We start from the raw sequence: 56,591 nt of genomic DNA, 5'->3' as shown, positions 1-56,591 counted from the left end.
ACGCCGACCGGGTGTTCTCCACACCCATCATCAATCTGTCCGAAGTCGATGCGGCGCAACGGGAACTGGAGTGGATCCTCGAACACGACGGCAAGGTCGCGTTGATCAAGCCGGGGCCGGTCAACGGTCTACACGGCTGGCGCTCCCCCGCCCTGCCGGAGTTCGACCCGTTCTGGCGTGACGTCGAGGCCGCCGGTCTGCCCATCGTCCTTCATGCCAGCTATCCCCCGCTCGACGATTACGTCAACAAGTGGGAGCCGCCCTACACCCAGAACTTCATGGCGCAAAGCGCATTCCGCTGGATGGTGCTGGGCCACCGGGAGATCGCCGACATGCTGACGGCGCTGATCTGCCACGGCACCCTGACCCGGTTCCCCAAGCTGAGGATCGCCAGCGTCGAGAACGGCAGCAGCTGGATCTTCCCGCTGTTCCACGATTTCGCCGACCTCTACAAGAAGATGCCGCAGAACTTCCCCGAACATCCGCACGACGTGTTCCGGCGCAACATCTGGGTCAGCCCGTTCTGGGAGGGCTGTGTGTCCGACGTGGTGGAAACGGTCGGATGGGACAAGGTGCTGTTCGGCTCGGACTATCCCCATCCCGAAGGCCTGGCCGAACCCAAGGGTTTCTGGAAGTACGCTGAGGGCATGGACATTCGGCGCACGTATGACTTCATGGGTGACAATGCCCGGCGGTTCATGGGCCTGCCGATCGCCAACCCCGATCCGGGTGCGGCCAAGCCTCCGGTGTTGGCCACGGCCTGAGCACGTTTGCCGGAAACTTGCCCCGGAAAGCATCACCGGACACAGAGGTTGTTCTCGCCAAGGCCCGAGCGCACACTCTTTGTATTCAATACAGGTGATTCACAGGCGCCCGAGGCGCATTCGGTCGCGGACGCCCGGCCGATGGGGGTGTGGCGATGCCGAGCACAACTATGAACACATCAAACCCGACAAGGACTTTGGTGAGGCGAATAGCCTCCCCTGCAGCGATATTCGCAGCCACCGCGATGTTCGTCATCGTGTCGCCGACCGGAATTTCGCAGGCCGAACCCGGGGTCTGGGACATCGAGGATTTCGACTCCTGCACTGACATCCTCAACGACGGTCTCAATGAATCTCTTCAGGAGAAGATCGACGATACGAAGGGTTGCTGTCGACACAGTGGCGGGGTCTGGAACGAAGGCCAGCAGAAATGCGAGGCCCCGCCGGCCGAGGCCAGCGGTGCAGGGCGGATACCACCGGGCCTCGTGCCCCGCGGGGATCTTCAGGTGGCGCCGCCGGCCCCACCACCCGTACTGGTTCCGGTCCAACCGAGCCTGGCGCCGACCGGTTAGACGCTGCCGTCGGATAACGGCGGAAGTGGCTGGGCGTCTGCCGGATTGAGGGCGTCGAGCATCAAACTCAGGTACCGCCTGCGTAGTTGCGGCGGCTGGTCGAGCGCCACCGAGGCGGCAGTCACCATGGCGACGAAGGTCGGGACGTCGTCGACCGTGAGGTCGGCGCGCAGATCGCCGGAGGCCTGCCCCTGCGTCACCAACGCCTCCAGCAGATCACGCTTTCGGTTGAACAATCTGGCAGTCAGCTCGGTGAGGTGGTCCAGCGAGGGCAGCAGCGGACGCTGGAGATACATCAGTTCGGCGAGCCGTTCGATCACGTCGATGAAGGCCTCGCGTGGGGCGTCGCTGTCGATGAGCGCCAGGATCACCGGCTCGACCTCGGTGGCGAACGCGTCCTCGTACACGGCTGCCGCCAGCGCCTGCCGGTTCGGGAAGTGGCGGTACAGCGTCGCATTGCCCACGCCCGCGTGTGCGGCGATCTGCGTCAACGTCGCCGCCGCACCGCGCGCGGCGAAGACCTCGCGGGCAGCCGCGACGATGCGGCTCTCATTGGCATAGGCGTCGGTGCGACGGCGGCTGGTACGAGCAGGCATATCCGATCCGGGGGACGTGGCGCAGGTCATGTTCGTGCACCGAGGATGGGCTTCGCAACAAACGATAGCTGACTCCCATATTGAGAGCCTACTCTCACTTATATGTCCACCTTTCTGTACCGGCTGGGACGCTTTGCGTTCGGTCGTCCATGGCTCGTGATCGGCGGCTGGCTTGCCCTGATCGCCGTGGTGGCGGGACTGCTCGTGACCAATCCACCGAAGATCTCGAACGAGATGCGCATCAACGGCACACCTGCGCAGGAGGTCATCGACGACCTGGCGCAGCGCATGCCCGAATCCTCGGGCGGTCAAGGGCTCATCGCCTTTGCCGTCCCGACGGGCCAGCGCATCGACGACAGCGACAACAGCGCCGCGGTGCTGCGCGCTGTCGATTCCATTTCGCGGTCCGAGCACGTGCTCGACCCCCGCGCACTGGCCCAGGCCGAGTTGGCCAAGGGGCCGGCCAGCCCGACACTGACCGCGACGGCGGCCATCGCACGGTCCGAGGTGCCGGCGGTTTCCGGACCTGACGCCCCGCACCCGATGATGCTCAACGGCCAACCCGTGCCTGGCGTGCTGGTATCCGCTGACGGCGTCGCGGCCCTGTACCAGTTCCAATTCGACAAGCAGACCGCGGAACTGCCGTCGGGCACCGTCGAACACACGGTGACCGCTGCGCGCGACGCGGTCTCGGGCACAGGGATCGACGTGCTGCCCTCGGCAAGCATGGTCGAAATGCCCGAAATCGTCGGTGCCGGTGAGGTCATCGGCCTGGCCGTCGCCGCCCTCGTCCTGGTTGTCACCCTCGGCTCACTGGTGGCCGCAGGCCTGCCACTGGCCACCGCGCTGAGCTCGGTCGCCGTGGGTGTCGGCGGAACCTTCCTGTTCTCACACCTGGTCAACATGCAGTCGATGACGGCCGTGCTGGCATTGATGCTCGGACTTGCCGTCGGCATCGACTACGCGATGTTCATCGTCAACCGACAGCGACGGCTGATCATCGATCAAGGCCTCAGTGCCGGTGAGGCAGCCGGCCGGGCGCTCGGAACTGCCGGTAGCGCAGTCATTTTCGCGGGAACGACGGTGGTGATCGCGCTGGTGGCGCTGACCGTGGTCGGCATCTCGCTGCTCACCCCGATGGCGTTGGCCGCCGCGGCCACTGTGGTCGTGGCTGTGATCGCAGCGCTCACGCTGCTGCCCGCCCTGCTCGGCCTGGTCGGCGAGCGTATCTGCTCGGACAAGACCAGGCGCACGCAGTCCGGCGAGAAGGGCACCAATCACCGTTTCGCGACCGCCTGGGTCGGTGCGGTCCTGCGGCACCGGGTGCCCATCGCCGTCGGTGGTGTGGTGATCGCCGCGCTGCTCGCACTGCCGGCCCTGAACATGACGATGGGTCTGCCCGCCGGTTCCAGCTACAACCAGGGCACCCCTCAGCGCGAGAGCTACGACCTGGTCTCCACCCACTACGGCGAGGGCTACAACGGGCCGCTGGTCGTAGTGGCCGAACCCGCGGCGGGCAATGGCAAGCTCACCATCGCCGACCTCGTGGACACCAACAACGACCTGCGCCGACTCAGCGGCGTCGAATCGGTCAGCCTGCAAAAGGTCAGCGACAATGAGGAATTCGCGCTGTTCTCAGTGGTGCCCGGCACCGGGCCCACCGATGATGCAACTGCCCAACTGGTCCGCGACATCCGCGCGCACGCCGGCCCGCTGACCGAACTGCACAACGTCGACCTGGGCGTCACCGGTATCACCGCGATGGGTGTCGACACCACCGATCGCCTCGCCGAAGCCGTACCGCTCTACATCGGCGTGGTCGTCGGCCTGTCACTGCTGGTGCTGCTGGTCGTGTTCCGCTCGATCGCGATACCCGTCAAGGCCACCGTCGGATTCCTGCTCAGCGTGCTGGCCACGTTCGGGGCCACCACCGCATTGTTCCAATGGGGTTGGTTCCAGCAGCTGTTCGGCTTGAGCGCGACGGGGCCGATCCTGAGCCTGCTCCCGATCATCGTCATCGGTGTGCTCTACGGGCTTGCGATGGACTACCAGGTGTTCCTGGTGTCGTCGATGAAGGAGGCCCATGTGCACGGGCACCGCGGCGACGACGCAGTGACACACGGCTTCACGCAGGCCAGTCGGGTCGTGGTGGCCGCCGCGGTGATCATGATGGCGGTGTTCGCCGGGTTCGTGTTCAACGGCGACCCCATGATCAAGCAGATCGGTTTCGCGCTGGCGTTCGGCGTGCTGATCGACGCCTTCGTGGTGCGGATGGCCATCGTGCCTGCGGTGATGTCGATGTTGGGCGAGAAGGCCTGGTGGCTCCCCAAGCGGCTGGAGCGCTTCCTGCCCAACCTGGACATCGAGGGTGACCAGCTGAACAAGCAGCTGGCCGAGGCTGACTCGGGCGGCGAGTCAGACCTCGCCCACCGCTAGGAAGCCTTCGCCTTGGGGGCCGAATAGTTCGGCTTGCCCAGGCCGAGCACGTGCTGGGCGATCATGTTGCGGAACACCTCGAGCGTGCCGCCGTAGATGCCGACCAGGGGCGCGAACCGGTACACGTACTCACTGCGGTCATCGGCTCCCCCGTCGGCCCCGATCGGCAGTGCGGCGACTGATCCGGCGATGTCCATCAGATCCGGGGCGATGTCCCGCATGGTCTGCGCCAGCGCCACCCGGCCGAAGATGCTTGGTGAGGACAGCGACGCCTCCAGACGAGCCACGCTGCGCCCCAGCCGATATGCCACCGATCCGTCATCGACGGCACCGGATCGCCCGACCAGAGCGGCGACGTTGTCTGCCGCCTCGGCCATGAACCCCGCCTGGTGCATCATGATCGCGACATCGGCCAGACCGTCGTCGGCGGCCGCGACCGCCCCGTGCTCGGCGTCGAGCGGCTCTCGCACCACCGTCCAGCCGCCGTTGACGTCACCGAGCCGGTACTTGTCGTCGACCCGCACATCGGAGTAGTAGACGATGTTCGTGCGGTCACCGTCGACCGTGCGGATGCCCTGGATCTCGATACCGTCGGAGTCCAGCGGCACCAGGAACATGGTGAGGCTCTTGTGTTTCGGCGCGTCCGGATCGGTGTTGGTGATCAGGAAGACGTACTTGCAGTTGTGCGCGCCCGTGGTGAACATCTTCGATCCGTTGATCACCCATTGGTCGCCGTCGCGTACCGCGCGCGTCTTGCAGGTGGCGACGTCGGAGCCGCCTTCGGGTTCGGTGTAGCCCAGGCACAACCGCACGCTGCCGTCGAACACTCCGCGCAGCACGTCGTCGCGGATCTCCGGTGAGGCGAACTTCGCGACGGAGCGGGCCACCATCGACGTGGTCCCCCACGTCACCCATGGCACCTCCGCTCGGCGCTTCTCCAACTCCCAGATGCGCCGGCGCACCCGGGAGAAGCCGCCGTCTGCTTCGGTCTTCCACTCCTTCTCCAGATAGCCGGCCGCACCAAGGGCCAGGTGCACGCCCTCGTCGAAGTTGTCGCCGGTCTCGCGGTCCCGCCGGATGACGTCCTCGGTCACGATGCTCGCGAGGAACTCGCGCACCTCGGTGCGGAATGCCTCGTCCTCAGCGGACAGTTCGACTGTTGAGAAATCCATATCTAAACCTTGCTTTCACGAGCCGAGACGATCTGAGCGATGTGCACCGCGGTGGCACCCGGGTCACCGCCTGCCAGCGCCCAACCGCGCGCCCGCACCAGGTACGCGGTAGCCGCCGCCTCCGCCGACACCCCGAGTCCGCCCTGTACATGCACCGCCATGGTGGCGGCCTTGGCGGACTCCTCGGCCATGAAGACGAATGCAGAAGGAGCCAGCTCCGGCCGCTCGTCCGGCTCGTTGTCGAGGAACCACGCCGCCCGACGCGCCAGGCCGCGCCCGCTCTGAACCGTGATCGCGATGTTGGCCAACGGATGCGAAATGCCTTGCAGCGTCCCGATCGGTACCCCGAGGGTGTACCGGGACTTGGCGAATTCGGCGGCGATCGTCATGGTCTCCTCGACCAGACCCACCAGCGCCGCCGCGGTCAGAAGACGCCATTCATCCAGCGCCCGTTGATATTCCGCCAGGGCATCGGCACCACTGGCCAGCACGACCCGGGTGTCTGCGGCGGCTGGATCCACCCACGCCATCGGCAGCTTGCCGATGTTGTCGACCCGCGCCGGCCGCGTGGAGAATTCCAGCTTCACCACATCCTGCCCGTCGCGGACGACGATGTGATCGGCGATCGATCCGATCGGGATGAGCCGGGCGCCGCTCGGCGCCACCTGCTGCGGATCGAGCCCGACGATCTGGGTGCCCTGCACGATCTCTTCGGACTCGCATGCTCCCAGCCGGGCCAGCAACCGCGCCGCGACAACATGGTCGATCCACGGCACGGGCGCCAGCGAGCGGCCGAGTTCCTCTGCCACCAAGGTCAGGTCCACCAGGGTCGCCCCGTCACCGCCGACGGATTCCGGGAGTGCCATCGTGGTGGCGCCCATGGCGCACAACCGTTCCCACAGACTCTTGTCGAAACCCGAAGGCTCGGCGGCACGCACGGCCTCGATGTCGGAGTGCGTCTTGAAGAACTGGCGGTAAGCGGTCTGCAGGTCGACGTGGTCCTCGGTCAGGCCGTAATCCAGCCTGCGCAGTTCGTAGCGGTCCATCAGCTCTCCTGTTGTTTCTCGCCGAAGAAGAACTCCGCGGCATTGTTGTAGAGGTAGTTGTCCAGCACATCGGCAGGCAGGTCGAGCGCCAGCGCCTCGGGCACGACGCGCTGCATGCGCAACACCGGGAAATCCGAGGCGAAGATGATCTTGTTCTTGCCGCGGGTCCGCATGAAGTGCAGCAGTGACTCCGGCAACCGCTTGGGTGACCAGGCCGACGTCATCAACCGCAGGTTCTGGTACTTGATCAGCATCCGGATCGCGATGTCCCACCACGGATCTGCGCCGTGGATCATGCACAGCTTCAACTCCGGGAACCGAACACACACGCGGTCCAGGTGGATGGGGTTCTGCACCTCACCCGGAATCGGCGGGCCGGGAATGCCGGTGTTGACGCACAGCGGCAGTCCCATCTCGGCACATTTGGTGTAGAGCGGATAGTAGACCGCATCGCTCGGCGGATACTGCCCGTCTCCCCAGAAGCTGGGTCCGACAACGGTATAGGCGACCGGAAGGTCGGCTGCGACGGCTGCGAGTTCACGCAGCGACGGGATGGGGCGCAACAGGTTGACCCCGCCCATCGCCAGCGCGAAGCGGTCCGGATGCGCCTCGACGAACTTCCGCGCCGTCACCGACGGTTTGGCCAGCGAATCCATCAGGATCGCCTTCTGCACACCGTGGGTGTCCATCTCGTCGAGCAGCTCCGACAGGTCGATGGGGTCGTACATCGACTGCGGGCCCTTGAAATAATCGTCGCGCACCTTCTTCATGAAGGTGGGCTGGTTCTCCGTCTCGCCGAAATGCACGTTGGCCAGACAGTCGATCACCCGATTCTCCGTGTGTGTCATGCCTTGATCTCCGCCTGTTCCGAGGCCAGGCCCTTGGCCCAGCGATAGTCGGCCTTGCCGTTGCCGAGTCTGCGAATCTCCTCGACGAACAGCACGTCCTTGGGAAGTTTGAACCGGGCCAGCCGGGTGGCGCAGTGTTCCCGGAGAGCATCGGCGTCGACCGCGTCCCGCACAGCCACCAGCGCCACGATCTCCTCGCCCCACCGCTCACTGGGCCGGCCCACCGCCAGCGCATCGACGACCAGAGAGTGGGCTCGCAGCACTTCCTCGATCTCTTCGACGAACACCTTCTCCCCACCGGTGTTGACCACCAAGGAATCCCGGCCCAGCAACCGCAGGGTGCCGTCGGCATCGAGTGAGGCGCGGTCACCGGAGACCACCACCCGTTCACCGGCCACCTCGGGGAAGGTCTTACCCGTCGCCGCTTCGTCGTTGAAGTAGCCGAGTGGGATTCGGCCGTTGCGCGCCACCCAGCCCACCTCGGTGTCGCCGGGATCCAGGAACCGGGAGTAGTCGTCGGCCAGGACCAGACCTCCGGCCCGCAGCTGGAAGGTTTCGGCGGTCGGGGTTTCGCGCTGGGTGTGGCCGAAGCCCATGTTGCCGGTCTCCGAAGAACCGAATCCGTTGATGATGGTGATCTGCGGGATGTGTTCCAGCAGTGCGCGTTGATGTTTCGGGTTGGTTGCCGCCCCACCAGTGCCGATCGCGAACATCGACGACAGGTCATAGGATCGCCGGCCCAGCTCCTCGACGATCGGCGCGGCGTAGGCGTCGCCCACCATCGTCATCAGCCCGATCTTCTCCCGCTGCGCGGTTTCGAGCACGGTGCGCGGGTCGAAGCGTGGCTTGGTGTCGTGCAGCACCACAGTCTGGCCGGACAGCAGGCCGGAGAACGCGGTCCACATCCCGGCGGCATGCATCAACGGCGACACCGCGAACCACGGTGGGCCGGCATTGACCACCTTGTCGTGGATCTCGCTCACCTGTTCATGGTCGGCACCGTTCATCGACGACACGTAGATGTCGCCCTGGCGCCACATCACCCCTTTGGGACGGCCGGTCGTACCGCCCGTACAGACCATGAGCAGATCATCCGGGGAGCCCGGCGGCGCGGCGTGGGTATCACCCTGAGCCAGAGCGTCTTCCAACGTGACCGACCCCGGTAGCTCGGCACCATCGCCGTCGTCGACCGAGATCAGGAGTTCGGCCTGCAGCGCTTCATTCCCCAGTGCAGAAGCGAACTTCGCCCCCAGCGAGCGGTGGTAGATCACCGCCCGTGGCTTCAGGTACGCCAGCAGGTCGGCCACCTCGCCCGGCGAGTAGTAGTAGTTGACGTTCACCGGGACCGTGCGCGCCTTGAGGCAGCCGATCACCATCTCGGGATACAGGTCGTTGTGCATGATGAGTGCGACGACGTCCTGGCCGCATTCCCAGCGGTTCAGGTCCCCACGTTCGCGGTGCGCGCCCAATCCGCGCGAGGCCAGAAAGTTGGCCAGCCGGCTGGTCCGGTCAGCTCCCTGTGCGAAGGTGGTGCGGCGAGTGCCGCACACCGTCATCTCCCGGTCGGGTACCGCCTCGGCAATCGCGTCGACGACGGCGCCGATCGTCCATTCGCCCATGGCGGCGGCTAGACCGACACCAGGCCTGCGACGCCGGGCGCAGTCCGGGTCGGGTCGCCGAGGAGTTCGAGGGCGTTGTCGCGCATGACCTTCCGCGTGTCTTCCAGACTGAATTCCGGGAACTGCGGGATGTCCGCGGTGAAGGTGGTCGGATCGGCCAGCCCCTCGCCGTGCGGCCAGTCCGAGCCGAACAGGATCTTGTCGACGCCGATGGTTGCGGCGAGCAGCTTAACGTCGTCCTCGTAGTACGGCGCGATCCAGACGTTGTTGCGCAACTGCTCGACCGGATCCTCCTTGAAGTGGTACGGCGCATTGTTGGCGGCCTTCTTCAGACGCTTGATCAGCCGGTAGACGAAGTAGGAGCCGTTCTCGATGCTGCACACCTTGAGCTTGGGATGCCGGGTGAAGACCTGGTGCACGATCATCGAGGCCATGGTGTCGTGGATGGCGCGGTCGTCCATGATCACCATGTCGAGCGGATCACGCTTGCCGAATCCCTTGAACACCCCGCTGCCGCCCCACAGCGCCGGGACCGCCATGTATCCGGAGTCCGACAGGTGGAATACGACGGCGACACCGGCCTCGGCCAACCGGGCCCACACCGGATCGTGCAACGGGTCGCCGAGGGAGCGCGGCCTGACCGCACCGGGTACCGGGGCCGGGCGCACACACACCAGCTTGGCACCCCGGCTGATCACGAATTCGACTTCCTCGACCGCCTTTTCGGGATCGGCGAGCGAGATGATGGGAGCCGACACGAAACGGCCGTCAGGCCGGTCGAATCCCCAGTCCTCGTCCAGCCACAGGTTGAAGGCGTGCACCGAGGCCATGGTGGCCTCGATGTCGTGCTTGAGCCCCTCCTCCACGCCACAGGCGAAAGTCGGCAGCATGAACACGGTTTCGAGGCGCTGCCGGTCCAGCACCTTCACCCGGGCATCGCGATTCTGATACTCGGGGTGCTCGGAGAGCCGGTCGACCTTCATCAGGGAGGCGGGGTCGACGCCCTCGGGGATCTCTCCCCGGAACAGCAGATCCAGGCAGCCCGGTTCGATGATCGGGTCGAAGGTCGGGTTGGGGATGAAGTGGTTGACGGTTCCGCCCATCACGGCCAGGGTCCGCTTGCCGTCCTGCACCATCTGCACTCCACGGCTCCGGAACTCCTTGGGCAAGTGCCGGGTGAACGCATCGGTCGGTTCGTAGTAATGGTTGTCGACATCGACGGCCAGGTAGGGCAGACGCTCTGGGGTGTCGGTCATGTCATCAACCTTCTTTCAGCGGCGGGAAGTTCGGGGGTCGTTTCTCGAAGAACGCGGTGATGCCCTCGATGAGATCGGGCCGCACCATGGATTCGTGCATCAGGGTCTCGGCGCGGGCACTGACATCGCGCACGTCGTCGTGGGCGTCGCCGTAGAGCTGACGTTTGATGACAGCCATCGAGGCCGGTGAACAATTGCGAGCCAGATCTTCGGCGTACTCCAGCGCCCGGCTCAGCAGATCTTCCGGCGCCACAACCTCTTTCACCAAACCGAGCGCGACGGCTTCCTCGGCGAAGAAGGTCCGTCCGCTCAGCAGCAGGTCCGCCGACGCGCCCCAGCCGGCCAGTCTTGGCAGGATCCAGGTGATTCCGTACTCGCCGATCAGCCCGCGACGGGGAAAGGCGGTGGCGAATTTCGCTCCGGCGGCGGCGAACCGGACATCGCACATCAACGCGTGCGTGAGCCCGATGCCGACGCACGCCCCGTTGATCGCGGCGATGACAGGCTTGCGCAGTTCGGTCAGGAAATGAGGGTGACGTTCGCCGACGATCTTGCTGACATCGGTGTCTTCGTTGATGCTGGCGCCCAGATCCTGCATGGCGCCCATGTAGGCACCCGCGCAGAACCCGCGGCCGCTCCCGGTCAGCACGATCACCCGGACCGCCGGAGCAGCTTCGGCGCGATCGAAACTCGCGTAGACGCCGGCCGAGATGTCCGCGCCCCAGGAGTTCAGCCGATCGGGGCGGTTGAGGGTGATGACGGCGACGCCGCCATCGGTCACCTCGTAGAGAACAGCCTCGGTTCCGACACTGTCAGCGACCGTCATCCGCCGATACCTCCCCGATGCCACACCAGCCGTTCAGACATACATACTGTATACCTATCGGTAGTGCATTCCGCAAGCCCGGCGTTGGTGCCGCGACCTGCACAAAGGCGGTTCAGGAATCGATCAAACCGAGCTTGCGATAAGCGGTCTCGATCTGGGTCTTCGCCGCATCCGGCAACAATGCCTGGGGCGGACGGGAGTGCGGGTACTCGCCGACAGGCAATCCCAGCACCGACGCCGCGTGTTTGAACGCGCCGGCCCAGTGGGTGAAATAGTCGGCTCGACCCGGATAACAGGTGAACCAGGAACCCATGTCCAGGCCGAACTGGTCCAACCCGGACTCCCGGCCGAAGTCCATCGCCTCGATGAGCCGGTCGGCGTACACCAGATCCCAGTACTCGGTGAAGATGCGGCGTTGCGGGGTCTCGTAGAGGTATCCGGCAGTGCCCAACTGGGCCGGGCAGACGATGCCCTCACGCAGCCAGCCGGCCCGGTACACCGTGGTGTCGCACTCCCAGACCGCCAGGTACGGCGCCAGCTCGTGTAACCGACGGCTCGCCGCCGGCCGGAAGGCGCCCTCCTTGGTGGCGCACACCGCTGGGATTGCCTCGGCAATCCGGGCGCTCTCGTCCGGTGCCAGGACATAGCCCGATGACGGGGAATTGAACATGCCCAGAGCGATATCCGTGCGTTCGGCGATATAGGAGAAAAAGCGAAGGACGCCCTCCCCCGCGTGCGCCTCCATCATGGGGGTCTGGATGTAGACGATGTCGGCGCCCGCATGTTGGGCGTGCAGCGTGAGCTCCAGGCAGTCCTTGGCCGACGTGGCCGCAGTGCAGGCCTGCACGACCACGTCCGGGTTGGCGCGGCGCCCCTCCTCGATCGCCACCTCGAGCAGTTGCTTGCGCTCGGCGAGGGTCAGCGCCCAGAACTCGGCCAAACCACTGGTACACCAGAGCATCTGATGACCGAGATCGCCGACGCAGTAGCGCACCAGGTACCGGTAGGCGTCCCAGTCGATATCGTCGCCATCGGTTCCACAGAACGGGGTGTAGAGCGAGTCACCGATCCCGCGCAAGGCTGAGCGAGCCCAGTCCCGCGCGTCGGCTGCTGTTGCCATATCGCCCCCTAGATAAAGTCCGATCCGCCGTCCACGTTGACGTTGGCGCCGGTCATGTACGAGTTGCGTTTGGACGCCAAAAAGGCTGCGACGGGACCGATTTCACCGGGAAGACCGGCGCGCGGCAGGTGGGCCGGATGTCCGAAATGCTCGTCGATGGCAGCCATCAACGCATACGGATCGTTGCCGTCGACACCTACCGTGTCGGCCCAGCCTCGCAGCGCTTCCGAGGAGATGCTGCCCGGCGAGACCACGTTGACCATGATCTCGTCCTTGGCCAGCAACAGCGACAGATTCTTGGACACGCTGTTCAGCGCCGCCTTTGCCGCCGTGTAAGCCGGCAGCCGAGTGCTCTGCCGCTGGACCGAATGCGCGGAGAAATTGACGACGCGAGCCCATTCCGCATTGCGCAGCAACGGCAATGCTGCCCGTACGCAGCGCACCATGCCCATCAGGCCGGTGTCGAATGCGTCCTGCCACTGGTCGTCGGTCAGCTCTTCGAAGTTGCCCGCGGCGCCGGGGCCGACCGTGTTGATCAAGACGTTGAGCTCACCCCAACGCGCGCCGACCTCGGCGAACGCCTGCTCGACCTGGGCGCTGTCCGACGTGTCGGCGACGATCGCCACCGCCTCCGGCGATCCCAGCCGACCCAGCTCCGTTGCGGCAGCGTCGAGTACGTCCCGGGACCGCCCGACGATCGCTATGCGCGCGCCGTCCTCCGCCAGACACTGGGCGGTGGCAAAACCCATCCCGCGGCCACCACCCACGACAACGGTGGCCGCACCTGCGAACCCGAGATCCATGGCCTGAATAACCCCCCGGTCGCTTCGCTCCTGCCCGCCGGACTCAGGAACCCGTCCAATTGGGCGCCCGCTTCTCGGCGAAGGCGATCGCCCCCTCCTTGGCGTCATTGGAGGAGAACACCGGTCCGAGCAGTTCGCCCTGCTTCTTCCACATCTCGTCGGCCGACCACTCCGAGGATGACGCGATGATCTCCTTGGTCACGGCCACGGCGAGGGGGCCGTTGGCGGTGATCCGATCGGCGAGCTCGAGCGCACCGTCGAGCGCCTCACCGGGCTCGGTCAGCTTGTTGACGAAACCCCACGCGGCGGCTTCCTCTGCGGTGAAGCTGTCGCCGGTGAGCGCGAGTTCCATCGCCTTCTGGTACGGAATGCGCTGATGCAGTCGCAGCAGGCCACCGCCACCGGCGACGAGACCACGCTTGACCTCAGGGATGCCGAACTTGGCGACCTTGGAGGCGACCACGAGGTCGGTCGCCAAGACCAACTCGGTACCACCGGCGAGCGCGAACCCCTCGACCGCGGCGATCAGTGGCTTGCGCGGCGGACGCTCGGTGAAGCCGGCGCCGCGGCCGGGAACGTAGGGCAGCTCCCCCGATGCGAACGCCTTGAGGTCCATGCCGGCGCAGAAGTTTCCGCCGGCGCCGGTCAGGACGGCCACTGACAGTTCCGGGGTGTCGTCGAGTTCGTCCATGGCATCGGCGAGGCCCTGGACCACCGCGAGATTGAACGCATTGCGCGCTTCCGGACGATTGATCGTGATGATGAGCGTGCGACCCCGACGCTCCCGCAGAACTACTTCCGACACCAACTGCCCCTTCGCTTGCGGCCCAATTACCCGGAAAAGCCTACTATAGGGGTTACAGTAAAAAGCCGGAACCCCGTCCACCGCCCCCGAGCGACGCCTCGGCGCCCACTGTGGACGGCAGCAACAGAGAGGCTACCGGTAAGCTCGACAGCGACAAGACCCCGCGACACGCGCACATTGGCGCAGTTCAGGTGGTGGCCGGCGGTAAATTCACCTGCGATTGACCCGCGGCACAGGGACGGCTTGAGCAGAATCGATTTCGATGGAGGTGCCCGCAGTGGCAAAGCAACCGACGGCTGAGAAACGTCAACGGCGCGAACGCGGGTCCATCAATCCCGAAGACATCATCAAGGGCGCATTCGAACTCGCCGAGCAGGTATCGATCGACAACCTCAGCATGCCACTGCTGGGCAAACATCTCGGCGTCGGCGTCACGAGCATCTACTGGTACTTCCGCAAGAAGGACGACCTGCTCAACGCGATGACCGACCGCGCACTCCGCGAGTTCGTGGTCGCCACCCCTTACGTCGAAGCCAAGGACTGGCGCGAGTCGTTGGCCAACCACGCCAGGACCATGCGAAAAGCCTTCATGGGCAATCCCATTCTGTGTGATCTCATTCTCATTCGCTCCGCCCTGAGCGCCCGTGCCGCACGCCTCGGTGTGCAGGAGATGGAGACCGCGATCTCGGGCCTGGTGGAGGCCGGGTTGCCGGTCGAGGACGCCTTCGACACCTATTCGGCCGTCTCGGTGCACGTGCGCGGATCGGTTGTGCTGCACCGTCTCTACGAGAAGAACCGGGCCAACGACAACGCCCCGGGCGACTACGAAGAGACCATGGTCATCGACCCGGAAGTCACGCCGCTGCTCGCACAGGTCACCAACGAGGGACACCGCATCGGCGCGGCCGACGAGAAGAACTTCGAGTACGGCCTGGAGTGCATCCTCGACCACGCGGCCGCGCGGATCGCACAACCGACCGCGACCAAGACCAAGCGCAAATAGGCGCAGCCTTCACCTGAGCCGAAGCCGCCCCCTGGCGCTTCGGTCGCTTCAGCGAAAACCCACCAACCCGGATTTCCGTTCGCGGCCGGGCGATTTCGCGTACCCACCACTCCCCGGCAAGCCGGCACCCAGCGAACCCGGCCGTCACGTCATCGCCGATTGTTACATTGACAAATGTAACAGTCTGTGGTGACGTAAACCGCGTGACCGCAGTTGCCTCACCCGACCTGCCGGCTGTGCCCAGCGGCCGTTCTCTGCGTGCCGTCGTCGCGGCCGCCACCACCCGCTGGACGTTGGGCTGCCTCACCGGCGTCATCCCGATGAACCGACCGGGAGTGTGGTTTTCCCGCGGACTCATCGCCACCATCATGGGGACGTTGGGATCGATGCCCGACGGCACCAGGGTCATCCCGGTCCGCCGACCCGGAGTCCGCGGCGAATGGGTGATCGGTCCGGGGGTGAAGTTCGGCACGCGCGCCGGGTATTACATCCACGGCAGCGCCTACGTGATCTGTTCGGCGCACACCCACCGCAAGCTGGTGGCACAGCTGTCCCAAGCCACCGGCATGCCGTTCTTTTCCGTCGACTACCGCCTGGCTCCCGAACACCGATTCCCGGCCGCCGCCGACGACGTCGAAGCGGGCTATCGGTGGTTACTCGCGCAGGGATATTCGGCATCGGACGTCGTGATCGGCGCGGACTCCGCAGGTGGGCACCTGACCTGCGAACTGCTGCTCCAGCACGCCGACGAACCCGGCTTCCAGCCCGCCGGAGTCGTGCTGTTCTCCCCGCTGATCGACCTCACCATGGAACTCGCGCTGCAGCAGGAACAGGTGCGCCGCGACCCGGCCATGTCGGCGACGGCGGCGCGGCAGTTGGTCGGGCTGTACACGGCGGCACAGAAGCCGGACCAGCCGCGGCTGCGCCTCGACTTCGAGAAGGCGGATCGCCTGCCACCCATGCTGATCCAGGTCGGCGAGTTCGAAATGCTCAGCGCGGACGCGCGCTACCTCGATACCGAGGTCACCCGGGCCGGAGGGGTGAGCACCCTCGAAGTCTGGCCCGCCATGGTGCACGTTTTCCAGGCACTGCCCCGGCTTGCGCCCGAGGCAGCGACGGCACTGCGGCGGGCGGCGGGGTTCATCTCCGCCGTACTCGCGGACGACCGACCCGATACCCAGATGGAGGTGTGCTGATGTTCGGAATCGACATGCTGCTCAATGCTTTTCGTGGCACCCGGCGTTGTACTGACGCGAAGGCGGTCGTGACCGGCGCCGGTAGCGGCATCGGGCGGTCGTTCGCCCTTGAGCTCGCCCGGAGGGGTGGCGAGGTCATCTGCGCCGATATCGATTCCGACCGGGCCGACGAGACGGTGGCACTGATCGACGAACTCCCCGCTGGCAAGGGCCACGCCGTGGTCTGCGACGTATCCGATCGCAGCGCAGTCGAGCAGTTGGCCAAGCAAGCCGCCAGTGTTTTCGGCGGCCCACCGACCCTGGTGATCAACAACGCCGGCGTCGGCGTCGGCGGCAAGCCCGTCGGCGCCATCGGATTCGAGGATTGGGACTGGGCGCTCGGGATCAATCTGTGGGGTGTCGTGTACGGGTGCGAGGTCTTCACGCCGATCCTGCGCGAGGCCGGCCGCGGCGGGATCATCAACGTGGCCTCGGCAGCGGGATTCGCTGCCGCACCGTCGATGGCGCCGTACAACGTCTCCAAAGCGGGCGTGATGTCGTTGTCAGAGACGCTGGCCGCCGAGCTCGCCGGCGCGGGTGTAGCGGTTACGGTGCTGTGCCCGACTTTCGTGAAGACCAACGTCTTTCAGGACGGCCGCATCACCCCCGGCTCGATGAACCTCAGCCAGCAACTGGCCCGGTGGACCGGGCTGTCTCCGGACAACGTCGCAGCCCGCACCCTGGACGCGCACGACAGCGGCCGCCTGTACGTGGTGCCCCAGATCGACGCCACCGTCATCTGGCACCTGAAGCGGCACTTCCCCGGTCTCTATGTCCGGGGCGCCGGGCTGCTCGGCCGAGTACTCCCCAAAGACTGAACCCTTCCCGACACCTGCTCTACCGAAAGGAAGCACCATGGCGATGGATCTCGACAACATGCTGCAGATGATCAAAGACCGGCAATGGGCCCTGATCGACATCGACTGGGACGCACCGGGAGCCGAGCTGATCGAACCCGAACTGCACGCCAAGCTCAAGCCGTTCATGACCGACCTGATGTGGATCGAGAACGTCGGCGCTCGCGGTTTTGCCGCACTGGCGAAGAAGGCACCGAATCCGACGCTCAAGAGCATCTACGAGCATTTCCACGCCGAGGAACAGAAGCACGCCAACGCCGAACTCGCCTTGATGCGTAGGTGGGGCATGCTCGAGGACGACGAGATCCCGCCGCCGAACGTCAACGTCCAGTTGGTCATCAACTGGCTCGACAAGCATTCCGACGGAATGGGTCTGACGTTCCTCGGCACCGTCATCCCCATGCTCGAGGTCGCGCTGGACGGGGCGCTGATCAAGTTCATCACCGATGAGGTCAAAGATCCGGTGGCGCAGGAGGTGTTCAAGCGGATCAACTCCGACGAGTCCCGGCACCTGGCCGTCGACTTCGAGGTGATGGACATCCTCGGGCATGCCGACATGCGCAAGCTGCTGATAGAGCTGGTGGGCGGCTGGATCAAGCCCACGTTCCTGGTCGGAGTGCTCAGCTACTTCCCGCTGCTGAACAAGATGCGCGACAACATCGTCGAGATGGGTGTCAACGAGGACCGGCTGTACCAGGCGATGCGCAGGTTCCAAAGCGTGGGCGAGCGAAGCGAATTCGCCCGCCGATTGCCGATGTACCGGCTCATCTCGTGGCAGAGCCGCAAGGTGATCGACCGGACCTCCAAGTACCACTGGCTGGCCGATTCACTGGTCAAGATCACCGGAGTGATTCCGATGTCGTTGGTCGAGAACACCCCGACCTGGTCACAGGAACTGACCTACGAACCCGTCGCCTGAAGGAAGCCCCTCACATGACCATCTCTGTTGCCATCATCGGTGCCGGATTCGCCGGCATCGGCGCGGCTATCCGGCTCAAGGCCGAGGGCGTCGAGGATTTCGCGATATTCGAGCGCGATTCCCGAGTCGGCGGAACCTGGCGTGACAATACCTATCCCGGTGCGGCGTGCGACATTCCATCCCGGCTGTATTCGTACAGTTTCGCTGCCAACCCGGACTGGTCACACACCTATTCGGGCAGCGCCGAGATCCTGGAGTACATCGACGGCATGGTCGAGTCGTCCGGCCTCGCCCCGACGATCCGGTTCGGGCACACCGTCGTCGGTATTTCCTACGACGCGGAGGCCGGCGAGTGGACCGTCGACCTCGAAGGCCGGGAACCGGTGCGGGCCCGGAGTGTGATCGTCGCAGCCGGTCCGCTGGCCAACGCCAGCTTCCCGAACATCCCCGGGATCGACACGTACGAAGGCCACAAGATCCACAGCGCCCGGTGGGATCACGATTACGACTTCACCGACAAACGGGTCGCGGTCGTCGGGACCGGTGCCAGCGGAGTGCAGATCGTGCCCGAGCTGGTGAAGACGGCGAAGTCGGTCAAGGTTTTCCAGCGGACCCCCGGGTGGGTGCTGCCGCGGATCAACACTCCCACCAGTGGCTGGCTCAAGCGCCTATACCGCAACCTCCCGGTGACCCAGAGCCTGATGAGAAGCGTCTGGTACTGGGGACACGAGTCGGTTGCCCTCGGCGTGGTCTGGGACACCCCGTTCACCCGGCTCGTCGAGGCGGTCAGCAGCGCCAATCTCCGTCTGCAGGTGAAGGATCCGTGGTTGCGGCGCCAGCTGACGCCGGATTTCTCCGCCGGATGCAAGCGGCTCCTGATGACCAGCGAATACTACCCCGCCTTGCAGGCCGACAACTGCAAGCTGGTGACCTGGCCCATCGCTCGGCTGTCCCCCAACGGGATTCGCACCGTCGAGGGTATCGAGCACCAATTCGACTGCATCGTGTTCGCCACCGGGTTCGATGTCTGCAAGACCGGCACCCCGTTCCCGATCACCGGCATCGAAGGCCGTGAGCTGGCCGCCGAATGGAGTCGCGGCGCCTACGCGTACCGCAGCGTCGCGGTGTCGGGTTATCCCAACCTGTACTTCACCTTCGGCCCGAACTCCGGCCCCGGACACAGTTCGGCACTGGTGTATATGGAGGCTCAGATCAACTACATCGTCGAGGCGATCTCGACGCTCCTGCGGCACGAATGGAAATCGCTGGATGTCCGCCCGGAGGCCCAGAACCGGTACAACGACGACATCCAACGGCGTCTGGGCTCCACCACCTGGAACTCCGGTTGCCAGAGCTGGTATCTGACCGAGGACGGTTTCAACGCGACCATGTATCCGGGGTTCGCCACCCAGTACGTCAATCAGCTCAAGAATCTCGACCTGCACGATTACAAGATCACCGCGGCGGGCCGCGACGACGAGACCGCGGGTCGCGACGACATGACCGCCCTGGCGCAGGTCAGCGGCAGTCCCCTGGCTACCGGATAGGATTCCGGGGTGACCGAGTACCGGATTGACGACCTCGCTCGGGAGGCGGGGACGACAACCCGGAACGTACGCGTCTACCAGGACAACGGGCTCCTGCCCCGGCCCCAGCGTCGGGGCCGGGTGGCGATCTACACCGATCGCCACCTGCGCCAGCTGCGCGCGATCACCCGGTTGCTCAGTGAGGGCTTCACGCTCAAGCACATCATGAAATTCCTGACCGGGTTGCAGCCCGGTCAGAACCTCGTCGATGTGCTGGATCTGTCCGACCTCGAAGAATTGGTCACCGCACCGTGGTCGCACCCGCAGCCACGCACCATGTCCCTCGAAGAGCTGGAGGGACGGCTCGGCGACCTGGACACGTCGATGCTGCGGCGTTTGACCACCCATGGCTTGATCGAGCCCACTGCCGACGAGAACATCTACTCGGTCAGCGATGTACGCCTCATCGATGACTTCGCCGCACTGATCTCCCGCGGAATGCCGCTGGAGATACTCCTGAAAACCAGTACCGCGGTCGACAAGAAACTTGACGCCGCTGCTCGCGAGCTGACCCGCGGCGGGCATACCGAGGTGGTCCGGCAGCGGGGGCCCGGGTGGCTCCCCACCAACGATGCCGAACTCGCCTGGGCCGCTGACCTCGTGGACACCATGCGCAGGGCGGCCCGGCGACTCGCGCACGCCAGCCTCGACCGCGCCTTCGACGAAGCTGTTCGTGCCGAGCTACACGAGTATCAGGCAGCGGGCAAGGCCGACGCCGAAGCAGTCCCGGAGACCACCGACGAACGTGAGCCCGACGGGACCACCCGTCGGGCTCACGTCAAACGAGCTAGACCTCGATGACGACGGCGCCGCCCTGGCCGCCACCCGCGCACATCGCGGCGACGCCGATGCCGCCACCACGGCGCTGCAGTTCGTAGACGAGCGTGGTGACCATCCGGGCACCGGAGGCGGCGATCGGATGTCCGAGGCTGCAGCCGCTGCCGGAGAAGTTCACCAGCTCCTCGTCGAGGCCGTACTTGCGCACCGCGGCGATCGGCACCGAGGCGAACGCCTCGTTGATCTCCCACAGCGCGACATCCGAGGGCTTGAGCCCGGCCCGGCCGAGGACCTTGCCGATCACCTCGACGCCGCCGAGACCCGTGTCCTTGGCGGGGACGCCTACCGCACCCCAGGCCCGTACGGTGGCCAGCACATTGAGGTTCTCCGCAGCCGCATAGTCGTCGCCGACGAGCGCGACAGCAGCGGCAGCGTCGTTGGTGCCGCTGCTGTTGCCCGCGGTGATGGAGAATCCTTCGATCTCCGGGTGCAGGACCTTGAGTTCGGCGAGCTTCTCGGCGGTGGTGCCGCGACGCGGGTGCTCGTCGACACTGAACTCGATGACCGACCCGTCGGGCTGGTTCACCTTCAGCGGCACGATCTCGTCGAGGAACTTGCCCGCGTCGATCGCGGCGATGGCGCGCTGGTGCGACCGCGCCGCCCAGGCGTCCATGTCCTCGCGGGTGATGCCGGCGGCCTGTGCGGTGTTCCAGCCGACCGTGATCGACATGTCGCGCATCGGCGCATCAGGGGTCTCGACGTGCGTCGGGGTCATCCACGGCTCGATGAACTCGATCTCGGGCCCGAAGCCGGGCACCCGCCACTTCATCAGCGGCGACGAGGACAGCGACTGCACACCGCCGGCCACCAGGACCCGCTCCATGCCGGAGCCGATCTGGGCCGACGCGTTACCGATGGCGGTCAGCGACCCCGCACAGTGCCGGTTGACGGCCTGGCCGGGCACCGACTCCCAGCCCAGCGCGTCGGCGGCGTAGCGCGCGATATCGCCGCCGCCGTAATTGGATTCGGCGAAGATCAGGTCGTCGATGACTTCTGGGGAGATTCCGGCACGACGCACGACCTCGGGCAGGACCGTGGTGATCAAGGTTTCCGGCGGCGTGTTGACCAGCGTCCCCTTGAAGGAGCGGCCGATGGCGGTGCGGGCGGCACCGACGATTACGGGTGTGGGCATATGAATCCGCCTTTACGATATCCAGTGATTATGTAAACGTAGCACCCACTGTAGGTGGGTCGGCATGTGGTTGGCTACTGCGGTTCCGGGACGTGGAAATGCTCGTCACGCAGCCGGAACGCCTCTTTGGTGCCATGTTGGGCCCGGGTCTTGACGAAGTTGAACTCACCGGGCGAGAACTGCAGGTTGGTGCCGTAGGCGTGGAAGATGTAGCTCGCCACCTCCTCCCCCTGATACGCCTGGCTCTGCTCGACGAGGCGGAACGCCTCCTTGGCGATCACCACCCCGTCGGCGGGCATCTTGGCCGCCTTGGCCGCCCAGTACTGCGCCCGCGCCGTCACCTGGTCGGCATCGCAGGTGTCCGTGAAGATGCCGAGGTGCTCGATGGAGCCGGCCTCGACGATGTCGCCGGTGAGCAGCATCCGCCGGGCCAGCACCGGACCGAGGCGGTGGAAGAACATGTGCAGGCTGCCCAGGGCCGGGCCGAGGAACCGCGTCGCGGGCATCCCGATCTTGGTGTCACGGGCGATCACCGAGATGTCGGTCATCAATGCCATCTCGAAACCCCCGCCGAGGGCGTAGCCGCTGATCTCACCCACCGTGACCTTGGGGAAGCCCATGAAATTGTGGTAGAAGCCAAACGACTTGCGGTCCACCGTGAGTCGGCGCCGCTGGCTTGGGCGGGACTTCTTGGGCGCGGCGTCCTTCTTTCCCTCTTCGCCATACCAGCCGTACGCGTTGTTCATATCGGCCCCGGTGCTGAACACGCCCTCCGCACCACGCAAAAGCACCACGGTGATGTCGTCGTCGTCGGCCACGATGTCGAGGTAGCGGGCCACCTCGTCGCGCATGGCCGCGTCATAGGAGTTGCGCTGCTTGGGATTGTTCAGCGTGATGGTGGCGATGCGGTGGTCCCCATCGACCTCGAACAGCACCCGGTCATCTGTCATGCGAAATCAACCTCGCTTCAATGGTTTTGTCGTTACCGGCGGCCAGCGTGGTGCGCCGGGCGGCGGTGAGATGGTCGGCTGCGAGCTTGGTGGCCCTGGCCGTATTTCCGTCGGTGATCGCGTCCACCAGCCGCTGGTGATCACGCAGCGCCGCGCGCATGGTTTTCTCGGACATGCCGGCACCGTCTTCCCCGGTCCACACGGACGACTCGTGCGTCGACCAGATCAATTCCAGCGAGCCGATGAGCAGGATCATCGGCTCGTTGCCGCATCGGGACACCAGGGCTTCGTGGAACCTGCGGGCGTTCGGCACGTACTGCGAGGTGTCCTCGAACTGTGCTGCCTGCAGTTCGATCTCGGCCTGTAGGTAAGGCACCACCTCGGTGGCACGGTCCTCCCGGTCCGCGCACATGCCTGCGCAGATCGGTTCCAGACGCAGCAGCGCCTCGCTCACATCGGCGGGTGTGGCAGCGCGGGTCTGCAGCACCATGCCGATCATGTGGGCGGTGCGGTCAGCCGAGGGCATCTGCACCACGGCACCGCCGACGTTTCCGCGGCGCACCGAGATCAACCCGTCCGTCTCCAGCAGATGGATCGCCTCACGCAACGCGGGCGGGCTGACCCCGAACTCCCGGAACAGGCTCTCCTGTGTGGGAAGGATGTCACCCTCACGCAGGCGGCCGGACAGGATGTCGTCGCGCAGTTTGGACGCCACGATCTCGGCAACCCGAGGCTGCCGGATGCGCCGTACGCGTCCTTCCATCGACGACCTTTCCTTGCTAACTTGTACAAGATAGTAACCGCATCGCCTACTGTATGGGCAACTGTATGGATTCGGAAAGGCTGGATTCCAGGTGACTGACGGTTCGGTGACCACGTCCCGCGCGGACGCCATCCTGCGCATCACGCTCGACCGCCCGGAGCGGCGTAACTCGTTGAGCCATCAGATGATCGACGATCTGGTCGCGACCCTGTCGGCAGCCGCCCACGACGACTCGCTGCGCGCCGTCGCCATCACCGGCGCCGCGGAGAACTTCTGCGCCGGAGCCGACTGGGTCGCCACCAACAGCACCGGAGAGCGGCCCCGTACCGGTGACCTGGTCCGGCGGATCCCGCACACCGCGCACCGGATCATCGAGCTGGTGTCCACCATCCAGCTACCGGTGGTGTGCGCCGTGCGGGGCTGGGCGGTCGGATTGGGTTGCAACCTGGCCCTCGCCGCCGACTTCACCATCGCCGACACCGGGGCGACGTTCTGGGAACCGTTCATGAACCGGGGATTCACCCCCGATTCCGGGGCGACCTGGCTGCTGCCACGACTGGCGGGGGTGGCCCGGGCCAGGCGGATGCTGCTGCTCGGCGAGAAGGTCACCGGTTCGCAGGCCGCCGACTGGGGACTGATCCACAGCGCGATGCCCGCCGACGAGTTGGATACGGCAGTCGACTCCTTGGTGGCCCGCCTGGCCGCCGGGCCGACCGTTGCGATCGGACTGGCCAAGCAGGCCATCGCCTACGGCCAGCACGCCACCCTGACCCAGTCCATGAACCAAGAATTGTCCAACCTGGAACTCTCCTGCCGTACAGGCGATTTCAAAGAAGGCCTGGCCGCGTTCCGGGAACACCGCGATCCCGACTTCACCGGGCGATAAGAGGAATCGATGACAGATTACGAGACCATCAAATACGAGGTGGACGGCCACAAGGCCACCATCACCCTGAATCGGCCCGACGCGCTCAATGCGCTGTCGCCGCACATGATCACCGAATTGCGGGCTGCCTACGACGAAACCGAGAACGACGACAACGTCTGGCTGATGATCGTCACCGCCGCCGGCCGGGCCTTCTGCACCGGCGCCGACGTCAAGGAGATCCCCGGCGACGGAAAGGTCGTCAACGAGCGGCCCTACCTGTCCACGTACGAACAGTGGGAGGCGCCGCAGGAGGGCACCCCGCCGTTTCGCACCATGGCCAAGCCGGTCGTGGTGGCGATCAACGGAATCTGCTGCGGCGCCGGACTGGACTGGGTCACCACCGGTGACATCGTGATCGCCTCGGACAAGGCGACGTTCTTCGACCCGCACGTCAGCATCGGTCTGGTGGCCGCCCGCGAAATGGTGCGCCTGGCGCGGGCACTCCCCCGGTCGGTGGCGCTGCGGATGGCGCTGATGGGCAAGCACGAGCGCATGACCGTCGAGCGCGCGTACGAACTCGGGTTGATCACCGAGATCGTCGAGCACGACAAACTGCTGGAACGGGCCCACGAGATCGCCGACACCGTGTGTCTCAATGCCCCACTGGCGGTTCGCGGAACCCGACTGGCCATTCACAAGACCCTGGATCTGCCGCTGCACGAAGGAGAGATCCTGGCCGAGACGTTCCGCGAGCGGGTGGTCCGCACCGAAGATGCGCTCGAAGGACCGCGAGCCTTCGTCGAGAAGCGCAAGCCCAACTGGCAGGCGCGGTAACGGGCAATGGAGACGCTGCTCCTCGACTTCGACCACGAATCCCGGGTGGCCACGGTCACGCTGAACCGCCCCGACGCGCTGAACTCGTTCAACCGGGCCATGTGCAATGACATGCGCGACGCCTGGCATGCAATCAAGGACGACGAGGGCATCAACGCGGTGGTGCTACGGGCGGCCGGCGACCGGGCGTTCAGCGCCGGGCTGGACGTGAAATCAAGCTACGGACAGCCCGAGATCGTCTGGAACCACGAGGATCCCGGTGAACTGCTGAGCCCCAAGTGGCAGAAGATGTGGAAGCCGGTGGTCTGCGCGGTGCAGGGCATGTGCACCGCCGGGGCGCTGTACTTCGTCAACGAGGCCGACATCGTGATCTGCTCCCAGGAGGCCACCTTCTTCGATTCCCATGTCAGCGCCGGACTGGTCTCGGCGCTGGAGCCGATCGGCCTGATGCGCCGGGTCGGCCTCGGCGATACCTTGCGGATGGCGTTGATGGGCAACGACGAACGGGTAAGCGCCGAGACGGCTCTGCGCATCGGCCTGGTCACCGAAGTGGTGGCCAGAGATCAGCTGTGGGACCGCGCACACGAGATCGCCGCAACGATCGCGGCGAAACCGCCGACCGCCACCCAGGGCACGGTGAAGGCCATCTGGGAGTCCCTGGACAAGCCGTACCGTGCCGCGATGGACCAGGGCCTCATCTACACGCGACTGGGCAATCCGATCGCCAAGGCCGAGTTGGCCGAACGTCCCCTGCCCAAGACACAGCCCCGGATCCGCTGATGGCCCACCCGCTTTCACGGCGCATCGACGCGGTACTCGATCTCGATCCGGCCGCACCGGCCATCCAGTACGACGGCCAGTGGTCCACCTGGGGGCAGGTCGCGACGCTTGCGCGGCGTATCGGTGCATCGACAGCCGGCACGCGCGTCGGCATCCTCCTGCGCAACCAACCTGCGCACGTGGCAGCGCTACTCGGGGCGCTGGCCTCCGGCGGCACCGTCGTGGTGATCAATCCCTCCCGCGGCGACGAGCGCACCCGGGCCGACATCGAGACGCTCAACCTGCCGGTACTCGTCGGCCTGGCCGAGGACATCGCCGCGCTGGCCTCGCCCTCCCCCGTGACGACGACCGTCACGATTCGCGATCTCGATACCTCGCCGGAGGTGGTTACCGCCCCGGATCCGGCGCACGACGCCGGGCGCGCAGGGGTGGCGGTGTGGATGCTGACCAGCGGCACCACCGGCCCGCCCAAACGCGTGGACCTGACGTACGACATGCTCGCCCGCAGCGTCATCGGCCGCGAACCCGAAAACTCTCCGGCGCCAACCGAACTGCGACGTGGAGTGGCCATCGTCAACTCACCTCTGGTCCACGTCGGCGGCGTGTTCCGGGTCCTGTTGTGTATCGCCGAGGCACGGCCCTTCGTGCTGCTGCCCAAGTTCGAGCTCCAGCGCTGGGTCGACGCCGTGCGGGAGCACCAGCCGCGAGCGGTGTCACTGGTGCCGGCCGCACTGCGCATGGTGCTGCACTCCGATCTCACCCGCAACGACCTCGCCGGCATCCGCGCGGTCACCTCCGGCACCGCCCCACTGTCGGCCGACGATGCCGATGCGTTCACCGAGAAGTTCGGCATCCCGGTGCTGACCTCGTACGCCGCGACCGAGTTCGGTGGCGGGGTGGCGAGCTGGACGCTGGCCGATCACCAGAAACACTGGAAAGACAAGCGGGGCAGTGTCGGCCGCGCCAATCCGGGTGCCCGGCTGCGCGTCGTCGACGCGGACGGCAACCCGCTGGGGTCCGATGAGAAGGGGCTGTTGGAGGTCAAACCGGCGCAGTTCGACGCCGACGCGGACTGGATACGGACCACCGACCTCGCCCGCATCGATGCCGACGGATTCGTCTGGATACTCGGCCGCGCCGACCAGGCCATCATCCGCGGTGGATTCAAGGTGATGCCCGACGACGTGCGCACCGCCCTGGAGAGCCACCCCGCGGTGCGCGGCGCGGCGGTGATCGGCATTCCTGATGAGCGCCTCGGTGAGACACCGGTGGCGATGGTGGAGTTACGCATGCCTGCGCCCTCGACCGAACTCACCGATTATCTGCAGGGTCGGCTGGCGCGGTACGAGATCCCCACCAGGATCGCGATCGTGGACACCATCCCGCGTACGCCGTCGGGCAAGGCCGACCTGGGTGCCGTCCGCGAGCACTTCGCCACCGGTGGCTGACACGCTGGCCGGTCTGCTCGCCGGACTGCGCGACCGAGGCGATCATCCCCTGCTGATCTGCGACGACAGCCGGATCAGCTACGCAGCCGCCGAGAGCCGTTCGGCCTCGGTGGCTCGTGGCCTGATCCAGCTGGGGGTCGGCAAGGGCACACATGTCGGGCTGCTCTATCCGAACGGCGTCGACTTCGTGGTGGCCATGCTGGCCGCGGCGCGAATCGGCGCCGTCGTGGTGCCGTACTCCACGTTTCTCACCGCAGCCGAGCTGAAGACCCAACTGCGCGACAGCGATACCACGATCCTGATGTCGGCACGCTCCTACCGCAATCACGACTATGTGCAACGGCTTTCCGGTATCGACGGCCCGTGCCTGCGCCACGTGTTGTTCGAGATGCCCCACGCCGACGTTCCGGCACTGGCCGAGTTCGAAGACGACGTCGACGGCTGCGACCCGCTGGCCATCGTCTACACCTCCGGCTCGACCGGCCCGCCGAAAGGGGCCGTGCACACTCACGCATCGCTGATCGGCCATCAACGCAACCTCAACACGATCCGTGGGCTGATGAGCTCTGATCGGCTCTTCTGCAATTCACCGTTCTTCTGGATCGGAGGTTTCGCGTTCGGCCTGCTGGCCGCCGTGTCCGCCGGTGCCACCCTGATCTGCTCGAACGCCACCGACCCGGCGCTCACCCTCGACCTCATCGAGGCCGAGAGACCCACTGTGACCAATGGTTTCGTCGCCGGGATCGCGCATCTCACGCACCACCCGAGCTACTCCGGCCGGCGCTTCACGGCCCGTCGCGGCAACCTCTACCCGATCATGGCGCCCGATGTTCGGCCGCGGGATACCGAGCTGCGCCACAACATGCTCGGTATGACGGAATCTGGCAGCGTCGTGCTGCTCGACGGTGACGAGACCGATCAACCCGAGCACCGGCGCGGCAGCTATGGCAGGCCGGCGCCGGGGTTCGAGACCAAGCTGCTGCAGACGGGTGAACTGTGCATCCGCGGCCCTCACGTGATGCAGGGCTACTACGGACGCAGCAGAGAGGACTGTTTCGACCCCGACGGCTGGTTCCACACCGGGGACCTGGTGCGCGTGGATCGGGACGGATACTTCTACTTCCTCGGTCGCGCAGGCTCGATGATCAAGACGTCGGGTGCCAATGTGACACCCGGAGAGGTGGAAAAAGCCCTCGCGGCACTGGGGTTCAGCGCGCATGTGCTCGGTCTTCCCGACGCGGTGCGCGGCCAGACCGTCGCCGCCGTGATCGTCACTGAAACTCCGGTCGACTTCGACGCGATACGTCAGGCGCTACGCGACATGTTGTCGGCGTACAAGATCCCGCGGAAATTCGCCGTCTGCCCGCCCGCCGAGCTGCCCACGCTGTCGAGCGGCAAGGTCGACATGGCGGCATTGGTGAGGCTGTTCGATGCCTGACTCGCTGCTGCCGGACACCGTCGATGCGCTGCTGCGTCACCATGCGCCGTCCACCAAACCCATGGTGGTCGACCCGGACACCCGCATCAGTTACGCCGAACTCGACGCCGGTACCCGAGAGCTCGCGGCCGGGTTGATGTTGGCCGGGGTCAACAAGGGAACCCGGGTCGGTCTGATCATGCCCAACTGCGCCGACTGGGTACGGATTGCCCTGGCGATCACCAGAATCGGGGCAATCCTCGTGCCCCTGAGCACACTGCTGACCGACCGGGAACTCACAGCCCAGTTGCGGACCGCCTCCGTGCAGTACCTGATCGCCGTCGAACAATTCCGCGGTCGCCGTTACCCGCACGGTCCGGTGCCGTCGCTGCGCGAGACCTGGACCCCGGAGGACGTCTTCGCTTTCACCGGCACCGCACCGTTGCCGCCCGTACGGCCCAGCGACCCGCTGGTTGTCATGTTCACCTCGGGCAGCAGTGGCGCACCGAAAGGCGTCGTCCACTCCCATGCAAACGCCTTGGCTGCGACCCGTTCCGGTCTCGGCGCCCGGTGCATCACCGCCGAGACCCGCCTCTACCTGCCGATGCCGTTCTTCTGGGTCGGTGGCTTCGGCGCCGGCATCCTTTCGGCGCTGGTGGCCGGGGCCACCCTGGTGACCGAGCCAATTCCCGACCCCGAATCCACCCTGGAACTCCTTCAGCGTGAGCAGGTTACGTTGTTCCGCGGATGGCCCGGGCAGGCCGAATCCCTCGCACGTCATCCCACGAGCGCCGACCTCTCGACGCTACGACCCGGAAGCCTGGAGGCCCTGCTCCCGGTGCACCTGCGTGCTGAGCCCGGCGCGCGGGCGTCGCTGCTCGGGATGACGGAATCGTTCGGACCCTACTGTGGTTATCCGGCCGATGCCGACATGCCCCGTTCCGCGTGGGGCAGCTGTGGTAAACCGTTCCCGGGAATGGACATTCGCATCGTCGACACCGCCACCGGCACAACCCAGCCCACGGGCGTCACCGGTGAGATCCAGATCCGTGGGCGGCACGTCATGCGTGGAATCTGCCGACGCAGTCGCGAGGAAGTCTTCACCCCGGACGGCTACTACCCCACCGGCGATCTGGGCTACCTCGATCGCGACGGGTTCCTGTTCTACCGCGGCCGCTCCGATGACATGTTCAAAGTCAGTGGCGCCACGGTGTATCCGAGCGAAGTGCAGCGAGCGCTTCGGTCTCTTCCCGGAGTCCGCGCCGCCCATGTCGTGAATGTTCCCGATGGTCAGACCAATCGGGTCGGGGCAGTACTCGTCGGCGACGGCCTCGCGGCGGATGCGCTGCGCATCGCCGCGCGCGAGGTACTGAGTCCGTTCAAGGTGCCCACGCTGTGGCTGCTGCTGGCCGACGAAGACGCAGTGCCGCACGGAGCCACGGGGAAGGTCGACTATGCCGCACTCCGCGCCATGCTGAGGGAGGGTATCCGACGATGACCGCTGACATCTTCGAACTATTCCAGCTGATCGGATACCGCGATGCCGCCGGCGCGGACGACGAGGCGGTAGTCGATCTCCCGGTAGCCCCGCACGTGATCAACACTAACGGTGGCCTACAGGGCGGGCTGCTGGCCACCCTCGTCGACACCGCAGCCGGGAAGTTGGCAATGCGGCGACTGCCACCAGGTCACAGTGTCGTGACGTCGGACCTCAACCTGCGTTACCTACGGCCGGTCACCGACGGCGCCGCCAGAGCGGTGGCTCGAATTGTTCACGACGGCAAACGGTCCATGGTGGTGCAAGTCGAGATCCGCGCAATGCCAGATGATGACCTGGCCGTCATCGCCACGGTGAGTTTCGCGAAAATCCGGGCACGAACCGAAATCGCGACTCCGGACTAACGTCGTCGCCGCTGGTTCCACGGGGCCAGCAGCAGTCGGCACGCGTACCGCACATCGGCGACCGCACTGTCCGTGTCGAGTTGCCCTGCGGTGGCCCAGGTCAGGATGCCGTACATGCACTGCTCGACCATCCTGGTCAGTCGATGATCCTCGGCAGTCGGTTCGGCAATCCCTGCCACCGCCAGGATCCGTTCCCGCATGGACAGATCGGCAGGCGTATCGGCGGAGGACCGAATAGCGTTGATGGAGACCAGCATTGCCCTGGCCAACGGCGGCCGCGCCAGCAACCGCTCGGCGGCATCGCCCAGGAAGTCGCATATCGCCGCCACCGGATCGTCCGGAATGCCATCGGATTCCGGCATCGATCGAATGGACGCGTTGAGCGATGCGGCATAGAGGTGGTGCTTGGTCGGGTAATAGCGATAGAGCGTGCCGAGAGCAACGCCGGCCTCGGCGGCGATGTCGGACATCTGCACTCGCTCGAGTCCGTGCAGCGCCCCCAACCGGTCCGCCGCCCCAAGAATCGCGGCGTTACGCGCCTGCTGGCGGGGTGTCGACGCCTGCCCGGGTTTCCGGGGTGTTCCGATGCGCGCCATCCGGGCGAACTCCTCGTAAAACTAGAATTGCTTCTAGAAATCAGTACGCACTGATGCTACAACAGACTGGTGATCGAAGAAGGCTCCCAACTCGGCGCGACGGCGTTCGATGCTCAGAAGTATGGCCCGTGGGCCGTCATCACCGGCGGCTCGGAAGGGGTCGGAAGGTCCTTCGCGCTCCGGCTCGCCGCGGCAGGAGTGAACCTGCTGCTGGTCGCCCGCAAGTCCGGGCCGCTGGAAGAGTGCGCCGTACTCTGCCGCGCCCACGGCGTCGAGGTCCGCACCCTCAGTGCTGATCTCGCGGAGCCGTCCTCGGCTGACGCCGTGGCAGAAACGGTTGGGGACGTCGAGGTGGGCCTGCTGGTCCACAATGCGGGCGCGAACACCCACAGCGCACGGTTTCTCGACGGTGACCTCGCCGCGTTTCAGCGGGTCATCGACCTGAATATCACCACCCCGCTGGCCCTGGTCCATCATTTCGGGGCGGCGATGCGCAGCCGTCGCCGCGGGGGCATCCTGCTCGTCGGATCGATGGCCGGATACCTCGGCTCGAACCGGCACACGGTGTATGGCGGCGTCAAGGCCTTCGGCAGGATCTTCGCCGAAAGCCTGTGGCTGGAATTACGGGACGACGACGTCGACGTGCTCGAGCTCGTGCTGGGGGTGACCCGCACCCCGGCGATGGACCGGGTCGGGCTCAACTTCGACATCCCCGGCATGGTGGTGTCCGAGCCTGACGACGTCGCCGCCGAAGGTCTCGCCGCGCTCGGCCGGGGCCCCGTGCACGTCGTGTCGCAACATGCGAAAGTCGCTCATGCCCACAATGATCCGGACCGCGCCGCTGCCATCCTGCGTACCGACAAGATGATGCGGCAGCTGATGGGTTCAACAGAGAGGTCCGCACGGTGAAGCTCGGACTCTCCACGCCCGTCGTGATGCAGCACCCCGGTGAGTTCTCCCCGTGGGAAACCACCGCCGGCCCCGACGAGTTGTCATTGATCGCCGAGAAAGCAGAGGCTCTGGGGTTTCACCACATCACCTGTGCCGAGCACACCGGCATCCCGGCCTCAGCCGCGGCGGTGCGCGGGAAGGTGTACTGGGACCCGCTGGCCACCCTGTCCTTCCTGGCCGCCAGGACTCGACGGATCCGACTGGTCACCGCCGTTGTGGTACTTCCGTACCACCACCCGGTCGCGCTGGCCAAGAGCTACGGGACTCTCGACCGGCTCAGCGGTGGGCGAGTCGTCCTCGGCGTCGGGGTCGGATCGCTCACCGAGGAGTTCGAGTTGCTCGGCGCCCCTTGGGAAGGGCGTGGGGCCGCGGCCGACCGCGACATCGCCAGGCTGCGCGCCGCATGGGGACAGCCGGTGGTCGACGGGTTCGCCATCGAACCGCACGCCACCAGCACCGATCTCACGGTCTGGGTGGGCGGTCGCACCAAGCGCTCGCTGCGTCGAGCCGTCGAGTTGGGCAACGGATGGATGCCTTTCGGATTGCCGCCGGATGCAATTGCCGAGTTCCTCGCGCAGCGGCGGCCGCCGGAAGGTTTCGATGTCGTGCTGTCCCCGGGGGTGCCGCTGGACCCGCAAGGCGATCCGAACACCACCCACGCTCGGCTGAGTCGGTTGCGCGACGTCGGTGCCACGATCGCCAACTGCACACTGCAGGCCCGAAGCGCAGAGCATTTCTGCGATCAGCTCGAAGCCCTGCACACGATCGGCACCGAACTATGACTGATCCCTTCGAATCCCGGCTGCACGACCTGGAGCGACGCCTGCAGGAGCTGACCGACCAGGTCGAGGTGACGCAGCTGATCGCCTCCTACGGTCCCCTCGTCGACGCCGGTGCCGCCGACGACGTCGGGGCGTTATGGAGCGAGGACGGCAGCTACGACGTCGAGGACTGGCAGATGCTCAGCCGCGCCGACGTGGCCGCCATGGTGAACTCGGATGCGCATCAAACGCTCATCTCCCGAGGTGCCTGTCACTTTCTCGGTCCGGCTCGGGTCACCGTCGACGGCAATACCGCGGAGGCGGTGTGCGAATCACTGCTGGTGGTGCACCGCGACGGAAAGTGGATCGTCGCGCGCGCCGGTGCGAACCACTTCACGCTGGGTCGCATCGACGGCCGGTGGCAGATCGAGCGCCGCACCACACGCGCACTGAACGGAAGCCCCGAGGCGCGCGAACTGCTGCGCTAGACGATCGCGTTCGCCCGGAGTTCCACGATCTGCGTTGCGTCGTAACCGATCTCGCCCAGTACCTCGTCGGTGTGCTCGCCCAGCAGCGGGGCGCGCCGGCGGATCGTGCCGGGCGTCGCCGACATCCGGAACGGGGTTTCGATGATCGGCACGTCCCGGGAGGCCCCGGGGAACGGCATCCGCTGCAGGTAGCCCATGGCCTGCACATGCGGGTCATCGAGGACATCCTGGGTGGAATGCAACGGGGCAGCAGGCATTTTCGCCTTCTCCAGCAGCTCCAGCACCTGCGCCTTGGTCTTGTCGGCGCACCAGTCGGACATGATGTCGTTGAGGATGTCACCGTTGGCCCAGCGGATGTCGTCGTTGGCGAAACGTGGATCGTCGAACAGTTCCTCGCGCCCCACGAGCCGGCACCAGCGTTTGAACATGGGCTGTCCCGCGACCTGTAGCAGGACCCATTGATCGTCAGCGGTGCGATACAGGTCGCACGGCGCGACCGACGCCCCCTTGTTGCCCATCCTGGGCTTGTCGACCTGCAGCAGTTCGCGCTCGATCAAGAACGCGTTCGACAGCATCAGTGCGGTCGGTAGTAGGGCGCCCTCGACGTGCTGTCCCTCCCCTGTCTTGTCACGGTGATACAGCGCCATCATGACGCCGATCGCCAAGGTCAGCGCGGTCCCGAAATCCGCGTAGGGCACCACCGTTCGGATCGGCAGATCGGGCAGGCCCTGCCGGTAGACCGCACCCGACATCACCTGCCCGGCCCCGTCGAAACCGATCTTGCCGCTGTACGGGCCGCCCTCGCCGTAGGCGGTGGCGCTGGCCAGGATGATGTCGGGTTTGACCGCTTTGAGTGTCTCGTAATCCAGTCCGCTGGCCCGCATCCCGGCCGCAGGCATGTTGGCGATCACGATGTCGGCCTGCGCCACCAGACGTCGGGTGATCTCGGCGCCCTCGGCCGTGGTGGAGTCGAGCGTCAACGACCGCTTGTTGCGGTTGCACTGCAGGAACGTGCCGCCCTCACCGCCCTCGGTGACGGCCTGGACCCAACGGTCTTCCCCGCCTTCACGTTTCTCCACCCGCAGCACATCCGCGCCCATGTCGGCCAGGATCGCGCTGCACCACGGCGCGGCGATGAACCGGCCGTAGTCGAGCACCCGTATCCCGTCGAGAACCCCTGACATCCTCGCTCACCTTCCTTCGGGTCAAAATTCACCTCTACTCGAGCACGCCCAACCGGTCGAGGTGATCGCTCAACGGCCTGGAGGCCGCACACAGGTGCTCGGCCATGGCGTCGCGGGCCGCATCCCCGTCGCGCGCCTTGAGCGCGGCCAGGATCCGGCGGTGGTCATGAGTGGACTGCTCGGGCCAACCCTCGACCGTCGGATAAACCGATTCCAGTGCATACCGGGTGATCTGGGACATCAGCTGCGCCAGCTTGGGCGACTCGGCTGCCCGGTTGACGCCACGATGGAACGCGTGGTTGAGCCGGACCGCCGCCTCATGATCGTTGTCCGTGTAGGCAACCTCCAGCTCCCGCTGGATCCGGTCGAGCTCGCCGAGTTGACCGTCGGTGATCTGCCCAGCGGCGCGTGCCGCCAACTGCCCGCCGATGTGGGCCTGCACCCCGGCCACGTCGTCGATGTCCCGACGGGTGACCGGCAGCACCAGGAACCCACGCCGGGGCTGCTGCTTCAGCAGCCCCTCGGTGCGCAGGCCGAACAACGCCTCGCGCACCGGCGTCACGCTGATACCCAGCTCGGCTGCGAGCTGTTCGAGCCGGATGTAGTTCCCCGCCGGGTACGTGCCGTCGAAGATCCGCCGTCGAATCAGCCGGGCCACATCCTCGGCCAGCTGTGGGCGCGCAGCGAAATCGGGTATGGACACGGTTCAGACCCGATAGTCGGAGAGCAGCCGCTTGCTGATGATGTTCTTCTGGATCTCGCTGGTGCCCTCACCGATCAACAGGAACGGCGCGTCACGCATGAGCCGCTCGATCTCGTATTCCTTGGAATATCCATACCCGCCGTGGATCCGGAAGCTCTGCTGGGTGACCTCCGAACAGAACTCACTGGCGAGGTACTTGGCCATACCGGCGGCCACGTCGTTGCGTTCACCAGAGTCCTTGAGCCGGGCGGCGTTGACCATCATCAGATGTGCGGCCTCGACTTTGGTTGCCATCTCGGCCAATTGGAACGCCACCGCCTGGTGCTCGGCGATCGGCTTGCCGAAGGTCTCCCGCTGCTGCGCGTAGCGCACCGCCAGCTCGAACGCACGGATGCCCACACCGCAGGCACGCGCCGACACATTCACGCGACCGACCTCGACCCCGTCCATCATCTGGAAGAAACCCTGCCCGGTGACGCCGCCGAGAACGTCGTCGGCACTGGCCCGATAACCGTCGAAGACCAGCTCGGTGGTGTCGATCCCCTTGTAGCCGAGCTTGTCGAGCTTGCCCGGGATGGTCAGTCCCGGAACCACTTCACCGAAGCCGGTGGGCTTTTCGACCAGGAAGGCCGTCAAGTTGCGGTGCGGCTTGTCGGCACCCTCGTCGGTGCGCACCAGCGCGGCCACCAGGGTGGAACTACCGCCGTTGGTCAGCCACATCTTCTGACCGTCGATCGTGTACGTGCCGTCGTCGTTCTTCTTGGCCCGGGTCCGGATGGCCGCCACGTCCGAGCCGAGTTCGGGCTCGGACATCGAGAACGCCCCGCGAGTCTCGCCCGTGGCCATCCGCGGCAGGAAGTTCTGCTTCTGGGCGTCGGTTCCGTGCTGGCGGATCATGTACGCGACGATGAAGTGGGTGTTGATCACCCCGGACACGCTCATCCAGCCGCGGGCAAGTTCCTCGACGCACAACGCGTAGGTGAGTAGCGATTCCCCGAGCCCGCCGTACTCCTCGGGAATCATCAGCCCGAACAGGCCCATGTCCTTCATCTGGTCGACGATGGCCTGCGGATAGGTGTCGGAGTGTTCCAACTCCTGGGCAGTAGGAATGACCTCTTTGTCGACGAATTGCCGCACGGTCGAGACGATCTCGGTCTGGAACTCGGTAAGTCCCAGGGTCTGGGCAAGTCTGGTCACGATGCCACCCTCTCGAACACAGCGGCCAGCCCTTGGCCGCCGCCGATGCACATGGTCTCCAGGCCGTAGCGGGCCTGACGCCGATCCAGTTCCCGGGCCAGCGTGGCGAGCATCCGCCCGCCGGTCGCGCCGACCGGGTGTCCCAGCGAGATACCGGATCCCCGGACGTTGGTGCGCTCGAAGTCGGCCTCGCCGAACTTCCACTCCTTCATCACGGCCAGCGCCTGGGCGGCGAACGCCTCGTTCAGTTCAATGAGATCGATGTCGCTCAACTGCAGGTCGGCCTTGGCCAGGGCCGCCTCGGTGGCCGGGACCGGGCCGATGCCCATGACATTGGGCGCGACGCCCGCAGAACCCCACGACACCATGCGCACGAGTGGCCGCAGACCGAGCTCGGCGGCCTTCTCCGGGGTGGTCACGATACACATGGACGCGGCATCATTCTGGCCGCTGGAGTTGCCCGCGGTCACAGTCGACTCCGGATCCTGCTTGAGCAGAACGGGTTTGAGCTTGGCCAGGGCCTCGACCGTGGTGTCGGCACGCGGATGCTCATCGGTGTCGATGACGCTGTCGCCCTTACGTGAGCGGACCGTCACGGGAGTGATCTCCTCGGCCAGAACGCCGGATTCCTGGGCCGCCACGGCGCTGCGATGCGAGCGCACCGCGAGTTCGTCCTGCTCGGTGCGGGTGATGCCGTATTCACGACGCAGGTTCTCGGCGGTCTCCAGCATTCCGCCCGGCACCGGGTAGAACTGCCCGCCGGCAGTCGTACGTCCGCGCGCGAGCCCGTCGTGAATCTGGACGCCGCTGCGGGCCCCGCCCCACCGCATATCGGTGGAGTAGAACGCGACGTTGCTCATGCTCTCGGCACCGCCCGCGACCACCAGGTCGTTGTCTCCGCTGCGCACCTGTAGGCAGGCCTGGATCACGGCCTGCAGCCCGGAGCCACAGCGGCGGTCGACCTGCATACCGGGAACCGTCACCGGCAGGCCGGCGTCGAGCGCCACCACGCGTCCGATGGCCGGCGCCTCACTGTTGGGATAGCAGTGGCCGAGAATCACGTCCTGCACCTGCTCGGGTGCCACACCGGTGCGCTCCAGCAGACCCTTGAGTGCGGCGACACCGAGTTCCACGGCGGTAAGGGACGCATACATGCCGCCGTAGCGGCCGATCGGGGTGCGGACCGGTTCGCAGATGACCGCGTCGCGGGTCATACGTGCCGACCCCCGGTCACCTCGAGCACGGTGCCCGTCATGTACGACGACAGATCGCTGGCCAAGAACAGCGCAACCTTGGCCACTTCGTCGGGTTCCCCGGCGCGACCCATCGGGATCTCGGCCAGCTTCTGATCCCAGATCCGTTGCGGCATGGCCTCGGTCATCGCCGACCGGATCAACCCGGGCTGGATGGCGTTGACGCGGACACCGAGGTGCGCGAGCTCCTTGGCCGACGCCTTGGTCATCCCGACGATTCCTGCCTTGGCGGCCGAATAGTTGGTCTGGCCGACCAGGCCGACCTTGCCCGAGATCGAGGACATGTTCACGATCGCGCCGCGCTTGTTCTCGCGCATGATCGCCGCGGCCGACTTGGTGCCGTTCCAGGTGCCCTTCAGGTGCACGGCGATGACCTGGTCGAACTGCTCCTCGGTCATCTTGCGCAGCGTCGCGTCGCGCGTGATGCCGGCGTTGTTGACCATGATGTCCAGCCCGCCGAACCGCTCGACGGCGGCCTGCACGAGAGCCTCGACCTCAGCACCCGAGGTCACGTCACAACGCACTGCGGTCGCCACCTCGGGGCCGCCGAGTTCCTGGGCGGCCGCCTCGGTGGCTTCCAGGTTGACGTCACCGAGGACCACCCGGGCGCCCTCGCCGATGAAGCGTTTCGCGATGGCCAGGCCCAGACCCTGGGCACCGCCTGTCACCACTGCAGTCTGACCGGTCAGCAACGACACCTGATCACCTAACTTTCGATCGCGGGGGCTCTGTCTGGCCCAGATCATATTTCATATACGATATTGGAGATTCATCGCCCCCGCGGATTCCGCGCGACGAAATGGAGCTCACCTGTGACCACGACCGCGGCCACTTCCGAAGTCAGCGACGAGGACTTCGCCGAGATCCTGGCGCAGACCCGCAGCTTCATCCGCTCCGCCGTGGTGCCCCGCGAGAACGAGATCCTGGCCACCGACCAGGTACCCGACGACCTGCGCGAGCAGGCCAAGAACATGGGGTTGTTCGGTTACGCGATCCCCCAGCAATGGGGTGGCCTCGGCCTGAACCTGGCCCAAGATGTCGAACTGGCAATGGAATTCGGCTACACGTCGCTGGCATTGCGGTCGATGTTCGGCACCAACAACGGCATCGCCGGCCAGGTGCTGGTGGGGTTCGGCACCGATGAGCAGAAGACCCGGTGGCTGGAGGGCATCGCCTCCGGCGACGTCGTCGCCTCGTTCGCCCTGACCGAGCCCGGCGCCGGATCCAACCCGGCGGGCTTGCGCACCAAGGCCGTTCGTGACGGCGACGACTGGGTGATCGACGGCCAGAAGCGGTTCATCACCAACGCGCCCACCGCGAACCTGTTCGTCGTGTTCGCTCGCACCCGCCCCGCCGACGAAAACGGAGCAGGTATCGCTGTCTTTCTCGTGCCGGCCGACGCTGCCGGCGTCGAAGTCGGAGCCAAGGACGCCAAGATGGGCCAGGAGGGTGCCTGGACCGCAGACGTCAACTTCACCGGCGTTCGGGTGCCGAACAGTGCACTCGTCGGCGGTAGCGAAGACGTCGGCTACCGCGCCGCGATGACCTCCCTCGCCCGCGGCCGGGTCCACATCGCGGCGCTCGCGGTCGGGTCCGCTCAACGTGCACTCGACGAGTCAGTGGCCTACGCCGCCGCGGCCACCCAGGGTGGCCAGCCGATCGGCAGCTTCCAGTTGGTGCAGGCGATGATCGCCGACCAGCAGACGGGCGTGATGGCCGGACGCGCTTTGGTGCGCGACGCCGCCGCCAAGTGGGTGTCCGGCGAGGACCGCCGCATCGCGCCCTCGGCGGCCAAGCTCTTCTGCACCGAAATGGCAGGTAACGTCGCCGATCTCGCGGTGCAGATCCACGGCGGCACCGGCTACATGCGCGAGGTCCCGGTCGAGCGCATCTACCGCGAGGTCCGGCTGCTGCGCCTGTATGAAGGCACCAGCGAGATCCAGCGACTCATCATCGGCGGCGGCCTGGTCAAGGCCGCCCAACGCCAGCTCTGAAACCACACACCCACAAGGAGAATCCATGACCGAGAGGCTCGCCGGAAAGGTCGCCTTCATCACCGGAGCTGCCCGCGGACAGGGACGCGCGCATGCGATCCGGATGGCCAACGAGGGCGCCGACATCATCGCGGTCGACATCGCCGCGCCGCTGCCCCCGAGCGTGCCCTATGACTCGGCGACTCCCGAGGATCTGGCCGAAACCGTGCGCCTGGTCGAGGCCACCGGCAAGCGGATCATCGCCACCGCCGCCGACACCCGCGATCACGACGCGCTGCGCACCATCGTCGGTAAGGGTGTCGCCGAGTTCGGCCGCCTCGATGTCATCGTCGCCAATGCGGGCATCACGGTGCCCGAGCCGTGGAACGAGACCACCCCCGAATCCTTCCGGGACGTCATGGACATCAACGTCACCGGCACCTGGAACACCGTGATGGCCGGTGCCCAGCACATCATCGACGGCGGCCGCGGCGGGTCGATCATCCTGATCAGCTCCGCTGCCGGGATCAAGATGCAGCCGTTCATGGTGCACTACACCGCCAGCAAGCACGCCGTCGCGGGTATGGCCCGGGCGTTCGCCGCCGAGTTGGGCAAGCACAAGATCCGGGTGAACAGCCTGCATCCAGGTGCGGTCAACACTCCGATGGGCACCGGCGACATGCTGGCCGCGCTCAACCGGGCCAACGACACCAACCCCGGCCTGATGCAGATGGTGACCCCGTTCCTGCCGGACTACATCGCCGAACCTGAGGACATCGCCGACGCGGCAATCTGGCTTGCAAGCGACGAGTCACGGTATGTCACGGCCAGCCGAGTCGCCGTCGATCTGGGCTCCACCCAGTTCTAGGCCGACATGTCCAGCCCGACAAGCACGGACTTCGCCGACAGGCTGGCCACCGGGCTGAAGGCGTACGGTGACCGGCCGTTCATCGAATTCGCCCGAAAGTGGTACTCGGGCAATGAGATCACGCAGTTCATCGAACAGATCTCGGCAGCATTGGACGAGGCCCGAGTGCTGCCGGGCGAACCGGTCGGCATCGTCGTGCGTAACCGGATTGCCCACGCGGCGACGATCCTCGGGTTCATCGCGACGCGACGCCCGGTGGTGATGATCTACTCCTACCAGTCCGCCACGGCGATCGCGCGGGACGTCGAGAGATTGGCGCTGCCGGCGGTTCTCGCCGATGTCGATGACTGGACACCGGAGTTGCATGGCGCGGTGGCCTCGTCGGGCTCGGCCGGGCTCGTGCTGTCCGGCGATCCGCTCCGCGTCGGTGTGACGGCGATGCGGCAGCCCGGCAGCCGACACGACCCGACGCTGGAAAAGTCCGGCCTGCACATCCTGACCAGTGGCACCACCGGTCCGCCCAAGCGAATACCGGTCGCCACCAACGTGCTTGAGCACACCGTCCTGAGCATGACGATCGGTGCGGGTACCGAAGTGGTCGGAGCGGACACCCCGCCGGCGTTGGTGTACTGGCCGTTCGGCAGCATCGGAGTCTGCCAGTTGCTGGCCGCGCCGTGCGCCGGTAAGCGCATGGTGTTGCTGGAGAAGTTCAGCGTCCCCGAATGGGTCGACGCGATCAAGACCTACCAAATCACCCGCGCGGGTGTGCAGCCCGCGATCCTGCGCATGCTGCTTCAGGCCGACGTTCCGCGCGAGGACCTGGCGTCGTTGGAGGGACTCTCGGGCGGTTCCGGGCCGTTGGAGCCGGAATTGCGGGCGGAGTTCGAAGGGCGTTACGGGATCCCCTTGTTGTGGGCCTACGGGGCAACCGAATTCGCCGGATCGGTGTGCAGCTGGACACCTGAGCTGCATCGCCGTTACGGCGCGGACAAACCAGACAGCGTCGGGCGACCGCTGCCCGGCGTGCGCGTCCGCATCGTCGACCCCGACACCGCCGCCGAAGTGCCTGCCGGGACCGTCGGTGTGCTCGAAGCCGCCGTCGCCGTCATCGGGCGGGACTGGATACGCACCACCGACCTGGCGTCGATGGACGAGGACGGGTTCGTCACGCTGCACGGGCGCGGCGACGGCGCCATCAACCGCGGCGGCTTCAAGATCCTGCCCGAAACGGTTCGGCGGGTTCTGATCTCACATCCCAGTGTGCTCGACGCCTGCGTCGTGGGAGTTCCGGATGCTCGCCTGGGCGCGGTTCCGTTCGCCGCGGTCGAGCTACGGCGGGATGCGGCGGCACCCACCGAGGCCGAGCTGAAGGACCTGGTGCGCGAGGAACTGCCCAGCCATCACGTGCCGGTGGCCGTGGCGGTGGTCGATGCACTCCCCCGCAATGCCGCCCTCAAGGTGCGGCCGGGCGACGTCGCGGCGCTGTACCGCACGTAACTTCTGCCCGCGAGCAGACATAAAACTGCCCATTTGGCAACGAAATTGGGCAGTTTTATGTCTGCTCGCCGGACGGCATCAAGCCGAACCCAGTGTCCGGTTCAGGAAGCTCAGCTGATCCTCGGCGGCGGTGTCGAACCAGTCGTGCCCCGGCCACACGTCGAAGTGGTCGCACGGATAATGATGGACCTGGGCCCTGGCCTGGACGGCCGTCTTCATCACCGAGTTGGCCGGCACGAACCGGTCGAAGTCCGCGATCTGAATCAGCACAGGGCATTTCAGCGCCTTGGCCGCAGCACCGGTGCGGATCTGCACCAGCTCCATGCCGATGGCCGAATCGACCTCGTTGCGCCACGTCGGCCCGGCGATCGCACGGTAGCTTTCATAGGCCCCGTCGAGCGCGAGCGCTCCCGCCTCCCCTGGCTTGGCCGCCAGCGGCATCAGCGTCGGCTGCCGGCCCGCTGCCACGGCCACGCGACTCTTCACGCCGGCCACGGTCCAGCGCAGTGCCGACGCGACGTCGCGGTGCGCCACGGCCGCGCGGCTGGCAGCCAGCCCGCTGGTCAACGGAGTCATGCCGATCACCGCAGCCACGTCAGCGCACTGCGCGGCCACCCGCAGCACGTGGCTGCCCGAGAACGACGACCCCCACAGCACGACCCGCCGACGGTCCACACCCGGCAGTCGTTGGGCGGCCGCGATGGCCGCGCCGTAATCCGCCATCTGACGTTCGACCGAAACACTCTGCCGCGGTTGCCCTTCAGAGGCACCGAAGCCCCGGTAATCGAAGGCCACCACATCCAGGCCGCCGGCACTGAAGCGTTCCGCGAAGGGCTGCAGCCCGGAGTCCTTGGTGCCGCCGAAGCCGTGCGCCATCACCACGACCGGGCGGCCCTCCGGTCCGGCGAAGCCGTCGCCGGCAGCCTGGAAGTGCCACGCACTGCACCGGTCACCGGCCGAGTGGAACGTCAGCTCGGTGTAGGTCATGCGATCACCCCCGCGGTCACGCCGGCACCATCTGCCGCACGCTTGGCGCCCGCGGGTAGTTCGCGCACCCGGATATCGTGCTCGTAGTAGAAGTAGTCCACCTGCTGGGTGTGTCGGGGCCGGTCCGTGCAGTGTCCGCCGTGCAGTTGCTGATCGGCGTCGATCACCCGCTCCATCTCGGCCGTCGGCGGTAGGGCGTAACGGCCGACCGCGTAGGCCGCGAGCAGTCGCGACTGGCACTCGACGAACGGGAACAACGTCGGAATCGCCTGGGCGAAACCCATGAACACCAGATCATCGATACCCGGTTTGAACATCCGCTTGTAGAGGCGGATGTGGTTGCCGGGCGCATCGACGACGTCGGGGTCGAAAAAGGGGAAGGTGATGTTGTAGCCCGTCGCGTACACGATCACGTCGAAGACGTCGCTGGACCCGTCCTCGAAGTGCACGGTGTCACCGTCCAAACGGGAAACGTTCGGCTTCGGAACGACATCGCCGGACCCGAGTCGTAACGGCAACTCGACCGACTGGGTCGGGTGCGCTTCGAACAGCTTGTGGTTCGGGGCCGGCAGCCCGTACATGGTCGGATCGGTGCCGAGCATCGGCCCGATCAACTGGACCATCTTGCGCTGCCACGACAACGGCAGGTAGGGATTGGTGCGGAAGTATTTGTCACCCGGTTGTCCCGCAATGTATTTCGGCACGATCCAGGCGCTCGACCGGGTGGACAACGTCACCTGGTTCTGCAGGGAACCCGACGAAATTTCAACTGCGATGTCGGCGGCACTGTTCCCGATGCCCACCACCAGGATCCGTTTGCCGGTCAGCTCGAGTGGTTCTCTCGGATCGATGTAGTGGTGCGAGTGGATCTGCTCACCGGTAAAGGTCCCGGGGAACTCCGGCAGTCGGGGGTCCCAATGGTGGCCGTTGGCGACGACGAGCAGATCGAACTCGCGGCGGGCGCCGGCCTGATCCTCGATCTCCCAACCGCCCCCGTCGACCCGCTTCGCGTGCACCACCCCGTTGCCGAACTCGATGTTCTCCAACAGCCCGAAGGCATTCGCATAGGCGTCCAGATAGGCCTTGATGTCGGAGTGGTGCGGGAACGACGGGAAGTGCTCGGGGATCGGAAAATCCTTGAACGACAACCGATGCTTGCTGGTGTCGATGTGCAGCGAGCGGTACGCGCTGCTGTGGCCGTTCGGATTGCCGAAGGCCCAGTTTCCACCGATGCGGTCCGACGTCTCGAACGTGGTGTACGGGACCCGGTAGTCCTTGAGCATCTTTCCGGCGGTGAGCCCGCTGATACCCGAGCCGATGATCGCGGTCCGCGGCAGTGAACGCTGCAAAACAGTGCTCCTTCACATTGTGATGCAGAACACTAGCAGCGGCCTTTGACGGGCGTCAATGAATTCTGACAACTGTCAGAAACGCCACGAGCAGACGCTTATGTACCCGAAATAGCGAGTTGGCGGGTACGGCAGCGTCTGCTCGGCGAGGAAATGTCAGCGGCAGTAACTCAGCCGATGAAGCGGACGATCGACTCGGCGACCGCAGCGGGCTTCTCGGAGCCCTCGATCTCGACCGTCACCGTCATGGTGGCCTGCACCGCGCCGTCGAGCTGTGCGACGTCGGAGATCGCCGCACGTGCCCGCACGTTGGCCCCGACCCGCACCGGCGTGATGAACCGAACCTTGTTGTAGCCGTAGTTGACCGCCAACTTCACATTGTCGACGCGGTACAGCTGATGGGTGAAGTGCGGCAGCAACGACAGAGTCAGCAGGCCGTGCGCGATGGCGCCGCCGAACGGTCCACCGGCCGCCCGCTCCGGATCGACGTGAATCCACTGATGGTCGTCGGTCGCGTCGGCGAACAGATTCACCCGCTCCTGGGTGATCTCCATCCAGTCCGTCGGGCCGAGCTCGCTGCCCGCTGCCGCCACGAACTCGTCAAGACCATTGAAGATTTTCACGCTCACTCCTCCCGACGCGTGGTCAGAAGACCACGGTCTGATTCCCGAACCGGATTACGCGGTCCTCACAGTGCCACAGCACCGCCCGCGACAACACCAGGCGTTCGACATCGGCACCCAGGCGCCGTAGGTCACCGACCGAATGGCGGTGGTCCACCCGCACCACGTCCTGCTCGATGATCGGCCCTTCGTCGAGGTCACCGGTCACGTAATGCGCTGTCGCGCCGACCAACTTGACCCCGCGCTCCTTGGCCCTGCGGTAGGGCGCCGCACCGATGAATGCCGGGAGGAAGGAGTGGTGGATGTTGATCAGCGGGCAGCCCACGGCATCGAGGAAATCGGGCGTCAGGATCTGCATGTACCGCGCGAGCACCACCAGATCGACGTTGTCACGCAACAACTCCAGCAGCCGTTGCTCAGCCTCGGCGCGGTTCTCCCGGGTCGCCGGGACATAGAGGAACGGCACCCCGAACGCGCGGACCTGATCGGCGAGGTCGGGATGGTTCGAGATGACCATGACCACCGACATGTCGAGCTCACCGCGCCGGTTGCGCCACAACAAATCCAGCAGACAGTGGTCCTCGCGGGAGGCCATCAGTGCCACGCGCTTGGGTTTGGAGGCCTCCGTGAGACGGAAGTCCATCTCGAACGGCTCGGCCACCCGTTGCCGGAAGTCACGCTCGAGTTCGTCGCGCACCGCCGCCAGGCCGGGCAGATGGAAGATCGTGCGCTGGATGAAGGTGCCGCCGGTCTGCTCGGTGGAGTGCTGATCCAGCGACACGATGTTGGCGCCGGCACCGGTGAGGAAGCCGCTGATCGCCGAAACCAGACCGGGCCTGTCCGCGCAACGCAGCAACAGCCGGCCGACGTCCTGAGCCGGCAGAGCGGTGGTTTTCGGATACTCCTGTGTCATCGACACCAGAATCTCATCTCGGCTCACCGGGCCGACACACAACCCGCCAATGCGCGACCGAACCGAATGGCCCGGAGCCCGCCCAGTCGATCGACATTCACCCCCGATGGTCAATCGCACTAAGGGCTGGCTGTGAAGGGTTACAGCAAAAGCGTGCGCCGCCGCCCGGAGCTCACACATTCGGCGTCGACGTCAATTCAAGATTTTTGCCATGCGAGCCCGCAAGGCACATATTCGGCATGAATGTCGATTGTTGAATTTGCCAAAATTGCATGTACCCGTGAGTTAATCGGTGCTGCCCCCGCAGAATTCACCCCTCGACTGGACAAGATTTCTCAGCTCGCTGGAATTCCACTACACAGCGGCGCAATACTCATCACACGTATTCGCAACACCGTGCCGCACAGACAAATCAGCCGTCCCGTCGGAAGGCACGGCTGACCGACGAAATGGATTCCAGATGACCGCTCCCAAACTCGATACCGTCGCCCGCCGCAGAGTGACGCTGGACGAAAGTCCGACCTGGTGGGACCCCGACAGCGAGTGCACGATCGTCGTGGCCCGCCCGCACGCCGAGCGCGAATTGTGGAACGAATATGTCCGGGGCGCCTGCTCCAACTACCGCAAACATGCAGTGGAGCAGGCGTTGGATCTGAAAGCCCTACGGACAGGCGACGATACGGCGCTGTTCTGTGTCGGGATCAACAGCTCCGGCCAGGTGGTCGGTGGTCTGCGGGCCAAGGGTCCGTATCGGAGCGTCGACGAAAGCCACGCCATCGTGGAATGGAGCGGACAGCCCGCACTCGACGCGGTGCGCAAGATGATTGCCGACCGCCTGCCGTTCGGAGTGGTCGAGATGAAGACCGCCTGGGTGTGTGACGACCCGGAGCAGAGCCGCGCACTCACCGATACGCTGGCGCGCATGCCGCTGCATGCCATGACGCTGTTGGACATTCAGTTCGGTATGGCCACCGCCGCCGCGTATGTGCTGAAACGCTGGCTGTCCTCCGGCGGCGTGCTGGCTGCGAAAATCCCGGCGACACCATATCCGGACGAGCGATACCAGACCAAGATGATGTGGTGGGACAGCACCACTTTCGCCAACCACGCCGATCCGGGGCAGCTGTCACGATTTTTCGCCGAAGCCCAGCGAATCGGCGCGCACCCCCGAACCGGCGGCATCGACGCCGTCACCGCCGCCGGGGCGAGACGATGACCCCCGAAAGTCCCCTGGAAAGCGCCTACACAGACATCGAGACTTCCGAATTGAGTGAATACAACGACCCCGATCAATATCGAGCGATCTTCGTCGAAGGCGAAGGCGAAGGCGACGACAATTCGGACAGCACGCTCGACCAGCTACGCCGGGACCCGCGAATCACGGTCATCGACGAATGCCGTCAGCAACAGGCAGCGCTCCGCACGCTCGTGCCTGCGGTCGACCCGGAAATGCTCGACGAGCCGACGAGGTGGGCGTACTACCCGTGGCGGCGGTCCCTGGTTCACCTTCTGGGACCGGCCGCGTTCAACCGCCTACGCCTGGACCGTAACCGCAACCTCATCAGTGCCGATGAGCAGCAGCGGTTGTCACGCCTGAAAATCGGCGTCGTCGGCCTCAGCGTCGGCCATGCCATCGCCTACAACCTCGCGGTCGAGGGCCTTTGCGGCGAGATTCGACTCACCGACTTCGACGAACTGGAGCTGGCGAACCTCAACCGGGTCCCTGGCACCGTGTTCGACCTGGGGTTGAACAAAGCCGTGGTGGCCGCGCGCCGGATCGCCGAGATCGACCCCTACATCAGGGTTCGGATCGATCGCAACGGCGCGGTGTCCGAGTCCATCGACGAGTATCTGCACGGCCTCGACGTCGTCGTCGAGGAATGCGACTCGCTGGACGCGAAAGTTCTTGTCCGCGAGGCAGCCCGGGCCCGGAGACTGCCCGTGCTGATGACCACCGGGGATCGTGGGCTGCTCGACGTCGAGCGGTTCGACCTGGAGCCCGCGCGGCCGATCCTGCACGGTCTGCTCGGCGACATCGCGGCGCGCGACCTGGCCGGGCTCAGCAGCAAGGACAAGGTGCCGCACGTTCTGCGAATCCTCGACGCGCCGGAGCTGTCGCCCCGGATGGCGGCGTCGCTGGTGGAGGTCGGCAAGACATTGAGCACCTGGCCCCAACTCGCCGCGGAAGTGGTACTCGGAGCGACCGTCGTCGCCAACGCCGTGCGACGCATCGGCCTGGGTGAGCCGATGCCGTCGGGGCGGGTGCGTGTCGATATCGCCGACGCGCTCGACCGCATCGGCGATCCGTTGCGCGACGCGTCAGCACCCCCGCCCGCGTCGGTCCCCGCGCAGACGCCGCCGCCACCGACGGGGATGGCGGACATCCTCACCGAGGCAGCGACCCGCGCCCCCTCGGGCGGCAACGTCCAACCGTGGCACATCGAAGCGAGCGACGACCGGATCAACCTCCGGCTGGCGACGAAATACACCACGGCGATGGACGTCGGGTACCGCGGCAGCGCGGTCGCACTGGGCGCCGCGGCCTTCAATGCCCGAGTCGCCGCGGCGGCTCACGGACTGGCCGGGCACGTGCGGTGGTCCCGCGGCGACGAGGGCACCCCCCTGTACGGGGTCGCGGAGTTCTCCCCCGGCAACGCACCTGAGTTGGCCGAACTCTACGAACCGATGCTGGCCCGCGAGACCAACCGGCTCCGCGGCACGTCGGCACCGATTTCCGTCGGGGTGCTCGACACGCTGCGGGCTGCCGCACGCAACGAAGGTGCCGAGCTGAAGGTCCTCGACACCCCGTCCGATATCGAAACCGCCGCAGGCATACTCGCCAAGGCCGACCGGATCCGCTATCTGACCCCCACACTGCACCGGGAGATGATGTCGGAACTGCGCTGGCCCGGCGATCCAGCGCCCGATACCGGCATCGAGGTCACGACGCTCGGGCTGGATCCGGCCGACATGGTGGTGCTGGACATCCTGCGTCGGCCCGAGGTCATGGCGAAGTTGTCGGACTGGAACGCCGGGGTGGCCCTCGGCGACGACACCTACGAACGGGTCACCTCGAGCTCGGCGCTGGTGGTCGTCTCGGTCCGCGGCCGGCGGCTGACCGATTACGCCCTGGCCGGGTCGGCGGTCGAGGCCGTCTGGGTCGGCGCCCAACGCTGCGGGCTCGCGGTCCAGCCGGTGTCGCCGGTGTTCCTCTACGCCCATGACGACGGGGATCGCCAGGCGCTCTCGCCCGCCCACGCCGACGACCTTCGCGACCTGCAGTACGCTTTTCGCAGGTTGACCAGCACCGAGCGCGACGAATCACAGGCGCTGGTGCTCAGGTTGTCCTACGCGCCGCGTCCGACCGTACGCAGCAGAAGGCGAGCCCGATCGGGTTCGGCGCCACAGTACGGCTGAGAGCCGGTGCAGAGGTATATGCGGAGGTATCTGGTGCCAGGCAGCCTCGAACTGCTCGTCACGTCGGTCGCCACGCAACTGATGGCGGTCGATGCCGCGACCTCGGTTTCGGTGAGCCAACAGGTTCTGGCCGAGCTGGTCTCGTTTTTCGATGTGGACGTGAGCTTCCTGCGTCACAACGATCACGAGGCACATGCGACCCGACTCGTGGCCGAGTGGCCGCCGCGCCCGCAGGACACACCGACCGACCCGATCGCGGTCATCCACTTCGCCGATGCCGACCCGGTGTTCGCGATGGCCGAGCACCTCAAGGAACCGGCGGTGTTCCGTCCCGAGCCGGCCACCGACGACTATCAGCGCACGATCGAGGCCGGACGCCACATCCCCAGCACATCCATGGCATGTGTGCCGCTGCTGTCCGGGGACATCACCACCGGTGTCCTGGGATTCGTCAAGTTCGGTGACCGCGAGTGGCTACCCGCAGAGCTCAATGCACTCAAAGCGATCGCCTCGCTGTTCGCCCAGGTGCAGGCCCGCATCGAGGCCGAGGACCGCCTACGGTACCTCGCAGATCACGACCACCTCACCGGGCTGCACAACCGCAGGGCGCTCATGGCCCACCTGGAAGCCCGGCTGGCTCCGGGCCAGCCCGGCCCCGTCGTGGTGATGTTCTTCGACCTGGACCGGTTGAAGGCGATCAACGACTACCTGGGCCATACCGCCGGTGACGCCTTCATCAGCATCCTGGCCGAGCGGTTACAGCGCGGCGACGACTCGCCCAAGCTCATCGCGCGCCTCGGCGGTGACGAATTCGTCGTCGTCCCCGCGGCGTCGATGACCGCCGAGGCCGCCACCGCGCTGGCCTACCGACTCCAGTCGGTGCTGCGCGAACGGGTAACCATCGACGGCGAGATGCTCACCCGTACCGTCAGCATCGGTTTGGCCGAAGGAATGCCCGGTCGGGACTCCACCTCCGATCTGCTCAACCGGGCCGATCACGCGGTGCTCACCGCGAAGAACTCCGGCGGCAATCGGGTCACGGTGTTCTCCGATGCGATGGCGATGGAGATCGACTTCCGCAACGACATCGAGTTGCACCTGCAGAGCGTGATCGAAAGCGGCGCGCTCGTTCTGCACTACCTGCCCGAGATCGACATGCGTACCGGCGAGGTGCTGGCTGCCGAGGCCCTGGTCCGCTGGCAGCACCCGACGCGCGGCCTACTGTCCCCCGACTCGTTCATCGGCGTGGCCGAATCCATAAATCTGGCAGGCGAACTGGGCCGCTGGGTGCTCCGCAATGCCTGTGCCGAGTTCGCGCGGTGGCGGTCCAACGGTGTCGGCCGCAACATCGTGTTGCGCATCAACGTGTCGCCGGTGCAGCTGGTGACCGACGGATTCGTCGATTCGGTGGCCGGCGTCATGAAAGAGTTCCGCCTGCCCCGCGGGTCGGTCTGCCTGGAGATCACCGAAAGCATCGTGGTGCAGGACATCGAAACCACCCGTTCGACGTTGTCCGGACTGCACAAGGTGGGCGTGCAGGTGGCCATCGATGACTTCGGCACCGGCTACAGCGCACTGTCGCTGTTGAAGTCCCTGCCGGTGGACACCCTCAAGATCGACCGCAGCTTTGTCGCCGGCCTGGGTTCGGACCCGGGCGACCTACCGATCGTGCGTGCGGTGATCGCCCTGGCCGGGGCTTTCGGCCTACAACTGGTGGCAGAGGGGGTGGAGACCGAACGGGCCGCGCTGACGCTGTTGCGCCACGGTTGCTACCGCGCGCAGGGCTTCCTGCTGTCCAAGCCGATCCTCGGCCACGAGATGGCTGCGCTACTGGCCAAAGGGCGGGTACCGGTGCATTTCTCGGCCGCGCCGCGCATGTGAGCGAGCCGACTCGCGCTTCGAGTCGTGCACCCGGCCGGAGTTGCAATAGCCCGATCCCGATCCGTCCAGCTCGAGCTCCAGCAGTTCCAAGCGGCCGAATCTGCTCGCGCTGTAGCCGACCAGACCTACCTGCACAGGCTTGCCCGGCTCGATGAGCTGATCGGCCGCCGAGTCCGAGGCACCATGAGGCTCGGTCGATACGGCAACTCCGTGGCGGGCCCGCAGGGCCAACGGACCGTCTGCGGTGTCGATCACTGCACCCAGTACCTCGCCCTCCTCGAACACGAGGCGCTGGAGCGTGCCGTTGTCCGCGGCCGGGATCTGCCGGTCGCGTGCCTGGGCCGACAACCAGTCACCGAGAACCGAGGTGGTGTCTGCGGCCGTCACGGTCTCCAGTGCGCCCAACAGCTTGACCTGAATCTCCTCACCGGTGCCGGAGCGCATCGAGGTGGTACCCCGGTCCGCCAACCGCGTGTAGAGCACGCCGTAGGGAGAAGTCAGGCAGCGCTGCGCCCAGTCCTGCAGCCGAGAACCGTAGAACGGCGCGATCCGGGCACGCCCGGAAACCGGCGTCCATTCACTGACCGCCCGGACCGTCAGCGCGCTGTCGCACTCGGCGTCGACGAGGGGCGTCAGGTCCGCCGCCAGGGCATCGAAGTACTCGCGGGTCTCGGCATCGTGGACGCCCACACCCAGCCAAGGTGTCTCCGGTCCGAGCGTGACCGGTCGAGGATCTCCCGGACGCACGACATGCACGTCGAGCCCGGCATCCGCCGCGGCAACGGCCGCGGCCAACGCCCCGAAGCCCGAGCCACAGCAAACGACGTCGACTTCGTCATCCCACATCGGCTAGTGACACTCCGCCTGAACCACGGGGCGCCTCATCAAGATCGAATTATCTTGGTAGGCACCAGAAATTAAGGTCGCCATGGCCCGCACCGGGATTCGAGGGGGATTGCCGGTGCAGGCCATGGCAACGTTTCCAGGATAGCCCTTGGCTACTGCCGACCGCCAAATGGTGGCGCTCGCCACAGCGCCCGCGACCGTGGCATGCGCCACCGCCGGGCGGGCAACCCGCGACGAACCAAGAGTTATCACCCTAAGCACGATACATACCTTTAGAATGTTATGCACGTACGGTGAAGACTTTGAGTCTGCTGGCGGTGAGATGAAATCACGAGCTGCCGCCGGCCGATCAGAGTCAGGAAAGGCCCCGTGGTGACTGAGCAGCTCGACCGGCGAGCAGAGCTGACACGCCTCCAGATCCTGCAGGCGGCAGCGCGACAGTTCGCGGACACGCCCTACAGCCTGGTCAGCCTCGACGACATCCTCGCCGACGCCAACGTCACCAAGGGCGCGCTCTACTTCCATTTCCGGTCCAAGCACGCACTGGCGGTCTCCATCGTCGAACATCGGACACTGCGTGGCCAGAAGGCCGTCGAAGACGTCCTGGCCCGCAATCTGTCCGGAGCCGAAACCTTGATCGATCTGTCGGCCCTGGTTGCCGCCGAAGACATCGGCGACCCGGTGGCCCGGGCCTGCCTGAACCTCGTCGAATCCATCGGCCGGACCGACGACGTGGGTCCGCGGGTCCTGAACGAATGGGTGCAGGGCTTCGCCGGCATCGCCAAACGGGCCATCGGCGAAGGCGATTTCACGGCCGACACCGACCCCGAAGCGGTCGCCCGCTTGTTGGTGTCGATATACCTGGGCGTACGCCAGACCAGTGACCTCGACGATCCACCGCGGTTCCTCACCGACCTCGAACACAGCTGGCGGCTGGCGATGCCCGGGTTCGTCGAGCCAGAGCGGCTCGGCTACCTGCAACAGTTCATCCGGCGTCGCACCGCAGTGGGCATCAAAAAGGTGGCTCCACTGCACCCCCGCACCAAATGATAGGAACGCCACAATGGCACGCCAGGCTCGATCCGAGCTGACCCGGCAGAAGATCATCACCGCCGCGGTCGACCTGTTCAGCGAGCAGGGCTATCCCGCGACCGGTCTCGGCGACATCATCGCGCGGGCCGAGATGACCAAGGGCGCGCTGTACTACCACTTCGACTCCAAGGAGTCCCTGGCCGAGGCAATTATCGGTGACGGCGGCACCGCCATGCTGACCACATTCCGCGTCATCGCCGAATCCTCTTCGCCTGCTTTGGAAAACACGATCCACGGGTTGTTCGTCGTGGCCGACTTCACCCGTTCGGACAAAGTCGCCCAGATCGGCATGCAGCTGCTGCGAACGTTCAGCGGTATCCACGTCGCCGCCACCCGGGTGTACACCAGCTGGCTCGACGAACTCACTCGACAATTGACCCAGGCCGCCGAGGAAGGCGATCTACGCGAGAACCTGGATGTCGCGAGCGCCGCCGAGGTGATCCTGGGGTCCATGCTGGGCGCCGAGGCACTCTCGCGCGCCACTGCGGGCACCGAACTCCGTGAACGCGTGGCCCGCACGTGGGATCTGCTGCTGCCCGCGATCGTCAGCCGGGAGTCGCTGGACTACTTCCGCGAGTTCCTGGCACGCGAGTCGCTGCGCCGGGCGAAGGCCGCGGGCTAGCCCTAGAACTCGTCGGCCCACAACTGCTCGGTGAGGTCCTCGAACGTCGCCAAGGCCACCGGATCATCGCCGCGCAACAGCGCCGATTTGCTCATCCGCGCCCGCACGATAGAGCCGTCGCGATGGACGAGCTCCACGAGCAGCCCAGCGTTGGCCCGCATCACCGAGACCGCGGACTCGTCGGCGGGCAGTGAATGGAACACCTCAGCAAACGGCATGTTCTTGACCGCATCGGCGTCGCGACCCACCATCTCGCCGAACGCACTGTTGGCGAACAGGATGGTGCCGTCTTCGGCGATCGCCAACACCGGCACCGGGAACCTCTCCAGCACCACCAGCGCAGGCAGGTTCTGCAGCAGTGCCATCGGAGATTGAGGGTCCTGACCGCTCTGGCGACGCTCCACGCCCTCGATTATCGCCTGTGACCTGGGCCGGGCACCACCGCCGGCCAGCAACATCTGGCGGCGGTGCCCCGGTGTCGGGGACCGAACGCTGAGCGGGGTGGTGTGCGTCACTTGATTAACTAGGTTTACTCTGTGGAGCGACACCAGCAGAAGGGGCAGGCATGGACCTGAAGTGGTCGACCAGCGACCAGGAATTCCGCGACGAAGTTCGCGATTTTCTCGCCAAGAATCTGACTCCCGAGCTCCGCCGCGCGGGCCAGTTGATGACCAGCGTGTATGCCGATCACGACGCCAGCATGGCCTGGCAGAAAATCCTCCACGAGCGGGGCTGGGCCGCCCCGGCTTGGCCGGTCGAACACGGCGGCTGCGATTGGAGTCTGACCCAGCACTACATCTTCAGCCGCGAATCGACCCTCGCCGGCGCCCCGTCGCTCTCGCCCATGGGTATCCGCATGGTGGCCCACGCCATCATCAAATTCGGCACGCAGGCCCAGAAGGAATTCTTCCTGCCCGGGATCCTGACCGGCGAGGTGTTCTTCTGCCAGGGCTACTCCGAGCCCGAGGCCGGCTCGGACCTGGCCGCCCTGTCGATGGCAGCGGTGTCCGATGGGGACGACCTCGTGTGCACCGGCAGCAAGATCTGGACCACCCACGCCCAGGAAGCCAACTGGATGTTCGCCCTGGTGCGCACCACCCGCGGCGCCAAGAAGCAGCAGGGCATCACGTTCGTGCTGATCGACATGACCTCACCCGGCATCGAAATCCGCCCGCTGGTCATGACTTCCGGCGAAGAGGTACAGAACCAGGTCTTCTTCGACGACGTTCGGGTGCCGAAGTCCAATGTGATCGGCACGATCGACGACGGCTGGACCGTGGCCAAATACCTGCTGGAGTTCGAGCGCGGCGGCGGCGCCAACGCGCCGGCATTGCAGGTGCTGGGTGATGAGATCTCAGCGGTCGCCACCGAAATGCCGGGACCGACCGGCGGTCGACTGATCGACGACCCGGCCTTCAGCCGCCGGCTGGCCGACGCCCGGCTCCGCACCGATGTGCTGGAAATCCTGGAGTACCAGGTACTGGCGGCGGTGGCCGAGGGCGGCCATCCCGGTACGGCGTCGTCGATGCTCAAGGTCCTGAGCACCGAGCTGAGCCAGACGCTGACCGAACTGTCGATGGAAGCTGCGGGCCCGCTTGCCCGCGCCTACCAACCGCACGCCACTTTCCCGGGCGGACCGGTGGCCGAATACGACCCGCCCGCCGACGGCTACCACAGCGGAGCCCCCTGGCAGGCGGTCGCCCCACTGCGTTACTTCAACGACCGGGCCGGCTCGATCTACGCCGGTAGCAACGAAATTCAGCGAAACATCCTCGCCAAGGCAGAACTGGGGCTCTAGATGGACTTCAACCTGACCAACGAACAGGAACTGCTGCGCGATGGGCTGACCAAGTTCCTGGGCAGCCGTTACGACCTGGCATCCAGCCGGGCCGCGGCCAAGACCGGCCCCGGCTGGCAGCCCGAGATCTGGCGGGGTTTTGCCGATGAGCTCGGCATCCTGGGCGCCACCCTGCCCGAACAAGCCGGTGGCATCGGTGGCGGCCCGGTCGAAACCATGGTCATCGCTGAGGCTTTGGGCCACGCCCTGGTGATCGAACCGTTCGTGGATACCGTGGTGGTGGCCGGTGGCCTGCTGCACCGGTCCGGCGACACGGCCGCCGCGGCCCTGCTCGAGGAGATCGTGTCGGGTTCGGCCATCGTCACGCTGGCCGCCACCGAGCAGGCCTCCGGGGACAACTGGCGCGACGTGTCCACCACCGCACAACGTGACGGCGACGAGTGGGTTCTCAACGGCGCCAAGGTGATGGCCGTCGACGCACCGCTGGCCACCCACCTCTTGGTGACCGCACGTACCTCGGGGGAACGTGCGGACACCGACGGAATCTCGCTCTTTTTGATCGATATCTCTTCCTTGACAACGGGATTCACCGCGCACCCGTACCGTACGGTGGACGATCGCCGGGCATCGGACCTCACATTTTCCGACGTCCGGTTGCCCGCCTCGGCATTGCTGGGAGCCGAGGGGCAGGCCTGGCCGTCACTGGACCTGGCCCGGGACGAGGGCGCGGCGGCGGTGTGCGCCGAGGCCGTCGGCGGAATGCGCAAGGTGCTGGCCGACACGGTCGAGTACTGCAAGCAACGCCAGCAGTTCGGTATTCCCATCGGGAGCTTCCAGGCGCTGCAGCACCGGATGGTCGACATGCACATGGAAGTCGAACAGGCTTCGGCGGCGGTCTATCTCGCCGTGCTGAACCTCGATGCCGAACCCGCGCAACGGGCCAAGGCGGTATCAGCAGCCAAGGCCACCATCGGACGGGCCGCCCGCTTCGTCGGGCAGAACGCGGTGCAACTCCACGGCGGCATGGGCATGACCGAGGAACTCGCGATCGGCCACTACTTCAAACGTCTCACCGCGGTCCAGTACGAGTTCGGATCGACCGACTACCACGTCGGCCGTTACGCGGAGCTGACCCGGAGCTGAGGGCTCGGCGGTCCGGCTGGACTGACCTGCACGCTGGACCCGCACCGAAATTGAA

At 66.0% G+C, this 56,591-nt stretch carries 54 protein-coding genes (1 of these 54 only partly in view); 29 read left to right on the top strand and 25 right to left on the bottom strand.

Going from position 1 to position 56,591, the window contains the following annotated elements:
• Positions 1–764: the 3' portion of an amidohydrolase family protein gene (locus tag AC4LGL_RS09410; RefSeq protein WP_491838473.1), read on the top strand. The gene continues 469 nt to the left of window position 1, outside the view; only the last 764 of its 1,233 coding nucleotides appear in the window; its start codon lies beyond the left edge, outside the window; the stop codon is at positions 762–764.
• 200 nt (positions 765–964) lie between these two features.
• Positions 965–1,336: a hypothetical protein gene (locus tag AC4LGL_RS09405; RefSeq protein WP_133062558.1), complete on the top strand. Its 372-nt coding sequence runs from the start codon at positions 965–967 to the stop codon at positions 1,334–1,336.
• Here AC4LGL_RS09405 and AC4LGL_RS09400 read toward each other — a convergent pair.
• Complete coding sequence (locus AC4LGL_RS09400) at positions 1,333–1,932, bottom strand: TetR/AcrR family transcriptional regulator (protein ID WP_491838472.1); 600 nt, start codon at positions 1,930–1,932, stop codon at positions 1,333–1,335. The genes AC4LGL_RS09405 and AC4LGL_RS09400 overlap by 4 nt on opposite strands.
• A gap of 102 nt (positions 1,933–2,034) precedes the next feature.
• Here AC4LGL_RS09400 and AC4LGL_RS09395 point away from each other — a divergent pair, with 102 nt between their 5' ends.
• Positions 2,035–4,368, top strand: coding sequence for an MMPL family transporter (locus AC4LGL_RS09395; protein WP_491838471.1), 2,334 nt, complete (start codon positions 2,035–2,037; stop codon positions 4,366–4,368).
• Here AC4LGL_RS09395 and AC4LGL_RS09390 read toward each other — a convergent pair.
• The 9 genes from AC4LGL_RS09390 to AC4LGL_RS09350 form a co-directional block, all read right to left on the bottom strand.
• Positions 4,365–5,540: an acyl-CoA dehydrogenase family protein gene (locus AC4LGL_RS09390; RefSeq protein WP_491838470.1), complete on the bottom strand. Its 1,176-nt coding sequence runs from the start codon at positions 5,538–5,540 to the stop codon at positions 4,365–4,367. The two genes, AC4LGL_RS09395 and AC4LGL_RS09390, sit on opposite strands and share 4 nt — an antisense overlap.
• Before the next feature lie 2 nt (positions 5,541–5,542).
• Positions 5,543–6,586 carry an acyl-CoA dehydrogenase family protein gene (locus AC4LGL_RS09385; RefSeq protein WP_491838469.1) on the bottom strand — a complete coding sequence of 348 codons (1,044 nt, stop codon included), beginning with the start codon at positions 6,584–6,586 and terminating at the stop codon, positions 5,543–5,545.
• On the bottom strand, positions 6,586–7,434 hold the full coding sequence (locus AC4LGL_RS09380) for an amidohydrolase family protein (protein ID WP_491838468.1): 849 nt from the start codon (positions 7,432–7,434) through the stop codon (positions 6,586–6,588). The genes AC4LGL_RS09385 and AC4LGL_RS09380 overlap by 1 nt, the downstream gene beginning before the upstream one ends.
• Positions 7,431–9,053 carry an acyl-CoA synthetase gene (locus tag AC4LGL_RS09375; protein ID WP_491838467.1) on the bottom strand — a complete coding sequence of 541 codons (1,623 nt, stop codon included), beginning with the start codon at positions 9,051–9,053 and terminating at the stop codon, positions 7,431–7,433. Before AC4LGL_RS09375 ends, AC4LGL_RS09380 begins: the two co-directional genes overlap by 4 nt.
• Positions 9,054–9,061: 8 nt before the next feature.
• The gene (locus tag AC4LGL_RS09370) at positions 9,062–10,309 is read right to left on the bottom strand and encodes an amidohydrolase family protein (protein ID WP_491838466.1); all 1,248 of its coding nucleotides are present in this window, start codon (positions 10,307–10,309) and stop codon (positions 9,062–9,064) included.
• 4 nt (positions 10,310–10,313) lie between these two features.
• Complete coding sequence (locus AC4LGL_RS09365) at positions 10,314–11,135, bottom strand: enoyl-CoA hydratase (RefSeq protein WP_491838465.1); 822 nt, start codon at positions 11,133–11,135, stop codon at positions 10,314–10,316.
• Positions 11,136–11,247: 112 nt separating this feature from the next.
• Positions 11,248–12,255 carry a dihydrodipicolinate synthase family protein gene (locus AC4LGL_RS09360; RefSeq protein WP_491838464.1) on the bottom strand — a complete coding sequence of 336 codons (1,008 nt, stop codon included), beginning with the start codon at positions 12,253–12,255 and terminating at the stop codon, positions 11,248–11,250.
• Positions 12,256–12,263: 8 nt separating this feature from the next.
• Complete coding sequence (locus AC4LGL_RS09355; RefSeq protein WP_491838463.1) at positions 12,264–13,058, bottom strand: SDR family NAD(P)-dependent oxidoreductase; 795 nt, start codon at positions 13,056–13,058, stop codon at positions 12,264–12,266.
• A gap of 43 nt (positions 13,059–13,101) precedes the next feature.
• Positions 13,102–13,863, bottom strand: coding sequence for a crotonase/enoyl-CoA hydratase family protein (locus AC4LGL_RS09350; RefSeq protein WP_003881296.1), 762 nt, complete (start codon positions 13,861–13,863; stop codon positions 13,102–13,104).
• Between the two features lie 262 nt (positions 13,864–14,125).
• Between AC4LGL_RS09350 and AC4LGL_RS09345 the strand changes: the two genes are divergently transcribed.
• The 6 genes from AC4LGL_RS09345 (at position 14,126) to AC4LGL_RS09320 (ending at position 20,264) form a co-directional block, all read left to right on the top strand.
• Positions 14,126–14,866, top strand: coding sequence for a TetR/AcrR family transcriptional regulator (locus AC4LGL_RS09345; RefSeq protein WP_491838462.1), 741 nt, complete (start codon positions 14,126–14,128; stop codon positions 14,864–14,866).
• Between the two features lie 203 nt (positions 14,867–15,069).
• On the top strand, positions 15,070–16,062 hold the full coding sequence (locus tag AC4LGL_RS09340) for an alpha/beta hydrolase (protein WP_491838461.1): 993 nt from the start codon (positions 15,070–15,072) through the stop codon (positions 16,060–16,062).
• The gene (locus AC4LGL_RS09335; RefSeq protein WP_491838460.1) at positions 16,062–16,919 is read left to right on the top strand and encodes an SDR family NAD(P)-dependent oxidoreductase; all 858 of its coding nucleotides are present in this window, start codon (positions 16,062–16,064) and stop codon (positions 16,917–16,919) included. Before AC4LGL_RS09340 ends, AC4LGL_RS09335 begins: the two co-directional genes overlap by 1 nt.
• A gap of 37 nt (positions 16,920–16,956) precedes the next feature.
• A complete protein-coding gene (locus AC4LGL_RS09330) occupies positions 16,957–17,877 on the top strand; it encodes a ferritin-like domain-containing protein (RefSeq protein ID WP_491838459.1) in 921 nt (306 codons plus the stop codon).
• A gap of 14 nt (positions 17,878–17,891) precedes the next feature.
• Positions 17,892–19,424, top strand: coding sequence for a flavin-containing monooxygenase (locus AC4LGL_RS09325; protein WP_491838458.1), 1,533 nt, complete (start codon positions 17,892–17,894; stop codon positions 19,422–19,424).
• 9 nt (positions 19,425–19,433) lie between these two features.
• Positions 19,434–20,264, top strand: a complete 831-nt coding sequence (locus AC4LGL_RS09320; protein ID WP_491838457.1) for a MerR family transcriptional regulator — start codon at positions 19,434–19,436, stop codon at positions 20,262–20,264.
• Here AC4LGL_RS09320 and AC4LGL_RS09315 read toward each other — a convergent pair.
• From AC4LGL_RS09315 to AC4LGL_RS09305, 3 genes are all read right to left on the bottom strand, one after another.
• Entirely contained in the window at positions 20,251–21,432 is a 1,182-nt protein-coding gene (locus tag AC4LGL_RS09315) for a thiolase family protein (RefSeq protein ID WP_491838456.1), read from the bottom strand. The genes AC4LGL_RS09320 and AC4LGL_RS09315 overlap by 14 nt on opposite strands.
• Before the next feature lie 74 nt (positions 21,433–21,506).
• Positions 21,507–22,382 (bottom strand): enoyl-CoA hydratase/isomerase family protein, encoded by an 876-nt coding sequence (locus AC4LGL_RS09310; protein ID WP_491838455.1) that lies wholly within the window; start codon positions 22,380–22,382, stop codon positions 21,507–21,509.
• Complete coding sequence (locus AC4LGL_RS09305; RefSeq protein ID WP_491838454.1) at positions 22,372–23,145, bottom strand: FadR/GntR family transcriptional regulator; 774 nt, start codon at positions 23,143–23,145, stop codon at positions 22,372–22,374. Before AC4LGL_RS09305 ends, AC4LGL_RS09310 begins: the two co-directional genes overlap by 11 nt.
• A gap of 91 nt (positions 23,146–23,236) precedes the next feature.
• Here AC4LGL_RS09305 and AC4LGL_RS09300 point away from each other — a divergent pair, with 91 nt between their 5' ends.
• Genes AC4LGL_RS09300 through AC4LGL_RS09270 form a run of 7 tightly spaced genes read left to right on the top strand, consistent with a single transcriptional unit; the run spans position 23,237 to position 30,394 of the window.
• A complete protein-coding gene (locus AC4LGL_RS09300) occupies positions 23,237–24,031 on the top strand; it encodes an enoyl-CoA hydratase/isomerase family protein (RefSeq protein ID WP_491838453.1) in 795 nt (264 codons plus the stop codon).
• Positions 24,032–24,040: 9 nt separating this feature from the next.
• The gene (locus AC4LGL_RS09295) at positions 24,041–24,847 is read left to right on the top strand and encodes an enoyl-CoA hydratase/isomerase family protein (protein WP_491838452.1); all 807 of its coding nucleotides are present in this window, start codon (positions 24,041–24,043) and stop codon (positions 24,845–24,847) included.
• A 6-nt stretch (positions 24,848–24,853) separates the two neighbouring features.
• Positions 24,854–25,627, top strand: a complete 774-nt coding sequence (locus AC4LGL_RS09290; protein WP_491838451.1) for an enoyl-CoA hydratase/isomerase family protein — start codon at positions 24,854–24,856, stop codon at positions 25,625–25,627.
• Positions 25,627–27,075, top strand: a complete 1,449-nt coding sequence (locus tag AC4LGL_RS09285; protein WP_491838450.1) for a class I adenylate-forming enzyme family protein — start codon at positions 25,627–25,629, stop codon at positions 27,073–27,075. The genes AC4LGL_RS09290 and AC4LGL_RS09285 overlap by 1 nt, the downstream gene beginning before the upstream one ends.
• Positions 27,068–28,513, top strand: a complete 1,446-nt coding sequence (locus AC4LGL_RS09280; RefSeq protein WP_491838449.1) for a class I adenylate-forming enzyme family protein — start codon at positions 27,068–27,070, stop codon at positions 28,511–28,513. The genes AC4LGL_RS09285 and AC4LGL_RS09280 overlap by 8 nt, the downstream gene beginning before the upstream one ends.
• Entirely contained in the window at positions 28,506–29,990 is a 1,485-nt protein-coding gene (locus tag AC4LGL_RS09275) for a class I adenylate-forming enzyme family protein (RefSeq protein WP_491838448.1), read from the top strand. The genes AC4LGL_RS09280 and AC4LGL_RS09275 overlap by 8 nt, the downstream gene beginning before the upstream one ends.
• Positions 29,987–30,394, top strand: a complete 408-nt coding sequence (locus tag AC4LGL_RS09270) for a PaaI family thioesterase (RefSeq protein ID WP_491838447.1) — start codon at positions 29,987–29,989, stop codon at positions 30,392–30,394. Before AC4LGL_RS09275 ends, AC4LGL_RS09270 begins: the two co-directional genes overlap by 4 nt.
• Here the strand turns inward: AC4LGL_RS09270 and AC4LGL_RS09265 are convergent.
• The gene (locus AC4LGL_RS09265) at positions 30,391–30,990 is read right to left on the bottom strand and encodes a TetR/AcrR family transcriptional regulator (RefSeq protein ID WP_491838446.1); all 600 of its coding nucleotides are present in this window, start codon (positions 30,988–30,990) and stop codon (positions 30,391–30,393) included. The two genes, AC4LGL_RS09270 and AC4LGL_RS09265, sit on opposite strands and share 4 nt — an antisense overlap.
• A gap of 69 nt (positions 30,991–31,059) precedes the next feature.
• Between AC4LGL_RS09265 and AC4LGL_RS09260 the strand changes: the two genes are divergently transcribed.
• The 3 genes from AC4LGL_RS09260 to AC4LGL_RS09250 are packed head-to-tail and all read left to right on the top strand — an operon-like array spanning position 31,060 to position 33,190.
• Complete coding sequence (locus AC4LGL_RS09260) at positions 31,060–31,899, top strand: SDR family NAD(P)-dependent oxidoreductase (protein WP_491838445.1); 840 nt, start codon at positions 31,060–31,062, stop codon at positions 31,897–31,899.
• Positions 31,896–32,723: a TIGR03619 family F420-dependent LLM class oxidoreductase gene (locus tag AC4LGL_RS09255; RefSeq protein WP_491838444.1), complete on the top strand. Its 828-nt coding sequence runs from the start codon at positions 31,896–31,898 to the stop codon at positions 32,721–32,723. Before AC4LGL_RS09260 ends, AC4LGL_RS09255 begins: the two co-directional genes overlap by 4 nt.
• A complete protein-coding gene (locus tag AC4LGL_RS09250; protein WP_491838443.1) occupies positions 32,720–33,190 on the top strand; it encodes a nuclear transport factor 2 family protein in 471 nt (156 codons plus the stop codon). The genes AC4LGL_RS09255 and AC4LGL_RS09250 overlap by 4 nt, the downstream gene beginning before the upstream one ends.
• Here AC4LGL_RS09250 and AC4LGL_RS09245 read toward each other — a convergent pair.
• The 5 genes from AC4LGL_RS09245 to fabG are packed head-to-tail and all read right to left on the bottom strand — an operon-like array spanning position 33,187 to position 38,273.
• Positions 33,187–34,374: a CaiB/BaiF CoA transferase family protein gene (locus tag AC4LGL_RS09245; protein WP_491838442.1), complete on the bottom strand. Its 1,188-nt coding sequence runs from the start codon at positions 34,372–34,374 to the stop codon at positions 33,187–33,189. The genes AC4LGL_RS09250 and AC4LGL_RS09245 overlap by 4 nt on opposite strands.
• A 34-nt stretch (positions 34,375–34,408) precedes the next feature.
• The gene (locus AC4LGL_RS09240) at positions 34,409–35,077 is read right to left on the bottom strand and encodes a GntR family transcriptional regulator (RefSeq protein ID WP_491838441.1); all 669 of its coding nucleotides are present in this window, start codon (positions 35,075–35,077) and stop codon (positions 34,409–34,411) included.
• A 3-nt stretch (positions 35,078–35,080) separates the two neighbouring features.
• Complete coding sequence (locus AC4LGL_RS09235) at positions 35,081–36,274, bottom strand: acyl-CoA dehydrogenase family protein (RefSeq protein WP_491838440.1); 1,194 nt, start codon at positions 36,272–36,274, stop codon at positions 35,081–35,083.
• Positions 36,271–37,488, bottom strand: coding sequence for an acetyl-CoA C-acetyltransferase (locus tag AC4LGL_RS09230; protein WP_491838439.1), 1,218 nt, complete (start codon positions 37,486–37,488; stop codon positions 36,271–36,273). Before AC4LGL_RS09230 ends, AC4LGL_RS09235 begins: the two co-directional genes overlap by 4 nt.
• A complete protein-coding gene (gene fabG, locus AC4LGL_RS09225) occupies positions 37,485–38,273 on the bottom strand; it encodes a 3-oxoacyl-ACP reductase FabG (RefSeq protein WP_064886168.1) in 789 nt (262 codons plus the stop codon). The genes AC4LGL_RS09230 and fabG overlap by 4 nt, the downstream gene beginning before the upstream one ends.
• A gap of 66 nt (positions 38,274–38,339) precedes the next feature.
• Here fabG and AC4LGL_RS09220 point away from each other — a divergent pair, with 66 nt between their 5' ends.
• Genes AC4LGL_RS09220 through AC4LGL_RS09210 form a run of 3 tightly spaced genes read left to right on the top strand, consistent with a single transcriptional unit; the run spans position 38,340 to position 41,865 of the window.
• A complete protein-coding gene (locus tag AC4LGL_RS09220; RefSeq protein ID WP_491838438.1) occupies positions 38,340–39,521 on the top strand; it encodes an acyl-CoA dehydrogenase family protein in 1,182 nt (393 codons plus the stop codon).
• Between the two features lie 25 nt (positions 39,522–39,546).
• Complete coding sequence (locus AC4LGL_RS09215) at positions 39,547–40,368, top strand: mycofactocin-coupled SDR family oxidoreductase (RefSeq protein WP_055112423.1); 822 nt, start codon at positions 39,547–39,549, stop codon at positions 40,366–40,368.
• A 6-nt stretch (positions 40,369–40,374) separates the two neighbouring features.
• A complete protein-coding gene (locus AC4LGL_RS09210) occupies positions 40,375–41,865 on the top strand; it encodes a class I adenylate-forming enzyme family protein (protein WP_491838437.1) in 1,491 nt (496 codons plus the stop codon).
• 78 nt (positions 41,866–41,943) lie between these two features.
• Here AC4LGL_RS09210 and AC4LGL_RS09205 read toward each other — a convergent pair whose 3' ends face one another.
• The 4 genes from AC4LGL_RS09205 to purU all read right to left on the bottom strand — a co-directional run bounded on the left by AC4LGL_RS09205 (position 41,944) and on the right by purU (position 45,737).
• Complete coding sequence (locus tag AC4LGL_RS09205) at positions 41,944–42,852, bottom strand: alpha/beta hydrolase (RefSeq protein WP_491838436.1); 909 nt, start codon at positions 42,850–42,852, stop codon at positions 41,944–41,946.
• Complete coding sequence (locus AC4LGL_RS09200; RefSeq protein WP_491838435.1) at positions 42,849–44,201, bottom strand: flavin-containing monooxygenase; 1,353 nt, start codon at positions 44,199–44,201, stop codon at positions 42,849–42,851. The genes AC4LGL_RS09205 and AC4LGL_RS09200 overlap by 4 nt, the downstream gene beginning before the upstream one ends.
• Before the next feature lie 170 nt (positions 44,202–44,371).
• Complete coding sequence (locus tag AC4LGL_RS09195; protein WP_491838434.1) at positions 44,372–44,824, bottom strand: MaoC family dehydratase; 453 nt, start codon at positions 44,822–44,824, stop codon at positions 44,372–44,374.
• A 22-nt stretch (positions 44,825–44,846) separates the two neighbouring features.
• Complete coding sequence (purU, locus tag AC4LGL_RS09190; RefSeq protein ID WP_491838433.1) at positions 44,847–45,737, bottom strand: formyltetrahydrofolate deformylase; 891 nt, start codon at positions 45,735–45,737, stop codon at positions 44,847–44,849.
• Between the two features lie 460 nt (positions 45,738–46,197).
• Between purU and AC4LGL_RS09185 the strand changes: the two genes are divergently transcribed.
• Genes AC4LGL_RS09185 through AC4LGL_RS09175 form a run of 3 tightly spaced genes read left to right on the top strand, consistent with a single transcriptional unit; the run spans position 46,198 to position 51,035 of the window.
• Entirely contained in the window at positions 46,198–46,953 is a 756-nt protein-coding gene (locus tag AC4LGL_RS09185) for a hypothetical protein (protein WP_491838432.1), read from the top strand.
• On the top strand, positions 46,950–49,154 hold the full coding sequence (locus tag AC4LGL_RS09180; protein ID WP_491838431.1) for an Rv1355c family protein: 2,205 nt from the start codon (positions 46,950–46,952) through the stop codon (positions 49,152–49,154). The genes AC4LGL_RS09185 and AC4LGL_RS09180 overlap by 4 nt, the downstream gene beginning before the upstream one ends.
• An 18-nt stretch (positions 49,155–49,172) precedes the next feature.
• Positions 49,173–51,035: a putative bifunctional diguanylate cyclase/phosphodiesterase gene (locus AC4LGL_RS09175; RefSeq protein WP_491838430.1), complete on the top strand. Its 1,863-nt coding sequence runs from the start codon at positions 49,173–49,175 to the stop codon at positions 51,033–51,035.
• Here the strand turns inward: AC4LGL_RS09175 and AC4LGL_RS09170 are convergent.
• On the bottom strand, positions 50,982–51,881 hold the full coding sequence (locus tag AC4LGL_RS09170) for an FAD-binding protein (protein ID WP_491838429.1): 900 nt from the start codon (positions 51,879–51,881) through the stop codon (positions 50,982–50,984). The genes AC4LGL_RS09175 and AC4LGL_RS09170 overlap by 54 nt on opposite strands.
• Positions 51,882–52,250: 369 nt before the next feature.
• Between AC4LGL_RS09170 and AC4LGL_RS09165 the strand changes: the two genes are divergently transcribed.
• Positions 52,251–52,931, top strand: coding sequence for a TetR family transcriptional regulator (locus AC4LGL_RS09165; protein ID WP_491838428.1), 681 nt, complete (start codon positions 52,251–52,253; stop codon positions 52,929–52,931).
• Between the two features lie 13 nt (positions 52,932–52,944).
• Complete coding sequence (locus AC4LGL_RS09160) at positions 52,945–53,595, top strand: ScbR family autoregulator-binding transcription factor (RefSeq protein ID WP_491838427.1); 651 nt, start codon at positions 52,945–52,947, stop codon at positions 53,593–53,595.
• Positions 53,596–53,597: 2 nt separating this feature from the next.
• Here the strand turns inward: AC4LGL_RS09160 and AC4LGL_RS09155 are convergent, their stop codons facing one another.
• Positions 53,598–53,960: a PAS domain S-box protein gene (locus AC4LGL_RS09155; protein ID WP_491839313.1), complete on the bottom strand. Its 363-nt coding sequence runs from the start codon at positions 53,958–53,960 to the stop codon at positions 53,598–53,600.
• Between the two features lie 200 nt (positions 53,961–54,160).
• On the opposite strand from AC4LGL_RS09155, the gene AC4LGL_RS09150 reads away from it, so the two are divergent.
• On the top strand, positions 54,161–55,393 hold the full coding sequence (locus AC4LGL_RS09150; protein ID WP_491838426.1) for an acyl-CoA dehydrogenase family protein: 1,233 nt from the start codon (positions 54,161–54,163) through the stop codon (positions 55,391–55,393).
• The gene (locus AC4LGL_RS09145; protein ID WP_491838425.1) at positions 55,394–56,536 is read left to right on the top strand and encodes an acyl-CoA dehydrogenase family protein; all 1,143 of its coding nucleotides are present in this window, start codon (positions 55,394–55,396) and stop codon (positions 56,534–56,536) included.
• Positions 56,537–56,591: the final 55 nt, after the last annotated feature.

The sequence above is a fragment of the Mycolicibacterium arcueilense genome (assembly GCF_058536225.1).
The sequence above is the reverse complement of the archived record's forward strand: the minus strand, read 5'-3'. Positions and strand labels throughout refer to the sequence as shown.

What these genes read in the sequence shown, in the direction of transcription:
- AC4LGL_RS09150 (WP_491838426.1), top strand. Translation starts at nt 54,161, where the DNA reads ATGGACCTGAAGTGGTCGACCAGCGACCAGGAATTCCGCGACGAAGTT.
- AC4LGL_RS09295 (WP_491838452.1), top strand. Translation starts at nt 24,041, where the DNA reads ATGACAGATTACGAGACCATCAAATACGAGGTGGACGGCCACAAGGCC.
- AC4LGL_RS09330 (WP_491838459.1), top strand. Translation starts at nt 16,957, where the DNA reads ATGGCGATGGATCTCGACAACATGCTGCAGATGATCAAAGACCGGCAA.
- AC4LGL_RS09325 (WP_491838458.1), top strand. Translation starts at nt 17,892, where the DNA reads ATGACCATCTCTGTTGCCATCATCGGTGCCGGATTCGCCGGCATCGGC.
- AC4LGL_RS09355 (WP_491838463.1), bottom strand. Translation starts at nt 13,058, where the DNA reads ATGGATCTCGGGTTCGCAGGTGCGGCCACCGTTGTCGTGGGTGGTGGC.
- AC4LGL_RS09210 (WP_491838437.1), top strand. Translation starts at nt 40,375, where the DNA reads ATGTCCAGCCCGACAAGCACGGACTTCGCCGACAGGCTGGCCACCGGG.
- AC4LGL_RS09400 (WP_491838472.1), bottom strand. Translation starts at nt 1,932, where the DNA reads ATGCCTGCTCGTACCAGCCGCCGTCGCACCGACGCCTATGCCAATGAG.
- AC4LGL_RS09265 (WP_491838446.1), bottom strand. Translation starts at nt 30,990, where the DNA reads ATGGCGCGCATCGGAACACCCCGGAAACCCGGGCAGGCGTCGACACCC.
- AC4LGL_RS09285 (WP_491838450.1), top strand. Translation starts at nt 25,627, where the DNA reads ATGGCCCACCCGCTTTCACGGCGCATCGACGCGGTACTCGATCTCGAT.
- AC4LGL_RS09370 (WP_491838466.1), bottom strand. Translation starts at nt 10,309, where the DNA reads ATGACCGACACCCCAGAGCGTCTGCCCTACCTGGCCGTCGATGTCGAC.
- AC4LGL_RS09305 (WP_491838454.1), bottom strand. Translation starts at nt 23,145, where the DNA reads ATGGAAGGACGCGTACGGCGCATCCGGCAGCCTCGGGTTGCCGAGATC.
- AC4LGL_RS09310 (WP_491838455.1), bottom strand. Translation starts at nt 22,382, where the DNA reads ATGACAGATGACCGGGTGCTGTTCGAGGTCGATGGGGACCACCGCATC.
- AC4LGL_RS09180 (WP_491838431.1), top strand. Translation starts at nt 46,950, where the DNA reads ATGACCCCCGAAAGTCCCCTGGAAAGCGCCTACACAGACATCGAGACT.
- AC4LGL_RS09230 (WP_491838439.1), bottom strand. Translation starts at nt 37,488, where the DNA reads ATGACCCGCGACGCGGTCATCTGCGAACCGGTCCGCACCCCGATCGGC.
- AC4LGL_RS09160 (WP_491838427.1), top strand. Translation starts at nt 52,945, where the DNA reads ATGGCACGCCAGGCTCGATCCGAGCTGACCCGGCAGAAGATCATCACC.
- AC4LGL_RS09360 (WP_491838464.1), bottom strand. Translation starts at nt 12,255, where the DNA reads ATGGCAACAGCAGCCGACGCGCGGGACTGGGCTCGCTCAGCCTTGCGC.
- AC4LGL_RS09290 (WP_491838451.1), top strand. Translation starts at nt 24,854, where the DNA reads ATGGAGACGCTGCTCCTCGACTTCGACCACGAATCCCGGGTGGCCACG.
- AC4LGL_RS09335 (WP_491838460.1), top strand. Translation starts at nt 16,062, where the DNA reads ATGTTCGGAATCGACATGCTGCTCAATGCTTTTCGTGGCACCCGGCGT.
- fabG (WP_064886168.1), bottom strand. Translation starts at nt 38,273, where the DNA reads ATGATCTGGGCCAGACAGAGCCCCCGCGATCGAAAGTTAGGTGATCAG.
- AC4LGL_RS09175 (WP_491838430.1), top strand. Translation starts at nt 49,173, where the DNA reads ATGCGGAGGTATCTGGTGCCAGGCAGCCTCGAACTGCTCGTCACGTCG.
- AC4LGL_RS09390 (WP_491838470.1), bottom strand. Translation starts at nt 5,540, where the DNA reads ATGGATTTCTCAACAGTCGAACTGTCCGCTGAGGACGAGGCATTCCGC.
- purU (WP_491838433.1), bottom strand. Translation starts at nt 45,737, where the DNA reads ATGACACAGGAGTATCCGAAAACCACCGCTCTGCCGGCTCAGGACGTC.
- AC4LGL_RS09205 (WP_491838436.1), bottom strand. Translation starts at nt 42,852, where the DNA reads ATGACCTACACCGAGCTGACGTTCCACTCGGCCGGTGACCGGTGCAGT.
- AC4LGL_RS09145 (WP_491838425.1), top strand. Translation starts at nt 55,394, where the DNA reads ATGGACTTCAACCTGACCAACGAACAGGAACTGCTGCGCGATGGGCTG.
- AC4LGL_RS09250 (WP_491838443.1), top strand. Translation starts at nt 32,720, where the DNA reads ATGACTGATCCCTTCGAATCCCGGCTGCACGACCTGGAGCGACGCCTG.
- AC4LGL_RS09365 (WP_491838465.1), bottom strand. Translation starts at nt 11,135, where the DNA reads ATGACGGTCGCTGACAGTGTCGGAACCGAGGCTGTTCTCTACGAGGTG.
- AC4LGL_RS09270 (WP_491838447.1), top strand. Translation starts at nt 29,987, where the DNA reads ATGACCGCTGACATCTTCGAACTATTCCAGCTGATCGGATACCGCGAT.
- AC4LGL_RS09345 (WP_491838462.1), top strand. Translation starts at nt 14,126, where the DNA reads ATGGAGGTGCCCGCAGTGGCAAAGCAACCGACGGCTGAGAAACGTCAA.
- AC4LGL_RS09170 (WP_491838429.1), bottom strand. Translation starts at nt 51,881, where the DNA reads ATGTGGGATGACGAAGTCGACGTCGTTTGCTGTGGCTCGGGCTTCGGG.
- AC4LGL_RS09395 (WP_491838471.1), top strand. Translation starts at nt 2,035, where the DNA reads ATGTCCACCTTTCTGTACCGGCTGGGACGCTTTGCGTTCGGTCGTCCA.
- AC4LGL_RS09215 (WP_055112423.1), top strand. Translation starts at nt 39,547, where the DNA reads ATGACCGAGAGGCTCGCCGGAAAGGTCGCCTTCATCACCGGAGCTGCC.
- AC4LGL_RS09380 (WP_491838468.1), bottom strand. Translation starts at nt 7,434, where the DNA reads ATGACACACACGGAGAATCGGGTGATCGACTGTCTGGCCAACGTGCAT.
- AC4LGL_RS09155 (WP_491839313.1), bottom strand. Translation starts at nt 53,960, where the DNA reads ATGGCACTGCTGCAGAACCTGCCTGCGCTGGTGGTGCTGGAGAGGTTC.
- AC4LGL_RS09315 (WP_491838456.1), bottom strand. Translation starts at nt 21,432, where the DNA reads ATGCCCACACCCGTAATCGTCGGTGCCGCCCGCACCGCCATCGGCCGC.
- AC4LGL_RS09245 (WP_491838442.1), bottom strand. Translation starts at nt 34,374, where the DNA reads ATGTCAGGGGTTCTCGACGGGATACGGGTGCTCGACTACGGCCGGTTC.
- AC4LGL_RS09375 (WP_491838467.1), bottom strand. Translation starts at nt 9,053, where the DNA reads ATGGGCGAATGGACGATCGGCGCCGTCGTCGACGCGATTGCCGAGGCG.
- AC4LGL_RS09385 (WP_491838469.1), bottom strand. Translation starts at nt 6,586, where the DNA reads ATGGACCGCTACGAACTGCGCAGGCTGGATTACGGCCTGACCGAGGAC.
- AC4LGL_RS09185 (WP_491838432.1), top strand. Translation starts at nt 46,198, where the DNA reads ATGACCGCTCCCAAACTCGATACCGTCGCCCGCCGCAGAGTGACGCTG.
- AC4LGL_RS09275 (WP_491838448.1), top strand. Translation starts at nt 28,506, where the DNA reads ATGCCTGACTCGCTGCTGCCGGACACCGTCGATGCGCTGCTGCGTCAC.